The sequence below is a fragment of the Vibrio sp. 1CM23M genome (assembly GCF_023161755.1).
GTDB classification, from domain to species: domain Bacteria; phylum Pseudomonadota; class Gammaproteobacteria; order Enterobacterales; family Vibrionaceae; genus Vibrio; species Vibrio coralliirubri.
In genome coordinates this window covers 57672-115342 of the sequence record NZ_JALNTR010000001.1, presented here as the reverse complement: position 1 = coordinate 115342, position 57671 = coordinate 57672, and the positions used below count along the sequence as shown (strand labels likewise).

At 44.0% G+C, this 57671-nt stretch carries 49 protein-coding genes and 1 pseudogene (2 of these 50 cut by a window edge); 27 read left to right on the top strand and 23 right to left on the bottom strand.

Annotated elements, in window-relative coordinates:
• On the bottom strand, positions 1-746 hold the 5' end (the start) of the coding sequence (gene norR, locus MSG35_RS00500) for a nitric oxide reductase transcriptional regulator NorR (protein WP_060981212.1). It extends 847 nt beyond the left edge of the window; the window shows 746 of its 1593 coding nt (coding positions 1-746); the start codon lies at positions 744-746; its stop codon lies off the left edge, out of view.
• Positions 747-1094: 348 nt separating this feature from the next.
• Between norR and hmpA the strand changes: the two genes are divergently transcribed.
• A complete protein-coding gene (gene hmpA, locus MSG35_RS00495) occupies positions 1095-2291 on the top strand; it encodes an NO-inducible flavohemoprotein (RefSeq protein ID WP_248382437.1) in 1197 nt (398 codons plus the stop codon).
• 155 nt (positions 2292-2446) lie between these two features.
• Here the strand turns inward: hmpA and MSG35_RS00490 are convergent.
• Positions 2447-3426, bottom strand: a pseudogene (locus MSG35_RS00490) (TDT family transporter).
• Between the two features lie 206 nt (positions 3427-3632).
• Positions 3633-5039, bottom strand: a complete 1407-nt coding sequence (gene clcA, locus MSG35_RS00485) for a H(+)/Cl(-) exchange transporter ClcA (RefSeq protein ID WP_248382436.1) — start codon at positions 5037-5039, stop codon at positions 3633-3635.
• Positions 5040-5591: 552 nt separating this feature from the next.
• Here clcA and MSG35_RS00480 point away from each other — a divergent pair.
• From MSG35_RS00480 to MSG35_RS00470, 3 genes are all read left to right on the top strand, one after another.
• Positions 5592-6575: a GTP-binding protein gene (locus tag MSG35_RS00480; protein ID WP_248382435.1), complete on the top strand. Its 984-nt coding sequence runs from the start codon at positions 5592-5594 to the stop codon at positions 6573-6575.
• A 182-nt stretch (positions 6576-6757) separates the two neighbouring features.
• Entirely contained in the window at positions 6758-8044 is a 1287-nt protein-coding gene (locus tag MSG35_RS00475) for a DEAD/DEAH box helicase (RefSeq protein ID WP_019821956.1), read from the top strand.
• Between the two features lie 166 nt (positions 8045-8210).
• The gene (locus MSG35_RS00470; RefSeq protein WP_017064486.1) at positions 8211-8831 is read left to right on the top strand and encodes a LysE family translocator; all 621 of its coding nucleotides are present in this window, start codon (positions 8211-8213) and stop codon (positions 8829-8831) included.
• A gap of 276 nt (positions 8832-9107) precedes the next feature.
• On the opposite strand, the gene MSG35_RS00465 is transcribed toward MSG35_RS00470, so the two are convergent.
• A complete protein-coding gene (locus tag MSG35_RS00465) occupies positions 9108-11135 on the bottom strand; it encodes a PhoX family phosphatase (protein WP_248382434.1) in 2028 nt (675 codons plus the stop codon).
• A 254-nt stretch (positions 11136-11389) separates the two neighbouring features.
• On the opposite strand from MSG35_RS00465, the gene MSG35_RS00460 reads away from it, so the two are divergent.
• The 6 genes from MSG35_RS00460 to MSG35_RS00435 all read left to right on the top strand — a co-directional run bounded on the left by MSG35_RS00460 (position 11390) and on the right by MSG35_RS00435 (position 15737).
• The gene (locus tag MSG35_RS00460; protein WP_048606344.1) at positions 11390-11731 is read left to right on the top strand and encodes a YggL family protein; all 342 of its coding nucleotides are present in this window, start codon (positions 11390-11392) and stop codon (positions 11729-11731) included.
• A 246-nt stretch (positions 11732-11977) separates the two neighbouring features.
• Positions 11978-12118, top strand: a complete 141-nt coding sequence (locus MSG35_RS00455) for a hypothetical protein (protein WP_248382433.1) — start codon at positions 11978-11980, stop codon at positions 12116-12118.
• Positions 12111-12794: a spondin domain-containing protein gene (locus MSG35_RS00450; RefSeq protein ID WP_248382432.1), complete on the top strand. Its 684-nt coding sequence runs from the start codon at positions 12111-12113 to the stop codon at positions 12792-12794. Before MSG35_RS00455 ends, MSG35_RS00450 begins: the two co-directional genes overlap by 8 nt.
• 9 nt (positions 12795-12803) lie before the next feature.
• Complete coding sequence (locus tag MSG35_RS00445; RefSeq protein WP_017062627.1) at positions 12804-13484, top strand: spondin domain-containing protein; 681 nt, start codon at positions 12804-12806, stop codon at positions 13482-13484.
• An 81-nt stretch (positions 13485-13565) separates the two neighbouring features.
• A complete protein-coding gene (locus MSG35_RS00440; RefSeq protein ID WP_248383221.1) occupies positions 13566-14297 on the top strand; it encodes a response regulator transcription factor in 732 nt (243 codons plus the stop codon).
• Positions 14298-14363: 66 nt separating this feature from the next.
• The gene (locus MSG35_RS00435; RefSeq protein ID WP_248382431.1) at positions 14364-15737 is read left to right on the top strand and encodes a HAMP domain-containing sensor histidine kinase; all 1374 of its coding nucleotides are present in this window, start codon (positions 14364-14366) and stop codon (positions 15735-15737) included.
• 48 nt (positions 15738-15785) lie between these two features.
• Here MSG35_RS00435 and MSG35_RS00430 read toward each other — a convergent pair whose 3' ends face one another.
• Both MSG35_RS00430 and MSG35_RS00425 read right to left on the bottom strand, forming a co-directional pair.
• The gene (locus MSG35_RS00430; RefSeq protein WP_017062624.1) at positions 15786-16250 is read right to left on the bottom strand and encodes a hypothetical protein; all 465 of its coding nucleotides are present in this window, start codon (positions 16248-16250) and stop codon (positions 15786-15788) included.
• A gap of 158 nt (positions 16251-16408) precedes the next feature.
• Positions 16409-17338, bottom strand: coding sequence for a DMT family transporter (locus MSG35_RS00425; RefSeq protein WP_248383220.1), 930 nt, complete (start codon positions 17336-17338; stop codon positions 16409-16411).
• A 149-nt stretch (positions 17339-17487) separates the two neighbouring features.
• On the opposite strand from MSG35_RS00425, the gene MSG35_RS00420 reads away from it, so the two are divergent.
• The gene (locus MSG35_RS00420; protein ID WP_017062622.1) at positions 17488-17946 is read left to right on the top strand and encodes an Lrp/AsnC family transcriptional regulator; all 459 of its coding nucleotides are present in this window, start codon (positions 17488-17490) and stop codon (positions 17944-17946) included.
• Between the two features lie 169 nt (positions 17947-18115).
• Here the strand turns inward: MSG35_RS00420 and MSG35_RS00415 are convergent, their stop codons facing one another.
• Both MSG35_RS00415 and MSG35_RS00410 read right to left on the bottom strand, forming a co-directional pair.
• Positions 18116-18358 (bottom strand): hypothetical protein, encoded by a 243-nt coding sequence (locus tag MSG35_RS00415; protein WP_248382430.1) that lies wholly within the window; start codon positions 18356-18358, stop codon positions 18116-18118.
• Positions 18359-18627: 269 nt separating this feature from the next.
• Positions 18628-19203 carry a hypothetical protein gene (locus MSG35_RS00410; RefSeq protein WP_048606355.1) on the bottom strand — a complete coding sequence of 192 codons (576 nt, stop codon included), beginning with the start codon at positions 19201-19203 and terminating at the stop codon, positions 18628-18630.
• Positions 19204-19299: 96 nt separating this feature from the next.
• Between MSG35_RS00410 and MSG35_RS00405 the strand changes: the two genes are divergently transcribed.
• The 5 genes from MSG35_RS00405 to phaC all read left to right on the top strand — a co-directional run bounded on the left by MSG35_RS00405 (position 19300) and on the right by phaC (position 24924).
• Positions 19300-19980: an SH3 domain-containing protein gene (locus MSG35_RS00405; protein ID WP_248382429.1), complete on the top strand. Its 681-nt coding sequence runs from the start codon at positions 19300-19302 to the stop codon at positions 19978-19980.
• A gap of 585 nt (positions 19981-20565) precedes the next feature.
• On the top strand, positions 20566-21306 hold the full coding sequence (locus MSG35_RS00400) for an SDR family oxidoreductase (RefSeq protein WP_048606360.1): 741 nt from the start codon (positions 20566-20568) through the stop codon (positions 21304-21306).
• 26 nt (positions 21307-21332) lie between these two features.
• Positions 21333-22544, top strand: coding sequence for an acetyl-CoA C-acetyltransferase (locus MSG35_RS00395; RefSeq protein WP_248382428.1), 1212 nt, complete (start codon positions 21333-21335; stop codon positions 22542-22544).
• 130 nt (positions 22545-22674) lie between these two features.
• Positions 22675-23022 carry a phasin family protein gene (locus MSG35_RS00390; protein ID WP_048613546.1) on the top strand — a complete coding sequence of 116 codons (348 nt, stop codon included), beginning with the start codon at positions 22675-22677 and terminating at the stop codon, positions 23020-23022.
• Between the two features lie 75 nt (positions 23023-23097).
• A complete protein-coding gene (gene phaC, locus MSG35_RS00385) occupies positions 23098-24924 on the top strand; it encodes a class I poly(R)-hydroxyalkanoic acid synthase (protein ID WP_248382427.1) in 1827 nt (608 codons plus the stop codon).
• 127 nt (positions 24925-25051) lie between these two features.
• On the opposite strand, the gene MSG35_RS00380 is transcribed toward phaC, so the two are convergent.
• From MSG35_RS00380 to napF, 6 genes are all read right to left on the bottom strand, one after another.
• Positions 25052-25189 (bottom strand): TIGR02808 family protein, encoded by a 138-nt coding sequence (locus tag MSG35_RS00380; RefSeq protein ID WP_004731329.1) that lies wholly within the window; start codon positions 25187-25189, stop codon positions 25052-25054.
• A gap of 11 nt (positions 25190-25200) precedes the next feature.
• Positions 25201-25782, bottom strand: coding sequence for a NapC/NirT family cytochrome c (locus MSG35_RS00375; protein WP_009845456.1), 582 nt, complete (start codon positions 25780-25782; stop codon positions 25201-25203).
• 29 nt (positions 25783-25811) lie between these two features.
• Positions 25812-26273, bottom strand: coding sequence for a nitrate reductase cytochrome c-type subunit (locus MSG35_RS00370; RefSeq protein WP_017062614.1), 462 nt, complete (start codon positions 26271-26273; stop codon positions 25812-25814).
• A gap of 125 nt (positions 26274-26398) precedes the next feature.
• Positions 26399-28888 (bottom strand): periplasmic nitrate reductase subunit alpha, encoded by a 2490-nt coding sequence (napA, locus tag MSG35_RS00365; protein WP_248382426.1) that lies wholly within the window; start codon positions 28886-28888, stop codon positions 26399-26401.
• Positions 28885-29190, bottom strand: a complete 306-nt coding sequence (locus MSG35_RS00360) for a chaperone NapD (protein WP_019824440.1) — start codon at positions 29188-29190, stop codon at positions 28885-28887. The genes napA and MSG35_RS00360 overlap by 4 nt, the downstream gene beginning before the upstream one ends.
• Before the next feature lie 23 nt (positions 29191-29213).
• Complete coding sequence (napF, locus tag MSG35_RS00355) at positions 29214-29693, bottom strand: ferredoxin-type protein NapF (RefSeq protein WP_248382425.1); 480 nt, start codon at positions 29691-29693, stop codon at positions 29214-29216.
• A 253-nt stretch (positions 29694-29946) separates the two neighbouring features.
• On the opposite strand from napF, the gene narQ reads away from it, so the two are divergent.
• Both narQ and MSG35_RS00345 read left to right on the top strand, forming a co-directional pair.
• On the top strand, positions 29947-31677 hold the full coding sequence (narQ, locus tag MSG35_RS00350) for a nitrate/nitrite two-component system sensor histidine kinase NarQ (protein WP_248382424.1): 1731 nt from the start codon (positions 29947-29949) through the stop codon (positions 31675-31677).
• Complete coding sequence (locus tag MSG35_RS00345) at positions 31664-32296, top strand: response regulator (protein WP_008219279.1); 633 nt, start codon at positions 31664-31666, stop codon at positions 32294-32296. The genes narQ and MSG35_RS00345 overlap by 14 nt, the downstream gene beginning before the upstream one ends.
• Before the next feature lie 193 nt (positions 32297-32489).
• Here the strand turns inward: MSG35_RS00345 and dcuC are convergent, their stop codons facing one another.
• The 3 genes from dcuC to MSG35_RS00330 form a co-directional block, all read right to left on the bottom strand.
• Entirely contained in the window at positions 32490-33857 is a 1368-nt protein-coding gene (gene dcuC, locus MSG35_RS00340; RefSeq protein WP_029405584.1) for an anaerobic C4-dicarboxylate transporter DcuC, read from the bottom strand.
• Positions 33858-34319: 462 nt separating this feature from the next.
• Positions 34320-34826 (bottom strand): hypothetical protein, encoded by a 507-nt coding sequence (locus tag MSG35_RS00335; RefSeq protein ID WP_050634228.1) that lies wholly within the window; start codon positions 34824-34826, stop codon positions 34320-34322.
• A complete protein-coding gene (locus MSG35_RS00330; RefSeq protein ID WP_248382423.1) occupies positions 34819-35523 on the bottom strand; it encodes a winged helix-turn-helix domain-containing protein in 705 nt (234 codons plus the stop codon). The genes MSG35_RS00335 and MSG35_RS00330 overlap by 8 nt, the downstream gene beginning before the upstream one ends.
• Before the next feature lie 358 nt (positions 35524-35881).
• Between MSG35_RS00330 and MSG35_RS00325 the strand changes: the two genes are divergently transcribed.
• The 4 genes from MSG35_RS00325 (at position 35882) to MSG35_RS00310 (ending at position 43920) form a co-directional block, all read left to right on the top strand.
• A complete protein-coding gene (locus MSG35_RS00325; protein ID WP_248382422.1) occupies positions 35882-38143 on the top strand; it encodes a lipase in 2262 nt (753 codons plus the stop codon).
• Positions 38133-39326, top strand: coding sequence for an outer membrane protein transport protein (locus MSG35_RS00320; RefSeq protein WP_248382421.1), 1194 nt, complete (start codon positions 38133-38135; stop codon positions 39324-39326). The genes MSG35_RS00325 and MSG35_RS00320 overlap by 11 nt, the downstream gene beginning before the upstream one ends.
• Before the next feature lie 192 nt (positions 39327-39518).
• Complete coding sequence (locus MSG35_RS00315) at positions 39519-40856, top strand: efflux RND transporter periplasmic adaptor subunit (protein WP_248382420.1); 1338 nt, start codon at positions 39519-39521, stop codon at positions 40854-40856.
• The gene (locus tag MSG35_RS00310; protein ID WP_248382419.1) at positions 40843-43920 is read left to right on the top strand and encodes an efflux RND transporter permease subunit; all 3078 of its coding nucleotides are present in this window, start codon (positions 40843-40845) and stop codon (positions 43918-43920) included. Before MSG35_RS00315 ends, MSG35_RS00310 begins: the two co-directional genes overlap by 14 nt.
• A 96-nt stretch (positions 43921-44016) precedes the next feature.
• Here MSG35_RS00310 and MSG35_RS00305 read toward each other — a convergent pair whose 3' ends face one another.
• The 4 genes from MSG35_RS00305 to MSG35_RS00290 all read right to left on the bottom strand — a co-directional run bounded on the left by MSG35_RS00305 (position 44017) and on the right by MSG35_RS00290 (position 47965).
• Positions 44017-44928, bottom strand: a complete 912-nt coding sequence (locus MSG35_RS00305) for a 2OG-Fe(II) oxygenase (protein WP_248382418.1) — start codon at positions 44926-44928, stop codon at positions 44017-44019.
• 235 nt (positions 44929-45163) lie between these two features.
• Positions 45164-45928: a DUF481 domain-containing protein gene (locus MSG35_RS00300; RefSeq protein WP_248382417.1), complete on the bottom strand. Its 765-nt coding sequence runs from the start codon at positions 45926-45928 to the stop codon at positions 45164-45166.
• A 191-nt stretch (positions 45929-46119) separates the two neighbouring features.
• On the bottom strand, positions 46120-47016 hold the full coding sequence (locus MSG35_RS00295) for a hypothetical protein (protein ID WP_248382416.1): 897 nt from the start codon (positions 47014-47016) through the stop codon (positions 46120-46122).
• A gap of 232 nt (positions 47017-47248) precedes the next feature.
• On the bottom strand, positions 47249-47965 hold the full coding sequence (locus MSG35_RS00290; RefSeq protein ID WP_009845448.1) for a GntR family transcriptional regulator: 717 nt from the start codon (positions 47963-47965) through the stop codon (positions 47249-47251).
• Between the two features lie 317 nt (positions 47966-48282).
• On the opposite strand from MSG35_RS00290, the gene mngA reads away from it, so the two are divergent.
• The 4 genes from mngA (at position 48283) to manA (ending at position 55495) form a co-directional block, all read left to right on the top strand.
• On the top strand, positions 48283-50217 hold the full coding sequence (mngA, locus tag MSG35_RS00285) for a PTS 2-O-a-mannosyl-D-glycerate transporter subunit IIABC (RefSeq protein ID WP_248382415.1): 1935 nt from the start codon (positions 48283-48285) through the stop codon (positions 50215-50217).
• A gap of 236 nt (positions 50218-50453) precedes the next feature.
• The gene (mngB, locus tag MSG35_RS00280; protein WP_248382414.1) at positions 50454-53093 is read left to right on the top strand and encodes a mannosylglycerate hydrolase; all 2640 of its coding nucleotides are present in this window, start codon (positions 50454-50456) and stop codon (positions 53091-53093) included.
• Positions 53094-53138: 45 nt separating this feature from the next.
• A complete protein-coding gene (locus tag MSG35_RS00275; RefSeq protein ID WP_248382413.1) occupies positions 53139-54305 on the top strand; it encodes a glycerate kinase in 1167 nt (388 codons plus the stop codon).
• A gap of 2 nt (positions 54306-54307) precedes the next feature.
• Complete coding sequence (manA, locus tag MSG35_RS00270; protein ID WP_248382412.1) at positions 54308-55495, top strand: mannose-6-phosphate isomerase, class I; 1188 nt, start codon at positions 54308-54310, stop codon at positions 55493-55495.
• A gap of 230 nt (positions 55496-55725) precedes the next feature.
• Here the strand turns inward: manA and MSG35_RS00265 are convergent, their stop codons facing one another.
• Positions 55726-56016, bottom strand: a complete 291-nt coding sequence (locus MSG35_RS00265; protein ID WP_248382411.1) for a putative quinol monooxygenase — start codon at positions 56014-56016, stop codon at positions 55726-55728.
• A gap of 237 nt (positions 56017-56253) precedes the next feature.
• Positions 56254-57396: a fatty acid desaturase gene (locus tag MSG35_RS00260; RefSeq protein ID WP_248382410.1), complete on the bottom strand. Its 1143-nt coding sequence runs from the start codon at positions 57394-57396 to the stop codon at positions 56254-56256.
• A gap of 166 nt (positions 57397-57562) precedes the next feature.
• On the opposite strand from MSG35_RS00260, the gene MSG35_RS00255 reads away from it, so the two are divergent.
• Positions 57563-57671 carry the 5' portion of a GNAT family N-acetyltransferase gene (locus MSG35_RS00255; protein ID WP_248382409.1) on the top strand. The gene runs 437 nt beyond the window's last position, so 109 of the gene's 546 nt are visible here — the first part of the coding sequence; its start codon is at positions 57563-57565; the stop codon falls past the right edge of the window.

Sequence of the window (57671 nt, the reverse complement as noted above, 5' to 3'; positions counted from 1 at the left end):
ACATAGACCAGCGGATTACGCTTGCGTTGAGATTGGTGGTGCAGGGTACGAGCCACGAGCTCTTTACCAACACCAGTATCCCCATGAATCAGGATATTAAACTCAGACGGTGCGACAACCGCGATGTCGTTCTTGAGCGCGACCATGGTGTCACTGTTACCAATCAACTCGCCGCCGTCACGTTCCCACGCTTCTACGTTCAATTCTTCCAGTAATTGCTTTGACTGTTTTGCTTGATGTTCAAGTTGCGAGAAGGTCAGTGCCATCTGCATAGTTGACGCTGCAATAGCTGCCAGCACCTCAAGGTTACGGGCAGGAATATTCGCAAAGACATCAGGTTTTAGGCTGTCTAGGGTTAGCACTCCTAACAATTTGTCACCAAACAGCAGAGGTAAACCCATGCAGGCGTGCATCGGTAAATCGCCGTCGTGGTCGATCAGTAAGCCATCGAAAGGATCTGGCAATGGGCTATCAGCATCAAAACGAACAGGAGAGCGCGATGCGCAAATCTCATCAAAGCGCGGGTGTTCCGAAATGATAAAGCGGCGCCCGAATGTATCTCGACTGAGCCCTTGCATTGCGATGGGTACTAGCGTGTCGCCTTGAAGGCTTAAAAGCGCAACGCAATCACACGTTATGGTTTTACGAATGGCATCGATTAGGCGATTGAAACGGTCTTGATCGTTTACACCGCTGGCTAAACCAATGGTCATTTCCATGAGAGTGGATGCTGAAATATCTTGCATAAAAGGCTCATACTGTTTGTATTTTTATACATGGTAGAGTCTTTATGACACAAAAAAAAGGTCTTTTTGACTAAATTTTGAAGTGGGTTTTTGAAAGGATGCTAGACACAGCTAGCTTTCGCATGTTGGCACCGTTTGTGCAGTGTGTCCATTGCGTGTTGTCTATATGACTGAATAACTGACCTATCATTGATTTGAATCAATTAATGCGAATTTATCAGTCCACGTAATTCTCATAAAAATAGTAGCCAAAGAGCTCACTGAGAAAGAATTGCTATAAAGTCATCTTTAAATAAACTAGTCAATTTGACATGAATGGTCAAAAGACTATGTGTTCGGAGTAAATCAATGCTAAACAATCTACATATCAACATCATCAAATCGACGATTCCTCTTTTAGAAAGCGCAGGCCCTGCTTTAACTCAACACTTCTATCAACGTATGTTCACACATAACCCTGAGTTGAAAGATATCTTCAATATGACTCACCAAAGAACAGGTCGCCAAGGCGTAGCACTGTTTGAAGCTATCGCGGCTTATGCAAAGAACATTGAAAATCTAGCAGCGTTAACCACAGCGGTTGAGCGCATTGCACAGAAACACACAAGCTTTAACATTCAACCAGAGCACTACCAAATTGTTGGTTTACACCTGATTGAAACACTACGTGAACTGGCTGCTGACGCGTTTACTCCTGAAGTGGAAGAAGCATGGACAGCCGCTTACCTATTCTTGGCGCAAGTATTCATCGATCGTGAAGCTGAACTTTACCTACAACGTAAGCAAGCGGTTGGTGGTTGGGAAGCTGCACGTGCGTTTGTAATCGCAGACAAGATCGAAGAATCAGCACTTGTAACAAGTTTTATCTTACAGCCAAAAGATGGCGGTGAAGTTCTGGATTACACGCCAGGTCAATACATCGGTATCGAAGTGAAACCTGAAGGCTCTCAATACAGCGAGATTCGTCAATACTCACTGTCTGATAAGCCAAACGGCAAGCAATACCGTATCTCAGTTAAACGTGAAGGACAAGGCCAAGAGACACAAGGCGTTGTATCTAACCACCTACACGATACGGTTGCTGTTGGTGATGAGGTTAGCCTATACGCACCAGCGGGTGACTTCATGTATCAAGAGCGCAGCAAGCCAGTAACGCTTATCTCTGCAGGTGTGGGTGTTACGCCAATGCAGTCTATGCTTGAGTTCCTAAACACGGAAGATAAAAACGAGCCAGTGCTTTACCTACACGCTTGTGAGAACGTAGGCCAACACTCGTTCACGACTCGCGTTAAAGATATTGTTGCCGACAAAGGTTGGGAAGCGAAAACGTGGTACATGAACAAAGACGGATCTGCATGTGAAAACACGCACCAAGGGCAAATGGATCTAGCGTCTATCTCTGATACTAAAGGCTTTGAAGAGAGCGATTTCTACATCTGTGGTCCTGTTGGTTTCATGAAGAACATCGTGGAGCAACTAGACGCACTTAAAGTTGATCGTTCACGTGTACACTACGAAGTATTCGGCCCTCACGCTAACTTCTAATAGTTCCCGAGAGTTCTATTAACACTCGCCTGATCTATTAAAAACCTTGTCTATTCAAAAGGTCTCACATTGTGAGGCCTTTTTTGGTTTGCTCTGTCTAACATCATCACCTACTGCAGAGCACGATGGTTCAGCTAAGAGCTTTTCGCTTCGACCTAAGAACGTTTCACCTTCTTGGACATGTAGTCGGAATCAAAAACTCAGGCCAGTACATTTTCACGTAACCACCTGCAACCCAAATTACTAGGATGGTGGCGATGGTTAGCTCAAAGAAACCGAACTTGTGCAGCCAATACCATTGTGGGTATTCCGTGCCGAAAAATGTGGTTAGACGATGCATGGCAATAGCGCTGATCACGGATGGGAAGGTGACGGCAGCAATTGAAGGTTGGAATTTCAGACGCATTAGGCGGATGTAACACAAGTAAATCAATAGTGTCATGGTGATGGCGATACCAGACAATGCGCCTGTTAGAATCGGGTCTGGGTTGTCGAAGTTAACCAAGTAAGCAGCTAAAGATAAGTTAACCGGAGCTGCCATGATAGCGAGTGTTGGTCTTGCTCGGCGAGGAAGATTGCCTTCGAACACCAAGCGGTACAACACCACTGGTAACATAAGGAAATAGATACCAATACAAGTCACCGCAAGTGTTTCTGAAAATACAGTGTGCCCGAACTGTGTGCCAGCTAAGGAGCTGCTGATCAAACCGACCGGATACAGAAACCAACTCGGTACAATGTTCGACATTTTGAAGTTGATGATCTGAAAACTGAAGAACAACACCATCATGGTAAAGTGCAGCAATAACGCGCAGAACCAAACTGGGTAAGCTATGGCGGGCGATATCTCGGCTAAATAGTCGCACAGAATCAGTAAAGCCATGCTCATTGGTGCCATCAAGCTTCCACTTAACGGGTGGCGAATATCATTAAGGAAGGTATTAAAGCTCGTTAAATAGCGTAGTAAAACAGGCAGCAATAATAGCGCGCCGAATGCAGCTAGGTAGGGACGAATTATCTCACCAATGCCCGGGATATATAACGCCCAAGCTTGTCCTAAACCAATAACGCCAAGTGCTAAAGACGCCTGAGATGGCGGTACATTTTTTACTTGGGTTAATCTTCTCCAGTTCAACGACTTGCTCCGACTTAGTTAATTACAGAATATTGGACTATTTGCCTTAGTTAGAGTGTGTAGGTCTTCCATCAATAGATTTTGAGGGCACTCAACTAATTTTGAGTGGATGATACCAAGTTTAACGTTTGCTTTTTTGATTTTGATACGGAATCGGGAGATTAAGCACGTTGAATGTGTGCTTTTGTTTCATGAGTCATTTGTAATTAACGCACTTCCTCTTGTTGAGGGAGATCTTGTTGTCTTAGTTTCTCGTTTTTCAGCGTACGGTTAAGCAGTTGACTGTAAATTGGCTGCCCACCTAACATTTGAGCAATGATTACCGCGCCTAAGCAGGTGATGATTAACGGCAGGATCAGGTAGTAGTTATTGGTCATTTCAATAACCAACAGTATGCCTGTGATAGGTGCTCGAACAGTGGCAGCAAATAAGGCTCCCATGCCAGCAATGGCAAACATACCCGGTTCAATATTCAGTTCCGGAAAGAATGCCGCCGCGATAAGCCCGAACGCATAACCAAAGAGTGTTCCTAGCGCAAGCATTGGTGCAAAGATACCGCCTGGCGCACCAGAGCCGAAACAAAGCAGGGTAGTGAGGACTCGGCCTAAGAAAATCAATAACAACACATTGGCGCTGTAGCTGCCATTCGTGATGTTCGGAATGATACCAATACCACCACCAGTTAGTTCAGGTATATAAAGTAGCAACAAGCCAAAACAACCGCCAAGTAGGGTGCCTGTCATCAAGTAGCGTTTACGGTCATTCTTGTGGATCGCCACAAACAGGTCTTGGGAAAGCGTAATCAGCTTATTGAAAATCACACCAAACAAGCCGAATAACACACCTAACAATAAGAACAACCAAAGTGCGTCGAGTTCAGGCGGCTGGTACTGAGGCATTGTGATAACGGCAGATTGGCCATTGATAGAACGAAATACAATGTTGGCTGAAACTGCTGAGATGATGACAGCTTTGATTGATATGAGTGAGTAGCGAAACTGTGGTCTCATCTCCTCAACCACAAACATGATTCCTGCCAGTGGTGCGTTAAATGCGGCGGCTAAGCCACCAGCGGCACCTGAAGCCAACAGTGAGTGGCGAGTGTCATCGTCTTTGACTCGAAAGATATCAGTGACCATACGACCGATACTGCCGCCCATTTGAACGGTTGGCCCTTCACGGCCTAAAACCATACCAGAGCCTAACGCGCCCATGCCGCCAAAGAATTTTACGGGTAATACTCTCCACCATCGAACAGGGCGCATGCCGTCCATTGCACCTTCGATTTCAGGGATACCTGAACCGGCAGCTTCTGGAGCAAAACGGTGAACGAGAAAATAACCAATAAAGGCGAATGCCGCACTAATAAGGAAAGCAGCAAGCCACAGTGGTAAATGGCTACCGATTTCATCTTTCAGCCAATCGGTACGAGTTTCTGTGATGAAATGAACCGCAACTTCGAAATAGGTACCCACTACACCTGCAAGTACACCCACAATACAAGAAAGAAAGAGAACGGAAGCTGGGGTCTTATCTCTTGAGAGAAATTGATTAATAGCACCCCTTGGCATTTTTGCTAGTAAGGACTGCTTAATTTTCTCTCTTCTGGTCATAGAAATAAGTTTCCTGAATGAGTTAAGGCGGGGTTGCATTAAATTATACGCTTCCTCTGCATATCCTATAGCAACAAAGTTGAAAAGTTGAATTTCATTTATGGAATGTACGTGTTACATAAATGGAATCTATGGCCAATAGTGGAATCACCGTCACAATTTTGATCGATTCTCTGGCGGCGGCTTGAATATCCCCAAAAATGAACCATAGTTAAATCGTAAAGCAACATAACGAACCGCAAGGAGAAGTGAGGTTTTACACACAATTTGGATGGATTCAGAAACAAAGTTTTAGTTCCTCGTTAAATGTTCAGGTCGATATTTAAGGCTTCCTGATTCGCGAACTCACGATTGAGTAACGAGGGTGAGGCGTACTGAGTAAGTACGCCTTTAGTTCGTCTGGAGCATCCCATTTCCACATTCCGCTTCTACTGCTTTATCTCTTCTGATTATTTTCGCGCCAACCTCTATTAACGAATCTCAGTGTAAACAATCGATTGGGGTCAACTTTTTGGTGATTGAGTATATACTCCCTTAAAAAGGAGAACTGATATGACTAAAAAAGTTCCTACAAACATCATTACGGGTTTCTTGGGTGTTGGTAAAACGACAGCCATCTTGAACCTGCTAAAAAATAAACCTGAGAATGAAAACTGGGCTGTTCTGGTTAATGAGTTCGGGGAAATCGGTATTGACGGTGCTTTGATGACAGATCAAGGCGCATTGATTAAAGAAGTGCCGGGTGGTTGCATGTGTTGTACTGCTGGTGTGCCTATGTCGGTAGGCATTAATGCCTTACTTCGCCAAAAGCCAGACCGTTTATTGATTGAGCCGACAGGGCTTGGTCACCCCAAACAAGTGATTGCGACATTGACTTCCGATCAGTACACACCTTATGTTGATTTAAAAGCGACGCTTGGTTTGGTTGACCCACGAAATCTATCTAATGAAAAGTACACCTCGAATCAGAATTTTAATGATCAATTAAACAGTGCAGATGTGATTATTGGTACTAAAGTTGATCTTGTTCATTCTGAAGACATCGATGTGTTTAATGATTGGGTGACGGATCAAACGCCAGCGAAAGTCTTCCACAAGCTAATTCACGATGGTGAAGTGCCATTGGAAGTGTTGGACATTGAAAGAGTATACGGCAGTGCTTCATCTAATCTTGAAGCGCATCATCATGATCATGCTGAACAAGAGCCTCAATTCCAACTTCCTCCTGGTGAAGCTTTCATACGTAAAGAGAATAAAGGTCAGGGCTATTTCAGTTGCGGTTGGTTGTTTGGCGCAGAGCATAAGTTCGACTTCGATGCGCTATTCTCTATGTTGTCGGATCTAACGGCTGAACGTGTAAAAGCCGTAGTGAACACAGATCAAGGTTGCTACGCATTCAATGTCGCGAATCAAGTCGTGTCTGTGAACGAAATTACACTTGATGGCTTTGAGTCTCGTCTTGAAGTGATCGACTCGCAGCTCATGCCATGGGCCGATCTCGAGCAGATTCTACTCAAGCTGTGTGGTATCAAATAGCCCTGTTTTTGCTGTTTTAACCAAGGATCTTGGTGTTTACTTCGTTTAAGGTGGGATAAACACCAGATTAAATGAGAAAGTTTGCGTTATATCACGATAAATGTGAGATAAATCACTCTAATTACTTTATAGTGCTCGGCTGAAATAAGAATGTAGGCTGTCTGCTTAAGGAACCCGTAACAATGTCATTTTCCTCTCAAGGTTTTGCTCCTGAATTAGTCAAAGCGTTGACTGAGTGTGGTTATGAAAAACTCACTCCAATTCAACAAAAAGCGATTCCAATGGCTCGTAAAGGCCATGATATTTTTGCTACTGCTCAAACCGGTACGGGTAAAACAGCGGCATTTTCATTGCCTGTTATCCAACACCTTTTGAACAGCGGTAAAAAAGCGTCTAGAGGAACGGCTCGCGGCCTTATTCTTGCTCCAACTCGTGAGCTTGCTGCGCAGATCGCTCAAAATATTAAAGACTACGTTAAATACACGGATCTAAGCGTTTCTGCGGTTTACGGTGGTAACAAGATGTCTTCACAAGTTCGTCAACTAGAGCTGGGTGTGGATATTTTGGTTGCAACCCCTGGCCGTTTAGAAGAGCACTTAGAAGCGGGTAACGTGTCTATCGCAAACCTAGAGTTTCTAGTATTCGATGAAGCTGACCGTATCCTTGATATGGGCTTTATCAATGCCGTTCGTAAGATAATGTTGGATGTAGAAACATCACCGCAAATCATGATGTTCTCTGCAACGACTTCTACTCAGTTAAACCAACTGTCGGTTGATATTCTACGTAAACCAAAACGTATTAGTGTTGAGCGCGAAAACTCAACGGCTGCTACTGTCGGTCACGTGGTTTACCCGGTGGATCAAGAACGTAAAACGGAACTGCTTTCTGAGCTTATTGGCCGTAAAAACTGGCGCCAAGTGCTTGTGTTCGTGAACTACAAAGAAACAGCGAACGATGTGGTTAAAGAGCTTAAGCTTGACGGTATTAAAGCGGTACTTTGTCACGGTGATAAAGCGCAAAGCGCTCGTCGTCGTGCTTTGGATGATTTCAAAGAAGGTAGAGCGCGTGTGATGGTAGCAACCGACGTTGCGGCTCGTGGTCTTGATATCGAAGACTTACCACACGTAATTAACTACGACATGCCTTTCCTAGCGGAAGATTACGTTCACCGTATTGGCCGTACAGGTCGTGCTGGTAAACAAGGTCACGCAATCTCCTTCGTTAACCGCGAAGAAGAGCTGACTGTTGTTCAAGTTGAAAAACTGATTCAACAACGTATTCGTCGTGTTGAACAACCGGGTTATGAACCGAAGAAACGTGATGCTTACATCGAGAAGCTTAACACTAAATCGGCTTACAAAAACCGTCAGGGTCGTAAGAACAACGCGAACGAAGAGCCACAAGATCAAGCAAGCGCTGAACGTCGTTTGACTATGATGAAGCGAATTAAAAACCGTCGTAAGTAAAATTACGGTTGGTAATGAAAAAGAGCCACTGTTATGTGGCTCTTTTTGTTTGTATTGATCGCAATATTGTTTATTGTCATTACTGCTTCGTTTCAACCTCGCTTCATTTCAAGCCCGATCAAGAAACAAGAACTATTAAATAAAAATAAGTCGATAAGGTAATAATATGGATAGCGCACTACTTTGGGCTTTTATTCCCACGTTTTTCTTCGTGTCAATCACGCCCGGTATGTGTATGACCTTGGCGTTGACGCTAGGCATGAGTGTTGGATACAAGCGTACATTATGGATGATGATCGGTGAATTGGCTGGTGTCGCTGTGGTTTCTATTGCAGCGGTATTGGGTATCGCTTCTATCATGTTGAACTACCCATGGCTATTTACAGGCTTTAAGTTTGTGGGCGCAGGTTACTTGTTCTATTTGGGCGTTCAGATGTGGCGTTCGAGAGGCAAGCTGGCGATCAGTACTGACAACCAAACAACAAAAGTCAGCAATGATTGGGACTTGGTGGTTCAAGGTTTTGTCACTGCAATTGCTAATCCGAAAGGCTGGGCGTTTATGATTTCTCTACTGCCTCCTTTTATTAACAGCAATAAAGACTTAGCACCGCAGTTGTTCATTCTCGTGTCGATTATTCTTGTTTCTGAATTTGTTTGCATGACTCTTTACGCGACTGGCGGTAAGAGCTTAAAACATATGCTCGGCAAGGCGGATAACGTTAAGTTGATGAACCGCATTGCTGGTACATTGATGATGGGCGTTGGGGTTTGGTTGTTTGTGAGTTAACTGTGATTAACGGTATTGCGATCAGCGAACAGCGATAACGGTTAGAGATCCCCGATTCAGTCGTTCCTCTTTCTCGAGGATGACGCGTACTTGGGATGATGACTATTTAGGATTACGGTGAGTTTTGAAAATTCGGATTCTTACTTAAACCGAAGAATGCATAGAATATAAAAAGAGCGATAGGGCATTTGGCCTTATCGCTCTTTTTGATTTTACTTAGCTAGCGACCAGAGGCTAGGTAACAGAAATGTTTCTGATCTTAGCTAGATTTGCGTATTAAACCGCGATTTCACCGCCGTCTTCACGACGAATCACAACCGTAGATGCTCTTGGACGAACATTGCCTTGAGTTTGTGCTGTTGCATCTTCAGACGATGGCCAATTTGCAGGGTGTTGAATGTTCACAAACAGTGACTTGAAATCTGGGCTGATGGTAAAGCCAGTCACTTCACAACCGTTTGGACCCACAAAGAAGCGTTTAAGCTGTGCTTGGTTGTTTGCATCAATCACCGCGCTGTTGCCGTTGTCATCCGTTAACTGAGATGGAACCACTGCCAGCATTTGGTCATTGGTGTAGCCAGTTACTTCATCTGCGCCGTTATCTGTCTGAATCCATAAAATACCACGAGCATCAAACGCTAAGCCGTCAGGGCTCGCGAATTGGTTCATGTCTGTTAGACCTGAGCGGTTAATAGACTTGTCTTCCACTGCTGGAGAGCCAAATACGAAGATATCCCAATCGAACTCGCCTGCCGTTTTGCCTTCATCCCAACGGATAACATGACCGAACTTGTTGTCTACGCGAGGGTTCGAAGAGTTCGCTTCTTTACGCTTGTTGTTATTCGTCAGCGTTAGGTAAGCCGTACCTGTCATTGGGTCAACAGAGCACCATTCAGGGCGATCCATTGGCGTTGCACCAACAAGGTCGGCCGCACCTGCGGTATTAATGATAAGCGCCGCTTGAGAATCAAATGAATCACCTAGCTTGCCGCCGTTTGTGGTCTTGCTGCTCAACGTTAGTGGTAGCCATGTACCTGAACCATCATCATTGAACTTAGCCACATACAGTGTGCCTTTGTCCATGTACTTGTCACCCGCACTTAGACGATTGCTTGGATCTGCGTCACGTGGGTCCCATTTCTCTTCAGAAACGAATTTGTAAAGGTATTCAAAGCGAGAATCGTGACCAGAGTAGAATACGATTGGCTCGCCTTCGGTCAACTTACCAAACGTACAGCCTTCGTGACGGAAACAACCCAGTGCAGAACGTTTTTTAGCGCGAGAGTTTGCTGTGTATGGGTCGATTTCAACAATGTAGCCGTGACCATGTGCTTCGTTACGGTAATCGTCCATTGCTGACTCACCTGTTGGCGTCACATCAAAGCGTGCAAACTCGTCTAAGCGTTCTTGTTTGTTACTTGAAAGCGTGTCCCAACCGTAACGTGTTTTGTCGGTAGCGATACCAATACGTTCTTGCGCTGGCGTTGTCTCGCCTTTATTAACGAAATAACCCGGCCAGTTTTCTTCACACGTTAGGTAAGTGCCCCATGGCGTGTAGCCATTACCACAGTTGTTCAAGGTGCCACGAGCTTGGCTGCCATCTTGTGAGAATTTGGTTTTGGTAAATTCACTGTGAGCAACAGGGCCAGACAGATCCATTACGGTCGCGCCCGTGTAGCGGCGGTTAAGTGGATCGTTATCGACCATCACCCATTGGTTGCCTTCAAGTTTTACACGAACCACACTGACGCCGTGTGCGTTGATCTCTTTACGTACTTCATCAAGGCTAGGGCGGTTGCCTTCATCGTATGTAGGACCATTAGCGTGCAGTGCTTTTTGGTCGATGTATTCGTGGTTGATCACCAACAAACCGTCGTTGCTGTTACCATTAAGCGGGAAGAAGTGCATGCCGTCGTGGTGCATGCCTAGTGAGTTTGCTTGATCTTGTGCGTTGTTGGTGCCGTCTTTTAACCAAGCATTGCCTTGCTTGTTGAGTGGAGTACCCCAAGGAACCAATACTTGTGCTGTATAGCCTTTTGGCACAACGACACTGTCTGTCAATGAGCCTTTAACCGATTCGAATGCAAGTGTAGCAGTGCTTTTTTGCGGTGCGCTAGATGACGCTGTCGCCGCGTGCGCCGTGCTGTGGCCTGCTAAACCAAACGCACCAAATGCGGTCATTGCACTGATGCCCAAACCGCCTTTTAGAACATTTCTTCTTGAAAGGTTCGCATCTAAAACTTCTTCGAAGGGCTTGTTGTTGCTCTTGTTAAAACGAGTGCTATCAAATGTTTCCTTGCTCATCTCGACTGCTTCCTATTGGCTGATTTTATTATTCGTTATTCATGACTAACCCAGTTACTAACTAATGAGTTAATAAGTTTGGTCAATGTGTGACTAATCGTGAAGCAGTTAAGTGACAGATTTTTATAGATTTGATTAAGGTTTTGTTTCTGTAGCACGAATTTTGCCATTAACACTCTCGTGCAATACAAAACTCTTGGGGATTAGGGTAGAACTGTGTATAAATGCTTTATCAAACGAAAAGAGAGACAGTTATGAAATTAGATAAAATCGAAAACAAAAATCGCCGCCTACGCAAAAAGCTATACCTAGGTGAATTCGCGATTCTGGGTTTTGAAGTAAGCTGCAAGACTTCGATTGCTGATTTTGACCAATACGATGTGTTCATTGACGAGTTCATTGATTTCATCGACAGCATCGGTCTGTGCTTTGGTGGCGGCGGCCTTGAGCTGTTTGAAGGTTTCTTATGCTCGATTGAGCGCTACCGTTCAGTAACAGAAGCAGAACAACTGCAAGTTGCACAATGGCTTGAAGCTCGTGCTGAAGTAAGCAAAGTGGAAGTTAGCGAACTGATTGACGCAAATTACGCGTTCTAATTTGATGTTGTGTTGTTAGCTCGATTGAAAGGCCAAATACGGCTTAGGAAAGAGTAACAACAGTACGCCAGAATAAAGGCCGAATCGTTAAATCGATTCGGCCTTTTTGCGTTTAATTCGCTCCATTTCTATCCATTCTACGTAAATAATTAATCAATAACTTTTGTCTAAATATGAGCACCTTATCGCTACTTTTATTGGCAGTAATAAGTTTGGATAAACTTGTGAGAGTTTTATGAGAATTCAATGAAGTTGCTGATAGATTTGATCGCCATTCTTAGAGTCAACAACACCACAGTTCGTTCTGGCAAAAGTAACGGTATATCGCTGTTATTCGTTTTGTTGGTAACGATAGGACTCGATAAAGGATGGAATCAAAATGAATAAACGTACTCAAATCAGCTTAGTGATCAGCTCGGCTATGCTGGCCTTCGGAGCGGCTCAAGTTCAGGCTGCTGAGCTTGAAGTCACTGTCACTAATGCAACGAAAGGGATCTACTTTACGCCTATCTTAGCGGCGGCTCATGACTCAAGCCTGTTCATTTTCAGAACGGGTGAAACGGCTTCTGCGGAACTAGAGTCCATGGCCGAAGGTGGCGATATTTCAGGTTTATCTGGTGTCATTGCTAACGCGGGAGGCGTGGTGGTTGAGAATCCAGCCGCCGGAATCCTCAATCCGGGCGTCGCAACTACGTTTGATATCAGTACTGGCGATTTAGAGTACCTATCATTGGGTGCCATGCTGCTGCCGACAAACGACGGCTTTGTTGGTCTAGATAGCTGGAAAATCCCAACTCAAGCGGGCACCTACAAAGCGACTCTAAATGGTTATGACGCAGGCACAGAAGCCAATGATGAGCTGGCGGGCAGCATGCCTAACCCTCCATTCATTACCTTTGGCGCTGGTGGTACAGGTGTAGAAACGGCAGTATCAAACGCTAAGGTTCATATTCATCCGGGTAACATTGGTGATAGTGACGCGGCGGGCGGCATCAGTGACCTCGATAGCAGTAGTCATCGTTGGTTAAACCCTGTTGCAACTATCACCATTGTTGTGAAGTAAGGGGGATGTATGAAAGCTAGAATTCTATTTATCGCTGCATCAGTAGCCGTTTTGGCGGGTTGTCCGGACGATGACGACGATTACTATCGCTATGATGTGAGTGTTACTAACCTCACCCCTAATCAACCAATGTCACCACTCGCGGTGTTGACTCACAATACGAATTTTGACCTGTTTGAAGTTGGTCAAAGTGCCTCTGTCGATCTTGAATACTTAGCGGAAGGGGGCAGTAATGCACAATTGCTTGCGCTTAGTGACAGTGACGCCAATGTTTATCAAGGCATCTCAGGTAATGGGCTGATTCTTTCAGGTGAGCAAGACACGGTGTCTATTCGTGTCGACCCAAATCAAGAAGGGTATATATCTGTCGCTTCAATGTTGGTGAATACCAATGATGCGTTTGTCGGCGAATCCGGTTTATCGCTCAAGTCCTTGGCGGTAGGTGACACCTTTACCATGAACATGAATGTTTGGGATTCGGGAACTGAGCTGAACGATGAGCTTGCTGCAACCATTCCGGGACCAGCAGGCGGTGGTGAAGGTTTTAATACCACACGAGACGATACCGATGTGGTGAGTTTCCACTCTGGCGTAATCAGCCAAGATGACGGCCTTACGACTTCTACTTTAAGTGCAAATCATCGTTTCCTTAACCCCGGTGCAAGAATCACCATTACTCGAACTGAGTAACAGGTTGAAAGCACGATGAAAGAATTCCTGCTCTGTTCCGGTCAATTGAAAGGTGGGCAGACTCAGAATAGAGCAGGGATCATGAATAGTGCTGCGGTAAATTTGATGGCAAACATATTGTTGGTTGAAGACGATGATGACTTGGCTGAACTGGTGCAGATGCATCTTAAGTTCCAAGGGCATAACGTAATCAGAGCTAATGAGATTGAAAAGGCTCAGGCGCTCTATAAAGAGGGTCATTTCGATTTGATCGTACTGGACCGTGGTTTACCAGATGGTGACGGACTCGATTTCTGTCGAATGTTGCGTCAGCAAGAGGATTGGACGCCAGTACTCATGCTAACCGCAAGAGACGCTGAGCTAGATAAGGTGTCAGGCTTAGAAGCCGGTGTTGATGACTACATAACGAAACCTTTCAGCGTTCTCGAGTTTCAAGCAAGAGTGAGGAACGTGCTTCGCCGTTTAAGCCATGTCGAATCAGCGACTCAAGAGGTTGTGACAGCAGAATCGATTATGAGTTTTGGTGGGCTCACTATTCAACCCGAACGACATCAGGTATCACTCAATAACCAAGACGTACCGCTGACTGCTACCGAGTTTACCTTACTTCATTTCTTAGCAACCCGCCCGGGGCGTGTGTATAGCAAAGACGAGCTGCTCGATCATGTTTGGAATACTCATCACTCTGGCTATCACCATACCGTGTGTAGCACAGTTAACCGGCTAAGAACCAAGCTTGCGATGCCGAATAGTGATGATGATTTCATTAAAACCGTTTGGGGTGTTGGCTATAAGTTTGAGTCAAAAGCTTAAGCCTATGTGTAGTGTCCTAACCTTACTTAAAAGCCTGGAAGATCTACGAGCCATCGAGGAGGGAACATGAGTTTCAAATCGCGTTTAGTGTTGTTCACCAGTTTGTGGTTTCTTCTCGTGAGTGTGGTGATTGCTTACACCTATCATTGGCAAAAAGAGACCATAGAGCAGAGAACTAAACAGAGCTTACACAAAGAGCTCGCGGTTCATATGCGCGATGATAATCCTCTGATGATTGGTACCGACTACAACCCTAAAGCGCTCAAATCCATTTTCCACACCTTGATGTTGATAGGGCCAGATTTCGATATCTATTTCCTCGATAGTCAGGGCAAGATTACGACTCATGCTGCGCCAGAAGGCACTGTCTTAGCGAACCAGATAGACTTAGCACCTATTCAACAGTTTTTAAACGACGAGCCTTATCCCATTCTGGGGGAAGATCCGATCAATCCGGGGGCTCGTAAGGTGTTTTCCGTAGCAGCGATTGAAGAGCTAGGTTCGACTGTTGGCTATCTGTACGTTTTGATTGGCAGTAATCGTCACACCGTGATTGCCAATTCGCAGGTCGACACACCATACATTGCGCTCGCGGGGCTCATGCTTATCTCTATCTTAGGTTTTGCAGTTGGGGCTTATCTATTGGTTAAACGTAGCCTGTTAAACCCAATAGAAGCAGTAACCAACAAGCTACAGCAGCAAGCAGAGCAAGATTTTCGATTGGATCCGAACTTCATTCATCAAGTACCAGAATTGGTGCCGATTGCACGCTCGTATCAGTTGATGGCGAAGCACATTCAACAGCAGTTTTTGCAACTTGAATATCAGTCATCACACCGCAGACAAAGCTTATTACAGCTCAGTCATGATTTGAAAACGCCATTGTCGAGTGTGTTGGGTTACCTGGAAACGTGGAAGATTCAAAACCCGCAATCAGACCCGTTAATTGACGTTGCTTACCGTAACGGCAACAAGTTGTCTGAACAGCTCCATTCGCTGTTAGATAGCGCCAAGAATGATAACCCGGTACCCACATATCAATACGCTTCAATCGATTTCAATGGGCTGATGAGCGAATGCTTAGAAACGATACAAAGCCAATATCGCCATAAAAATGTTGAGTTGAACGTTAATATGCCTAATGGAATCAAGGCTGTGGGTGACAGTGATCTGCTTGAGAGGTTGATTTTGAATCTGTTAGATAATGCATTGAGGCATAGCCCAAGTGGCACCGTGGTGTCGTTAGAGGCTGGTTTTGAAGCGAATTCAAAACGGGTGAAGGTGGTGATTCATAATGAGGTTGAACAAGAAGCGCCAAACGGATCGTTAGGTATTGGAACTAAAATCGCGCAGTCGATACTGATGTTACATCACAGCGTGCTAGAAACAACAAAGGCAGAGAACTCCTTTCAGCAAAGCTTTTACTTGCCTTCGGTATAGCTCTATCTGCCTTCGTTTAGCTTGATGTGTTCTTGCGTAGAACTAACGTTAAGCGTCTTTACTGTCTTCGTTGCCTTCGTTCACTTTCGCGTAGAAGTGAAGCAGCTCAGTTAATTCTTTAACCCAGCCAAACGCATCTTTAGGTGCGTTCTTTAAGATCTTCTCAACTTTCTCACAGTGCACTTCGATTGCGATTGCTTCTTCAAGGTTGAAAGAAATTGAGTAGAAGTGCCAAAGCAGTAGGCGAGTCATACGCTCGATGTTCTGTTGCGAGTTATCCGACTCAGAGAAGGCGAGGTTCACTTCACCAAGCGCGATAGCGGTCATTCGAAGCATTGCGTCAAATTTCGCTGATTGCATGCGTTCTTCGCTGGTGACTTCTTCTTGCTCGAACGTAAATAATTCCGTCATTGCATCTTCAGGAACAAGGCGATGAATCATTCTTAAACTAAATTCTTCTAGTTCATGGCGAGGCATGGTAATTAAGCAATTTAAGGTGTAGTCGCGTTGCATGGTGTTCTCTTGGATCTGCAAAAAGGTCGGACAGTTTAATGGAGAAGCGAGTTTAGAAAAAGCAGATTTTAGATAAGCCTACGTTTGTAGGCTTATCTGTGTACTACAAGCCCTAAAATCGATGCTTAGGGGAACTGTATTTAGGTTTGAACCCAGTATCAGGCTTTGCTATGGCTTGGCGGTTGGTACTGCATCGACTGGTCGTTTCTCATGAATATGTTGCTCGCGACCAAACTGCCGATGCAAATAGAACCAAGGGCGAGCCAAGTCATCGCATCAGGAATCTCGTTGAATAGTGGGATCGCCAACAAGGTCGCCACTGCGGGTGTTGCACTGCCAAAAGCGGCAGAGCGTTCAGCCCCTAAGGTATTAACCGCATAAAGGTAAGTGAACGCCGCGATTAAACCCGCCCCAACGCCTTGTACTGCTGAATGAATGGCAAGCTCTGTGAAGGGCCAATTAGCGATTGGTGTGTCCATTAGGTGGCTTGGGAGGGTTCCAGTAAGGATTAGGACGAGTAAAAGCAAAGTAGAACAGAGAGAAATAAAACCGGCACTGACTAACGCATTAAGATTAGCGACACGGGCTGAGATGGTGAACATCGCCCACATTAAGCTTCCGCATAAAAACAACAAATGACCTTTGGTGTATTCGAAGTTGAAGCTGCTTAAGCTACTCCCTAAAAACAACAGTATGCCGAGCAAAACCAAACCTAAACCAACAACACGATGTCGGCTGAGTGGCTGCTTAAAAAAGAGTACCGCAATTCCTGTGACGAACAGAGGAAGCGTGCCCGGAACAAGAGCACTGCCATGTGATACCGGAACAAACTGCATCGCCGTTCCTGCAACAAGCAGATAAGGCAACCCGCTACCCACCAACATACCCGTTAGATATCGTTTAGGGACTTGAACAATCGTGCTGCGTGCTTTCCACATCAAAGGCAATAACACCACAGCCGGTATGAGAAATCTTGTGAGAGCGATATCGGCAGGTGTTAAATCTGAATTTGCGCCGCCTTTAAGAGACAGGAAAAAGCTCGCCCAAATGAGTAGGGTGACAGTAATAGATAAGTAGCCAAGATTCATAATATTGAAGGAAAGTGAGTGATGACTCATTATGGAATAGTTGTTGTGCCACAGGTTGGCAAGTTTTGGCCTAACTTGAACTATCGTTGATGATTTCTGCTAACATTTGCCAAATAATTAACGGATTTAACTAATGTTTGGCATTTACTATGGATAGAATTGATAGACATCTTCTCGAACTGCTACAAAAAGATGGCAGGTTAACCACGGCTGAACTTGCTGATGAAGTGGGTTTATCACCTTCGCCTTGTGCAAGACGAGTCAAAAGGCTAGAAGAAAAGGGCATTATTGACGGTTATCGTGTGAGCTTGTCACGAGAACAAGTCGGCATCGCAATGAGTGTGTTTGTTGAGGTGAGCCTAAACAACCACCAAGAAGTGTCGATAGATAAGTTTGAAGCGGCTGTTGTAGAGATGGAAGAGGTGATCAGTTGCCACGTTGTATCTGGGGCTTATGACTATTTGCTAGAAGTGGTTAGCCCGAACTTGATGGCCTACGAGGCATTTACAAGAAAACTTCAAAGGCTCTCTAACGTGAAAGATATTCATACTCACCTTGCGATAAGACAAGTAAAAGGCAATGCACCACTGCCAATTTATACCGATTAAGCCAAACTCTGAGCAGTAACACGAAGGCAGAATGAGCTGAAAACGAAATGGTTTGCTCCTGAAGTAGAAGCGCGGTCAATATCAAAAATCATCCATTAAGTGTCAGGCTTCAGGCAATAAAAAACGGAGCACCTCGTGAAAGGTACTCCGTATATGATAGGTGCAAAACTTAGTGATACTTAAAGTTAGAGATCGAACAATCCCCAGTTTGTGTATTAATTCTGAATGAAAAAGCATGTGAATGATAATCCACGCCGTCATTCCAAATTGTCTCTCCAAATATCTTACATAGCTCTAGCTCACTTACTGAACCGAACTCTTCCATGTGTTTAGCTACAGATAAAAGTTTACCTCTTATCTCTGCAGTCCATTCCGTGTTACTCAAGCAGTTGAAAGCCATAGTCTTTTGCATATTACCTAGCCAAAATGTTTCTTGTTATTAAGTTATATGAAGATTCATGATAACAATTTTCTGGCGTTTGTAAATCTATTTTGTGATGAATATCTCACATACTCGCTTGCATTGGTCGGAAATTGAACTTCATTGTTGATAGATAGCACATTACTTTTACAACCTATTGATAAAGCTTTGATTAACGAGTTCTTAGAATATTATGAATGGGATTGGGCATATTTATCGGAAAAGTCCAGTCGAACGAGTGAGAGAATCTAATGGTGATTTCAGTTTGATGCATCGTTTACCGGTTGGTTTATGTGGCGCGCTTCATCAATCATCGTCGCTTCTCTGCGGTATTTTGAAGACAGCTGACGGAATTTTTCACTGAGTGTATGGAGATCTCGGGAGAGTGATTGTGAGCTTTGTACGTGCACTTGCGCACTTTCTGTTTGTCTCGGTAGTTTTGCTCTAGCACAATGTTTAGCGACGGCTTGCCAAGAATGTGTGAGAGACTCAGCCCCATCTAACTCGGTAGACACAACGTATGCCTGTTTTAATAGAACCTCAGAGACATCGTAAGCAGTATTCATATGACTATTGAGCTGTACATTAAATCTTTGTTCGTACTTTGCCCAAAGCTCAATGATCTGCTTTTTGGTGAAATGTTTGGATAACAGCGTTTGTGATTTGTAGGTTGAGAGAACTTGGTTGAATTCTTTGGTGTATTGGTTGTAACGTCCTTCAAATGAGAGCTGGCGATCCAGCAGTAATTGCCAGTTTTCACTGCTACATTGGTTTGCTAGCACGACATTAGCACTCAAAGGTACACACACAATGATAACCTTCACCCAAAAACTCATGACTTTCCTCTACTTACCGCGTTCTCTGTAGAGAGTATAGATGAGCAGCAGCATGAGTTGATGTACACTTGAAAGATACCTAAAACGGAAGAGCTGGTGGATTTGATGAAAAAAGCGCTGATCGCTTTACTTGTGTTGTTAATATTGGGCGGAGGAGGAGCTGCGTATTACTTCTTGGTCATGAATAAAGACCCAATTCCACCAGAGAAAATGGAAGAGCCAGCTGTAGAAGTTACTCAGCAGTCAGAATCTGACCTTGTACCCATTATGGATCTTCAGCCTGAACCAGAACAGACGGAATTTTACGTTTTGGATAGAAAGCTTGAAGTGGTAGAGCAACCTGAAATTGATGGGCTGATAACAGATTATCTCTACAAAGGTGAAAAAGTCGAAGTATTAGAGAAACAAGGCGAATGGGCTCGTATCTCAGATTACATCGTCTTAAAAGAAGGTGGTCCACAGACTGCTGAATGGGTTTCGATGTCTGGCTTGTCGAATGACGAAGTGCTCATTTCTGAGAAAGAAAATAAAGAAATACTGGACTCTTACTTGGTTAAATCCGATGACCTTAAGATCCATCAAGAGAAGTTTCGTAATACGGTCGCGAAGCTGATCTCTGATGGCGAATGTGCGCCAAGTGATTTCGAAGAATTAGGCGGTTGGGTGAAATCGGTGAAGTACAGTGACCGAGATGTCTATTTTATCTATTGCGGTGGTTTATCTCTTGAAAATAAAATTTATTTGGATGTAAATACAAATGAAATATTTACTAAGTAAGATCCACTCCGTTATTAATATTAGATGTATTAATAGCGATTAACCTTTATATTTATTGATTTAGACCGAAAGCCTACTCTCTGTGAGAGTGGGCTTTTTTATTGCCCATTTGTTTTTTTACCCTAATCAAACGGTTAGTTACTATGAATTTAAGCACTAAATTATATTGAAATCGATATAGGTTAACTTCGATAGATTTATTAATAAGAAATAATGGTTTGATTATTATTTGCACCATCAACTATTTAATTTTCCAATGTTGCATTATTCTTGAAATAAGTTAGAGAACATCATTTTATTTATGGTAAACAATAGCTTATCGGCTTAGTGATATAATTGAAATTAAATAAAGTCACTTAATATCAGTGGCTTACCACTGTTTACATGCTCATAACATTTCATGGCTTTTGAGATGTAAGTCAAGTTTTGAGTCATAACATCAAAATATTTTGTATTTGTAATAATACTTTTTGATTTTGAGATGTAGGGTTTAATTAAAGCAAAACGTAAAGTTTAATTATCAAATAAGACATTATCTTATTAACACCATTGTTATTTAATTGCTTGTAAGGGATGGAACCATTAATGAAAAAGCTTGCTTTGATTACAGGGTCAAAAGGCGGTATCGGATCAGCAATATCTTCTAAATTAGTCGCGGATGGATATCGTGTGATCGCGACCTATTTTACTGGGAATTATCAATGTGCATTAGATTGGTTTAATGAAAAACAATTCACTGAAGATCAAGTGAGACTGTTTGAATTAGATGTAACTAACACCGCTGAATGTGCACTGAGCTTAAGCAAGTTGTTGGAAGAAGAAGGCACGGTTGATGTGTTGGTAAACAATGCAGGTATTACGCGTGACAGCGTCTTTAAAAAGATGGACGCGGAAGCATGGAAAGAAGTGATTGAGACTAACCTCAACAGTCTTTTCAATGTAACACAGCCTCTGTTCGCGCCTATGTGCGAAAAGGGCAACTGCCGAGTCATCAACATTTCTTCAGTGAACGGTCTTAAAGGTCAATTCGGACAAACCAACTACTCCGCGGCTAAAGCGGGAATGATTGGTTTCTCTAAAGCCTTGGCTGCAGAAGGCGCTCGTAGCGGCGTAACAGTGAACGTGATTGCCCCTGGCTACACTGCAACACCTATGGTTGAGCAAATGAAGCCTGAAGTACTGGATTCAATCAAGAATCAAATCCCAATGAAACGCTTGGCTACACCTGTTGAGATTGCAGATGCAGTGGGCTTTTTAGCGAGTGATTCAGGTGCTTACATTACAGGCGAGACTCTGTCTGTGAATGGCGGCTTGTACATGCACTAATCGGTGAACTTCAAGGGAATGGAATGATGGAAAAAGTAATTATTGTTGCAGCAAAGCGTACACCCATTGGCGCATTTACAGGTTCGCTAAAGAACGTGTCAGCAGGCGAATTAGCTGGGGTCGCGATTAAAGGTGCACTAGAAGCTGCAGACCTTCCGCTAGATGCGGTTGATGAAGTGATCGTCGGTAACGTTATTTCTGCTGGGCAAGGCATGGGTGTAGCGCGTCAAGCTTCAATCTACGCAGGGCTTGCAGAAGAAACGCCAGCGTACGGCGTCAACATGATTTGTGGCAGTGGCATGAAGTCAGTGATGGATGCGGCGGCGCACATTAAAGCGCAAGACGCTGAAGTGGTGGTTGCTGCCGGTGTTGAAGTGATGTCTCAAATCCCTTTTGTGGTTCCGCCAAGTATTCGTAACGGACACAAGATGGGCGACATTTCGATGAAAGATCTGTTGGTAGGTGATGGTTTAACGGATGCGTTTAACAATTACCACATGGGCATGACGGCTGAAAACATCGCGAATGCATTGAACATTTCACGCCTCGCTCAAGATAACTATGCGTTAGAGAGCCAACAGAAAGCGGTCGCGGCTATCGAAGCTGGCAAATTCACAGAGCAAATCGTGCCAGTCGAAGTGAAGCAACGCAGACAGACTGTCACTTTTGATACTGATGAGTATCCGAAATCTGACGCAACATTCGAAGGCCTACAAAAGCTTCGTCCGGCATTCGACCGTGAAGGAACCGTAACGGCGGGCAACGCATCAGGAATCAACGACGGCGCGAGCGCAATTATCTTGGCATCAGAGAGTGCAGTAGCGAAATACGGACTGACACCACTGGTAGAGCTAACGAGCTACGCACAGTCTGGATTAGATCCAAAGATCATGGGTTTAGGCCCAGTAGAAGCCGTTTCTAAAACGCTTGATAAGGCAAATCTCACTCTAGAAGAAGTAGATTTGTTTGAATTGAATGAAGCGTTTGCAGCACAAGCTCTTGGCGTAATGTACCAATTGTCAGAGCAGCATGACTTACCGCTTGATGAGTTCAAGCCAAAGGTCAATGTGAATGGTGGTGCAATCGCACTTGGCCATCCTTTAGGTGCGTCAGGCAATCGAATTATTGTTTCACTCATCCATGAAATGCTTGAACAGAAAACGACTTATGGCGTTGCTTCACTCTGTGTGGGTGGAGGAATGGGAACCGCTGTTTTGCTAAAAGGTATTGAAGGTTAGATCCTGATATATCGGTAGCAAGCTTAAATATCGGATCAGCTTTTCAAAGCATCGTGAGTTAATCGATGAGCGTTGGCTGAAACGATAGTGACACAAATTTATTAAACTATGTATTCATCAGGAGTTACTTATGTACACGGATATTTTCAAAACAATTACTGACCAAACTGAAAAGCAATTTGAACCGTACTTAAAGTTCAACAAGTTGGTTGCAAAGAACGTCCAAACGATGACTGAACTGCAAATGAATGCAATGCAGACTTACACGGACATGGGTCTTGCACAAATGAAAGCAGTGACTGAAATCAAAGACGTGACTAGCCTAACGGCGTTCAACAGCCAGCAACTAGCAGCGCTAACTCAACTGTCTCAACAGATGATGAGTGATAGCTCAAAAATGCAAGCTGCTGCAAAAGAGTTCAAAGAAGATGTTGAAACACTAACAACTGAAAACTTGAAAACAGTTACACCTGCATAAATTTAATCGCCATCGAGTTAGCGCAGTGTTTACTGTGAGGTTCGGTGGCGATTTTCCGATTATTGGAGTCATGTTATGTTTCAACACTTCTTTTCGGACTACCTTGTTAAACTTCAACAAACGAACCAGCAATGGTGGGAAAGCTTTGAACAAAACAAGGAAGCCGCGCAATCTCCCCTAAACCAAGCGATGCAAGAATTGAACTTTGATGATGCATCAAAAATCTTCGAGCAAGCCGCCAACCAACCTGCCGTTCTGCTTCAGTTGCAATCTCAATGGTGGGAACAGCAACTTAAGATCTGGCAGAATGCCGCGCTGATGGGCAACACCGAGAGTGTTATCTCAGAAGACCGCAGCGACAAGCGCTTTATTGATGAAGCGTGGAAAAACGACCCGTTCTACAGCTTTATCAAACAATCCTATTTGTTGTTCAGTAAAAGCTATATCGATACCATCAACTCGATCGAAGGTATTGACGAAAAAACCAAAGAGCGAGTGGCGTTCTTTTCTCGTCAGGCAATCAATGCACTTTCTCCAAGTAACTTTATTGCAACGAATCCAGAGTTGATGAAACTGACGCTTGAGCGAAATGGTGAAAACCTTCTCGATGGGTTAGAGCAGTTACAAGCAGATGTTGAAGCGAGTGCTGATATCCTCAAGATCCGCATGACCAACAATAACGCCTTCCGATTGGGTGTGGATGTTGCGAATACCGAGGGTGATGTTGTCTTTCAAAACGAGCTGTTTGAACTCATTCAATACTATCCAAAGACACCGCAGGTCAATGCGACGCCTTTGCTGATTGTTCCGCCGTTTATCAACAAGTACTACATTCTCGACCTTCGTGAGAAGAACTCGATGGTACGCTGGTTGCTTGAGCAAGGGCACAGCGTGTTCATGATGTCTTGGCGTAATCCGGGCGAGGCGCAGAAAGATCAAGAATTCGGTGACTATGTCACGGAAGGCGTGGTTAAAGCCGTTGCTGCAATTGAAGATATCACAGGTAAAGAGCAAATCAACGCGGCCGGTTACTGTATTGGCGGCACGGTGTTGGCTTCTACGGTGGCTTACTACGCTGCGAAACGCATGAAGAAACGTATTAAAACCACGACCTTCTTTACCACCTTGTTGGATTTCTCGCAGCCAGGAGAGGTTGGCGCGTATATCAATGAGACAATCATCAAGGCGATTGAGAAGCAGAACGATGGCAAAGGCTATATGGATGGTCGCTCATTGAGCGTGACGTTCAGTTTGCTTCGTGAAAACAGTCTGTACTGGAACTACTACATTGATAACTACCTCAAAGGCAGCAGCCCGATGGAGTTTGATCTTCTGTACTGGAACAGTGACAGCACAAACGTGGCGGCCAAGTGTCATAACTTCTTGTTGCGAGAGCTTTATCTTGAAAACAAACTGGTTCAAGACAAAGGCGTGAAAGTGGGCGGTGTTTGGATTGATCTGAATAAGATAAAAATACCAAGCTACTTCATTTCAGCCAAGGAAGATCATATCGCGTTGTGGCAGGGGACTTACCGTGGTGCCTTGAATACCGGTGGCAACAAGACGTTCGTTCTTGGTGAATCTGGTCATATTGCGGGTATTGTTAATCACCCAGACAAGAAGAAGTACGGGTTCTGGCTGAATGACAACCTAGACGACTCGGCGGATGAGTGGCTAACTAATGCGACTCATAATGAGGGGTCTTGGTGGACACACTGGAATCAGTGGCTCCAAGGTTTTGAAACTGACGAAAAAATCGAACCTTTCAATCAAGGCTCAGAGCTTAACCCTGTGATAGGCAAAGCGCCAGGCAACTATGTAAAACAGGTGCTGCCGATTGTCGATCAAGAGCAGGTTGATAAAGAGACCGTAGAGAAAGAAGCGCCAGAAAACGAAGCTTAGGGCGTTAAGTCACATTCAAAAATAAAGATACACAACGTCAGATAATAAAAAAGCCACTGAATTCAGTGGCTTTTTCGTATCAACTCATATCAGCATTATCTGGTAGAAGTTGATGTAATCTCGATTGTTAATCGATTTCTTTGTCTTTAGTCATAGATAAAAGCCAAAGAGATACGGCTGCAACACCTGCAAAGCCACCAAGAATGATAACTGGCATAGCGCTGTAACCTAGGATGTGCCAAATTACGCTTTCTAAAGTACTCATTCAATCGCTCCTTATTGCCAGCCTTCAACGCCGTGCATGTCTGGTAGTTTGTGTGCAATACCTTTGTGACAGTCTACACACGTTTTTTCACCAGAAGCTAGCGCAGTCGAGTGTTGTTTCGCACTACGAGGGCTCTGCTCTGAGAAGTCCATGTAATCGAACTGGTGACAGTTACGACACTCAAGTGAATCGTTCTTTTTCAATCGAGCCCATTCGCGTTCCGCTAGGTGAGCACGACGTGCTTTGAACTTTTCTTCAGTATTGATGGTTTTCGCAATAAAGTGTGCGTATAGCTCTTTAGATGCTTGAACCTTACGAACAATTTTATCAGTCCATTCATGAGGTACGTGACAGTCTGAACAGATAGCACGAACACCAGAACGGTTAGAGTAGTGAATTGTCTCTTGGATTTCAGCAACGATAGGTGCGTGACAGCCAGAACAGAATTCTTCCGTGTTGGTTGCCTCCATACCCGTGTTGAATGCACCCCAGAACAAAAGACCACCCGAGAAACCCAAGAATAAAACAACGCCTACGGCTGCTTTACTTGGTGTCGCGAGTCTTTTCCAAAACGCTTTAAGTAATTTTATCATATATAGCCTCTCTTACAGTCCGGCTACGATTAACGCAGTGAATCTACAGGTTTGAACTCGTTCTCAACTAGTGGCTTAGCATTAGCTTGAGGTACGTGACACTGTAGACAGAAGTAACGACGAGGTGATACGTCTGCAAGTACCGCATCTTCACGGTTCATGTAGTGAGTTACGCTCACTTTAGTAGCACCCATTTCTTTTGCGTTTTTCCAGCTGTGGCAAGAAAGACACTTGTTAGCGTTAAGAGAAACTTCATAGCTACGAATAGTATGAGGCACTAGAGGTGGTTGGTATACGTAGTCACTCTCAAGTACTTGGTCACGAGGGAACTTTTTGAAGTCATCTGCTGCGCGAGTTGCTTCAAGTTCACTTGCACCACGTAGAGATTCTACGCCACCAATGCCGCCTGGGTTATCCAGTTCAGCTTCAGCTTGAACTGCACCAGCTAGCAAAAGACCAGCTGATAGTAGGGCAGTAATCAGTTTTTTCATGGTTAATTTCTCCGCCTAAAGGCTAATTCTTTGAGTGGACTACTTCTTTCAAAAAGTAACGAAAAAAGTAGTCGCAATATTAAATACGTTAGATCTTGTATCTAGGTTCTAAAAGCACCTGGCGCTTAAGAAACCTTAGTGATCTTAACTGGACACTTCTTGTAATCCGTCTGCTTAGACAGAGGATCAGTTGCATCCAAGATCAACTTGTTGATCAGAATTCTTGCATCAAAGAATGGTACGAATACCAAGCCTTGTGGTGGACGGTTACGACCACGAGTTTCAACACGAACGCGTACTTCACCACGTTTGTTTTCGATAAGAACTTCATCACCACGGCGAAGGCCACGAGCTTTAGCATCAGCAGGGTGGATGTAACAAAGTGCATCCGGTACTGCTTTGTAAAGTTCTGGTACACGACGAGTCATAGTACCTGTGTGCCAGTGCTCAAGAACACGACCTGTACATAGCCACATATCGTACTCATCGTTTGGTACTTCTGGTGGCGCTTCGTATGGAGCATTAATGATCAGTGCTTTACCATCTGGCTTGCCGTAGAAGTCCCAGTCAGAACCTTTCTTAGCGTATGGATCTGAACCTTCTTTAAAGCGCCATAGCGTTTCTTTACCATCAACAACAGGCCAACGTAGACCGCGTACTTTGTGGTAAGTGTCATATGGTGCCAAATCGTGACCGTGGCCGCGACCAAAGGCTGCGTATTCTTCGAATAGACCTTTTTGTACGTAGAAACCTTGTGCTTGTGCATCGTCGTTAAGCTCTTGAGCTTCAGACAGTGGGAATGCATCAACGTTACCGTTTTTGTAAAGCACATCGTACATGGTTTTACCACGGTACTCAGGCGCTTTAGCCAGAAGCTCTTCGCCCCAAACTTCTTCAACTGTGAAGCGTTTAGAGAATTCCATGATTTGCCATAAATCAGACTTAGCATCACCAACGGTTTTAACTTGTTGGTACCATGCTTGCGTACGACGCTCAGCGTTACCGTAAGCACCCTCTTTTTCGATCCACATTGCTGTTGGAAGGATAAGGTCTGCTGCTTGTGCTGTCGCGGTAGGGTATGGGTCTGAAACAACAATGAAGTTGTCAGGATTACGGTAACCTGGCAGACGTTCAGTGTTGATGTTTGGACCCGCTTGCATGTTGTTGTTACACATTACCCAGTAAGCGTTGATCTTACCGTCTTTAAGCATACGGTCTTGAACAACGGCGTGAGCACCAGGCTTGCCATTTAGAGTGCCTTCTGGAAGTTTCCAGATTTTTTCTGAGATCTGACGGTGTTTAGGGTTAGCCACCACCATATCTGCAGGTAGACGGTGAGAGAACGTACCAACTTCACGAGCTGTACCACACGCAGATGGTTGTCCAGTTAACGAGAACGGGCTGTTACCTGGAGTAGAAATCTTACCTGTAAGAAGGTGGATGTTGTACACAAGGCTGTTCATCCAAACGCCACGAGTATGTTGGTTCATACCCATAGTCCAAAGTGACATTACTTTGATGTTTGGATCTGCGTATTGCTTAGCTAGCTTGATCAGATCGTCTTGAGATACACCTGACATTTCAGACGCTTTCTCTACGGTGTATTCAGCAACAGACGCTTTGTAATCTTCAAAGCTAATGTCAGTCATTGCGCCTGAGTTAGGGTTCGCGGCAGCTTTCTGTAGTGGGTCATCGTCACGAAGGCCGTAACCGATGTCTGTTGTTGCTTGCTTGAAGTTCGTGTGCTTGTTCACGAAGTCCCAGTTAACTGCATCGTTTTGAATGATGTAGTTAGCAATGAAGTTAGCAATTGCTAGATCTGATTGAGGTTCGAAGATGTAACCCGTGTCTGCAAGCTCGAAAGAACGGTGGTAGTAAGTAGACAGTACGTTTACTTTAACGTGTGGGTGGCTTAGACGACGGTCTGTAATACGAGTCCATAGTACTGGGTGCATTTCTGCCATGTTTGAACCCCACAGTACGAATGCGTCTGCGTGTTCAAAGTCATCGTAACAACCCATTGGCTCATCGATACCGAAAGTACGCATGAATGCGCCTACCGCTGAAGCCATACAGTGACGAGCGTTTGGATCGATGTTGTTAGAACGGAAACCCGCTTTCATCATCTTAACGGCTGCGTAGCCTTCCATTACTGTCCACTGGCCTGAACCGAACATACCAACACCTGTTGGACCGTTCTTCTTAAGAGATGCTTTCCATTTCTCTGCCATCACGTCGAACGCTTTGTCCCAAGATACGGGTGCGAAATCACCATCTTTATGGAACTCACCGTCTTTCATACGAAGTAGAGGAGTCTCAAGACGGTCTTTACCGTACATGATTTTTGAAAGGAAGTAGCCTTTGATACAGTTAAGGCCTTTGTTTACCGGTGCTTCTGGGTCGCCTTGAGTCGCAACCACTTTACCATTTTGAGTACCTACCAGTACCGAACAGCCCGTACCACAAAAACGACAAGGCGCTTTATCCCACGTGATTTTTGTTTGATCAGAGCTAGCAATCAGGTTGGTTGCTGTTGCCGGTAGAGTTACACCTGCAACGGCTGCCGCTGATGCAGCTGCGTTTGCTTTCACAAACGCACGTCTTGTCATTTTCATACTTCACCCTCAAGTTGAGAATTGTTGCTTCCAGTTTCTAAATCCGTTTCGTCCAGTCCAGTTTCGATTTGGTGATAAACCAAAGCTGTCCCTAAAACGTTCGTAATATTATTAATTTCTTCGATGGTATCCGTTACAAAACCTTGGTTTTCGGTTTCTAGGACCACTATGATTTTGCCTTCAGGGCTACTGCCGTAAATCTCTGCATTATCGAACTGCTCGATTTGTGCTTTGATCTCGTCTAGATGCTCTGGGCTCACATGCACGACTAAACTTGATATATGCACTTCATTTAGTGCCATAAATTGCTCTCGTTATTTTTGTTTTATGCATTACTCACAAGAATAGCTGAAGTAGGGCAAACTGCTACGCAGGCTCCACAACCGCTACACTCATCTAACTTGATTTTTGGTAGAGCAACACTGCCTGCTCTAAGTTGAAATTGAATGGCCATAGGTTCACACATGTCACCACAGCTTCGGCATTCAACATTTTGTTGCGCTAAACACTTATCAGAGATATGTGCTTTTGCTTGCCAAGGCTCTCCTTGCTTTGGCTTAAAAATGGGTTCAGGACAAACATTTGCACATTGATAGCAGAACGTACACTCATCAATAGAGAAATCGACAGTGGGAAAACCACCATCGCCTACAATGATTATCTTAGTCTCACAATTCTCGATGCATTTACCGCAGCGAGTACAGTCATCTGTAAAGCTTTCTAGGTTGTTAATCCAAGGCAAACGAATCTGGCTTGAGTCAACTTTTCTTCTAGAGAACAGACGGCGTTTTGATAGATCTACCACTTAATACCTATAGATGTTGCTAAGATGTTGTAATTGTAGGTCAATATTCCATTAATATCTTGTAATTTGTCCTCATAAGTAGTGTAGTTTTAGAAACAATTGTATAAATACCCCCTAAGGGCTAATTGGGGGCATATATTGTCTTAGATCAATAAATTACGGAGCGAGTGATCACATATTGAATGGAGCTATGATTTTTGATGTGTGACAATACGACATTGCTGGCAAGTCATTTATCAATAGGAAGGCACTTTTGCTTATAAAACCGGTTTCATCTGTAACAAGTACGATAGCAAAATCCTTGCTCTCTATACTGCTGTTGTCGGTTGCTACGACTGGCTTTGCCATCTTTACTTTGGCTTCAAGCTTGAATGATGCGGAAGCGGTTAACGTGGCGGGTTCAATGCGAATGCAAAGCTACCGTTTAGCCCATGATATTCAAATAGAATCCGTTGATTACGGATCTCATATTCGTGAATTCGAAAGTTCTCTTTACTCGCCATCTATGACCAATTTGGTCAGTTGGAATGTTCCGACAGACATCACTGAAGATTACTATTTAATTATTGGCCGTTGGCATGAACTAAAGCAGGTCTTGAATAGCGAAGATCGAGATCACTACCTCGTATTGGTTGAAAACTTTGTGGCTGAAATCGATGGCTTCGTTTATAAGCTGCAAGAGTTCTCTGAGGACAAGTTAATAAAGCTAGCGTGGGCTGGTGGTATCGGTCTCGGTGGAATTTTGGTCATATCTCTTTTTGTTGTTCATTTTGTACGTAAACAAGTTGTTAAGCCATTGCATGCGCTCGTTGGAGCCAGTCAGCGGATAAAAAACAGTGACTTTGAGGTAGAGTTAAAGGTTACCAATAACAACGAACTGGGCATTCTGACTAAAACGTTTAACTCGATGGCCAAAGATTTGGGCGTGCTCTATCGAAACCTTGAGTCAGTTGTAGATGCTAAGACAGTTGAGTTGCAAAACGCCAACCAATCTTTACAGGCGCTTTATCACTCTTCACAAGAACTTACGGTTACACGTATCGCGCCAGAAAACTTCCGAGCTATTCTGCAACACCTAGTCAGTCTGGAAGGAATAGAGTCGTTAAGGCTTGAGATAGCGGATAGTTCGGGCCGTTCATTGATTATGGACGAAGGGTATGATTCGAACTTGGATTATGAAAAGTTTGAAATGAAGTTGGATGATAATGAGCTTATCTTAGGCTATTTATATTGTTCATATCATCATGGCCATTCAACCAAGACGCTGATTGAGAGCTTTATCCAACTGTTATCACGGGCGATCTATTATAATCGTGCGCAGAAGAAAGCAGAACAGCTTATTATTATGGAAGAGCGTGCAACAATTGCACGTGAACTACATGATTCATTGGCTCAATCACTGTCGTATCTGAAAATCCAAGTGACGTTGTTGAAGCGCGTGATTGGCAAGTTGCCAGAACAACAGCATCGAGAGCAATCTGAACAAATAGCGTCGGAAATCGGCAACGGTTTAGCTGATGCCTATACTCAATTACGAGAGTTGCTCACAACCTTTAGGTTGACAATAAAAGAGGGCAACTTCGGCGAGGCTCTAAGTACCATGCTTGAAGAGCTCAGTGAAAGAACAGATGCAAAGATTAACCTAACCAATAATCTTTCATCCATAGAGCTTGATGCACACAGTCAGGTTCACTTGCTTCAATTGATTCGTGAAGCAACAATAAACGCAATAAAACACGCCAATGCCGACTTGATAGATGTATGCTGTATCGATGAGGACGGTGAAGTATTAGTCGTGATTAAAGATAATGGAGATGGCTTTGACTCAAGTAGTTCCAAGACGAACCACTACGGGATGAGCATTATGCAGGAGCGTGCGGCAAGACTGAATGGCGACTTAACGATTGAAGCGGCTCAAGGTGAAGGCTGTACAGTCATATTGAAATATAAAAGTTTGAAGGAAGTTAAAGTTGACGATTTGTAAAGTAATGCTGGTTGATGATCATCCATTGATGCGCAGAGGTATAAGCCAATTACTGAGCTTTGAAGATGAATTCGAAGTGATTGCAGAAGCAAGTAATGGTACTGAAGCAGTCGCTCTTGCCCATGAAGAAGAACCTGACTTGATCCTTTTGGATCTTAATATGAAAGGCATGTCTGGACTTGATACGCTGAAAGCACTTCGTACTGATGGCTCAAGCGCTAATATCGTTATTCTAACGGTTTCTGATAGTCCTGCAGACATTGAAGCGATTGTAAAAGCGGGCGCTGATGGCTACTTGTTGAAAGACACAGAACCCGATGAGTTAATTGAACTTCTTAAGCAAGCACACAGCGGTGACAAGGCTTACAGCAGTGTGGTTGCTCGTTACCTAAATGATGCTGGTAGCCGCAATGATATCTTCGACCAACTGACTGAACGCGAAATGCAGATCCTTCAAGAAGTCGCGAAAGGTTACCGTAATAAGCAGATCGCTGATCACCTGTTTATTTCTGAATCGACAGTTAAGGTACATATGAAGAGTCTACTGAAAAAGCTACAAGTGCCTTCCCGTACCGCTGCCACGGTTCTGTATCTAGAACGCTATGGTGAAATGAAGTAGGGCTTGGTCCTTTGAGATAACACTATTTCAAGCCTTACTGTTTATACATGTCTCGATAGTTTTAACGATGTTGAGAAAATGATATTAAAAAAAGGCGCTGAACTTATTAGGTTCAGCGCCTTTTTGTTTACGCATTTTATATCAGTATTGGTGTTCGTTTGTTCTTCGTTCTTTGAGATTAGAAACTTAAGGCTTACGCTGCCATTGGAACCAATACAAGCGTGCCGAAGATAACGGTAATAAGACCACAGATTACCGGTACAGAAGTACGTTTTACGACTTCAAATGGGCTGATTTTACCCATACCAGATGTCGCTACAATTACACCAGATACTGGTGAAATAGTACGGCCTAAGTTAGATGCTTGAAGCATTGGGATGATTAAGAATGCTGGGTTCAAGCCCATTTTCGCCGCTAATGATGGAGCCAGTTCTACGAATGCATAGAAAGGCGCGTTACCAGAACCTGTTGCGATAGCTGCAGCAACCGTTAGACCCGTCAGGATAAGCATCAATGCGATACCGCCTGCGCCTGCCGATTCAGCAAGACCAATTAAGTTATCAATCGCACCAATAGACATTAGACCTTGAGCAAATACGCCTGCCGCAACCAACAGCATTACCACGCCTTTAAACGCGTCAGCCATACCTTGGTAGCAAGAATCTAGGTCTTCTAGTGTTTTCTCGCCGTCAAACTTCTTAACAACGTAATCAATAACTGCACCCACGAAGATAGAACCTACCACAATGGTATAGATATCAAGTGAAAGCCCAGGGATAGTGCGTCCGTTGAATAGAAAAACGCCGATGATAGGTAAGAATGGAAGTGCAGCGTAGAAAGCCGGTGCGGTCGTTTCAATTTCAGAAACGTCTACTTTCTCCATTGGTGTGTTTTCTTTCTTATCTAGGTATTTGTTCCAGAAGAAAGCCGCACCCGCCATTACGATGATTGCACAGATAGAAACAGGTAGTACCGTTTGAACAGCAAACACATCAAGGGACATGCCTGACTTTTCTGCCGCGATAACCACATCACCAGAGGTTGGTGAAAGAATGATGGCTGCAGGTGATGCACAAACTGCAACTGCCGCTGGGCGAGAAATACCCATTGCCGTCATCATTGGGAATAGGGTTGCCATCAATAGCACACCAAGACCCGTTGCAGAACTTACTGCTAGAGACATCAGACACGCTACGATGTAAGCCGCAACAAGAAGTACATAGGGAGATTTGATCGCAGCAAGTGGTTTAGAGAACTGCTTCACTACCACGTTGTTAGCGCCAATGTGCGTCATGTAAGAAGCAAAACCACAAAGAAGCATGATTTGCATGCCTAGGCCGCCCCCGCGGTATTGAAGCATGTACTTAACAAATTCTAGTGAGTCGGTAACCATGTTACCTGTTGAAGCGATTTTAGCTGGTAAGACTGTGTGACCAATAAGGCCGGTGATAAGAAGTAGGGCAAGGCCAGCAGTTAGTAATACACCCGCCGCTTTATAGCCTTTTACAATAAAGTAACCAACAGCAATAGTAATCACTAATCCGATCAAGAGCTCTAACATAGAAATCTCCACAAAGTTTAAAAAATATAAGAAAGTGTTTCAGAATATGACAATGAATGTACAGAAAACTGCACTGTGGCACGAGGCATAGTTGAGGTTGATATGATCTAAGACAAACATTTTTTTCGATGTTAATTGTGGTTGTAAATCGTGATTAACTACTGTTGTTTAGATGTTAATAAACAAATTTTGTGGCTTGTTAGAATATAACTTGGATCACCTTTAATTGTTCTAGTTGCATATAGTGGTGTTGTTTTATAAATCGTGAGTGTTTTTTGTACTTTGGAAGGGAACGTGTAACGAACTGGGTATTTATCGGAGTAAAGAGGTGAGAATCTTAGCTTTTAAGCTTACTTACATTTAAAGGTTACTTATGTTTAACGCCTACTTATTTCCCATAAGTAAGCGCTAAAACACAAGTTGGCACTCAAATATAATTAGGTTTAAAAATAGCGAGCGAGTTTAGTTTATATCAACGTCAGGAGTGTCATTTGAATACGTTGGCAGCTCAGAACAGATAACCTTCTTACAAAAATGAATCATCCCATAGCGAGTAATGAGTAAAAACTCTTCTCTATTCAATGGAATGTAAGGCATGGCATCAGACGATAGGGTAGACCCTTCACTTATCATCACCTTTTCGTAAAACGACAACTCGCGATTAGGGATGATTTGTTGGTGTTGGTTCTCATCCAGTGAGATGTCGTGTTGAGTGACAGAGTAAGATCCCGATGACGTAAAGCCGACTTGCTTAGTCGATACGTACAATAGGTCATAACTGTCATTCTTCTTAAATTCGATGTTTATAGCAGACTGGTTATGAATCATATTATTGGACGGGTTAATAATCGACGCTGTATTGGCTAAATAATGCCCTTCAAGATGTGACTTGGGAATAAAGGTAGAAACCCAGCCGACTAATACGCCAAGAAGTACCACAAAAATTGCTGTATTCGTTTTATTATTCACAAGTCACTCCTTTAAATCCGGCAGGGAAGCTCAGAGATTTTCCTGAATTATCGATGATGATTTTTCGTCCCTTATATTCATATAGCGTTACGTTGAATAACTCATTAAATGTGAATTCATCGGATTCGATTTTACATGAGATAAAATGCTGACCCACGAGATCTTCGCCTAGGCTATTTCTATCTAAATAAGAAAACAAATAATGGGATAAACCTGCAGCCACTACAAATAATGCAACCAGTGCTAATAGACTGTTTGTTTTTTTCGTAGCGGCCGTTGTCTTGGTTGTTGAGCTTTCAGGCGCTGTGTTGCTTTCAGGTTGTGTCGGTTCTTGCTTTGGTTGCGATTGAATTTGACGCAGCGCGCGTTCTTTGTCTTGTGTCACTTGTCCTGCAAATCGGTAACCTTTACCGCGCTCAGTGACGATGATCATCCCACTCTTATCTTCTAACGCTTTTCGGCAAATCGAGATGGTTTGCATTAGGCTGCCATCTTCAACGTATATACCTTTAGACACCCACACCTGTTCAATAAGAACTTGGCGAGTGATCACCTCATTAGGTCTCGAGATAAAAAACTTAAGTAGCTCTGATTCATTAGAACCTATTGGGTAGGTACGGCCCGTCTTAAAGTGATGGATTTCACTCTCTTCTAAATTGACCTGTATATCATCATTGATAATAAATTCAGCAGACATCTGGGTTCTCATTGTTATAAGCGTTCTAACCTAAATATAACAAATCTTACAACAAACATAAACTTACTGATTTCATCGTCTTTGATATTTAAGTATCTGAATTTATGTTGATTATTAACCTGATTAGATTTCCTTATATACCTTTTTGAGGTTGTTTAATGCGGTTTCAGGTGCTTGCCGTTAGTAGCTATTGGATCATTAACGGGTGACGCTGATTTAGTGGGTGTGGGTTAATTGCTCAAATTTCTTACGTAGTTTTATCAACGTGTCATTCCAACTCTGTGTTGCCTTGCTCTCTACGAATAAAAAGTCGAGCTTACCTCCGACTCCATCGGCAACTCAAATAACGATAAATCGCATGACCACACCAGTTAAATGCGAAAGCTACGAAGGAGCTGTTTTGAAAGATTTCAATAAGCCATATATATGTGGACTAATTACGCTTGCCTTACTCGGCTGTCAGTCTGAAGACTCGACTCAAGAGGCCGTTTCGGTATTGGTTCCCTACAACATTAATGAACTACCAAAACCAAACGATGGGTATGGGTATGACGACGATGGAACAATATCCGGTGTCGGTGAAGACGCTGCCGCAATGTCATCGACCAATGATGCTTATTATCAGGACTACAACAATTCATACGCAGCCCTAGACGGTTGGGGACTTTGTGCAGAACCGATTTTAATTCCGCTTCAAAGTGTTAATTCGGACAAACGTTATCCACTCAATAACGAAACCTTAGCCGGGAATGTTGTATTAATTGATGACCTAACAGGCGAAGAAGTTATCACTCAAATATCCGCTGATGGTTCCAATATTAAAATTCAATGTGAATCAGGCTTAGCTGAGAGTCGTACTTATTCGATTGTAGTAACGGATGGGGTAAAAACTGAATTTAATGAGCCTTTAAAAGCAGATGCTAGCTTTGATGATTTGATTTATTCAGAAGTTCCATTAAATAGCGAAAAAGAAGAAGTCCTTCAAGAGCAAGTATTGAGCGCTATTGATTCATATTATGCGTTATATCCAGATAACGGTATTCCTGTATATGCAGCTCAATTTAAAACTCAGAGTTCTTATTCGTCACTAGACGCAATGAGGAATAACCACGTCAAGTTTAATACTAGATTCTTAGATGGTTATGACACGGTTCGCGAGTTTAATGGGGATTACAATCAGTATTCTAAGAAGTTAAGAATACCATCTTATCTACCTTTTACTCAGGCTCGAGAATCCGAGTGCCTTGTTGATGAGTTTGATCCAAAAGAAAATTGTCCTCCTTTATATGAATGGATAACTAATCAAGAAGGTGGTTTCCCGACCGCAGCAATGCCAGAACCAAAGGTAATAGAATTTCTCGATATAACTGCTGACATCTATCTACCTGATTATGCTGATACGCCTAGGCCGAAAGATACCTCTATTGGGTTCCCGACTGCGATATTTATCCACGGTGTTACTGCAGAGCGCGGCACTGCTTCTTTGATGGCGGCCGAGTACACAAAAAAAGGCTATGCCGTTGTTGCTATCGATATGCCATATCACGGGGAACGAATGCGTTATGACAACACTGACACTGACCCTAACGATGACAAAATAACAGGCGTTGAAATTAGTGCTCGAGCGAACAAAGCGTTCTTCATCAATATTGACTCTCCTTTAGCACTTCGTTCGAACCTCCAGCAGTCTGTTTCAGACTTTCTTGGTCTTCGCTATGCGTTGAGTAAAGAAGCGTGGGTAAAAAAAGATGATGTCCACTTAATTGGACAATCGTTGGGTGGAATCATGTCGGTAATGGTAAGTGAATTCAGTCAAGCGTCTCGAGAACTTACGGCTAATTCAGACTTTGCTTTCAATACGGTGAACTTTGTTGTTCCGGGGCAGGGGCTAACCAACTTGGTTCTATCTTCTCAAACCTTAGGCCCTGAAATGTCTGAAGGTGTTAAGAAGTCTCCAGATGTTCAGCGCGGCATTGCTGAAACTGTCATACCAGATACATGTACAACAGAAGCAACAAATCAGCAGTGCATTGAAGCGCTTCGTGAGTTTGTAGAGCTTTCATCTGATAACGCGCTGCTTGTTAGTCAGCTAGAGAATGACATCTTCGATTTAGTTGTTACCGACCTTAAACAAGGGGTCCAAGCCACAATTGATAGTGCAGACCCTGCTAGCTTTATCTCTCGTCAAGTCGCTGCTGAGCAACCAACTCTTTTGTTGGCTGCCGTTGGAGATTGCGGGGAGACTTGTGACGTTGGCGTCGACTATGTCCCAGATAGCGTAATTCCAAACACCGCGCCAGATAACATTCGTACTGGTACTGAACCACTGATTACTGCGCTTGGCTTAGACCCAATTACAGGTACATCAGAACATATTGATGAAAAGCGTGGAGCGGTAAGAACCACAACGGGCGGGCATGGTACGTATTTGTTCCCCTATGAAGGTCCCGTTGATGAAAATGGCTTGCCGGGCACACCAGGTGAAAACATGTCAGACGTTCGTGAAGCGGTGGGCACTCAACAAATTGCCGTTGCTTCTATGGTAATGAGTGACGGCGCAGTAGTCGTCATTAATAACGAAGATCATATCGAAACAGAGGTGCCTCAAGATGAAGAATAAACTTTTATTGGGCACTGCCGCTGCTCTTGTTCCTTGCCTGACTAATGCGGCTGGATTTCAACTTAACGCGCAGTCTGCAACAGGCTTAGGCCGTGCATTCGCCGGTGATGCTGTGATGGCAGATAGCGCTGCGATTGTTGCTAAGAACAGTGCTGCGATGGCTTACATCGAGCAACCAACACTCTCTGTCGGCGCTATCTATATCGATAGTGGTATTGATGTGTCTAGTGTTAGCTACACACCAATGATTGGTGATACTGAAATGTTAGATGACCAATCATTAGACGCAGGGACATTAGTTCCGAACATTCATTATGTGCATCCTATCGAAGGTTCTAAGTTCACTCTGGGCGCAACAGTCCATTCCAATTTCGGTACTGATGTTGAGTTTGACGAGTCGTTCGAAGCGGATGAGTTTGGTGGGAAAACAGCGTTATCGAGTATTAATGTAGGTTTTGCGGTTGCCTATGAGCTGTCTGAGAAAATCAATTTAGGTGCTGGGCTTGATGTCATCTACGGGGAAGGCGAAATTCACAGGAAAAACCTTCTAGATGTTGATGCTGATGGTTTTGGATTGGGCGCCAATATTGGTGCTACCTATCAAGTTAACGAGAGTAACAGATTTGGTATTTCCTATCGTTACAGCCCTGATATTGAAGTGGAAGGTGACATTACCAAAGGCGGTGTCCCTGCCGACAAGATGAATGTTCCGTTACCAGACACTCTAGAGTTTTCCGGTTGGCACCAGCTCAACGAACAGTGGGCTTTTCACTACAGCCTGCAGTGGGTGAACTGGTCTGAATTTGATTCGCTAACATCTGACTCTTATGACGACTCAATTAAAGAGTATCAATGGAAAGACGCAGGGCATGTTTCTGTTGGTGGTACGTACACCATGTCGAAAGACATCGTTCTACGAGCGGGTTACATGTACGACATCTCTCCAACCGACGAGTTAACCTCTTTATCGATACCTGATGTAAACCGCCACTGGGTGACTGTTGGCGGAACATACCACTTCACTGAAGACAACTCTGTGGATGTAGGTATCGGTTTTATTATCGGAGAATCACAAAATATTGACGAAAGCCTGACGACGATTCCAGGAACGAGTTCCAATATAACTGCTGATGTGAGCGCTGACGCTGTTTTACTTGGTGTTCAATATCAACATCGTTTTTAACTTTTACTTTGGAGTTTAGAACGAAAACTTTAGGAATCATATAAACATTGCTGGGCTCGACAGTGAGTTGAGCCCAATTCTCATTATTAGCTGTTTTAGCATTATTTAAATAGCTGGAAGCTCATTAAGTAAAAAATAGCTGCTTAGAAAAACGTTTAATTCAGATGAATTTGACGGTTATGGTTATTAAAAATGAAATTTACAAAGCTTAGTAAAACAATCTGTTTGGCTCTGTTTGCCTTACATATCACTCCCACATTTGCCGAAGATTCGCCCCTGATTCCAGTGACCATAGAAAAGGCTCACAAACAAGCATTCACTTCTTCAATCAACGAAGTTGGCAAAATTAGAGCAACAGATTCTGCTGCATTGACCTTTAGCGCTTCCGACAAAATTCTCGAAATCCATTTCAAAGATGGAGATTCGGTTAAGAAAGGTGAGCTGATTGCTCAACTAGATAACACAAAAGCGAAAGCCGATTTAGACAAAGCTAGAAGCTCGTTAGCGTTAGCAAAATCAAAATTAAAGCGAGTACAAGAGCTACTGAAAAAGCAACCTGATTCAATGTCTCAGCAAGATGTTGAAGAGCTAAAAGAACAAGCGAATCTTGCGGCCGCTGACTTCCGTCAGAAAGAGGCACTAATGAATGACTATCTATTGGTGGCGCCTTTTGATGGCCAGCTAACGAACTTCAACCACTCTGTGGGTAGCAAAATTGATAGTTCAACGGCCTTGGTTAGTTTGATCAAACTTGATCCAGTTGAAGTGCAGTATTCAATTGGGCAATCGGACTTAGGCAACGCAAAGCTTGGGCAGAATGTTTCCATCCAAGTTGATGCATTTGTCGATGAAGCGTTTTCTGGCGTGGTGGATTACATTGCGCCAGCGGTGGACGAAAGCTCAGGCCGTGTAGAAGTACACGCGCACGTGACTAATCCAGAACATCGCTTAGTTCCGGGTATGTTTGCCAAAGTAAGTCAGATGACCAGCGAAGATTCAACGCAGATGGTGGTTTCTCAAAACTCCGTTCAAGCCAAAGATACAGAGCGTTTTGTTTGGGTCGTGAATGGTGAAAAAATCGAGCAACGCATTGTCGAATTAGGCGTGAATACTAACGATGGTTACGTTGTTGTAGAGAAAGGCTTGAAGCTCGGCGATAACGTCGTTGTGACGGGACAACAGAACCTTAAGAAAGCGTCGTTAGTTAAGGTCATGAACCCAAATGCTGAACAGAAAACTGTTGAGCTAATCACGGAACCGACAAGCAAAGATAACACTCAACAGACCGCTGAGCCTAAAGTAGAAAAGACCGTAACACAGGTGGACGAAGCACATCCAATTGAACCTTCGGTTGATTGGACGGAAGCATCGAAAGGTGTAGATGAAGCGATCAACGAAAACAGCGAGCAAGCAGAGACTAGCGCGACTGTTGAGGATTCATCAAGCGAAACTCAAAGCAAGGAAACTCACAGTAAGGAAACACTAAGCAAGGAAGCGGTAACGAAGGAGAATCTGAATGAAGCTTCCTGAGGTTTGTATCAAGCACCCCGTGTTTGCGTCTGTTCTGAGCATTACCATTGTTTTGCTTGGGCTTTTGTCGTTTCAAAAGCTCTCAATCCAATACTTTCCAGAACATAAAACACCGTCAGCAACGGTAACGGCTGCGATCAATGGCGCAAGTGCTGAGTTTATGTCGCGCAATGTGGCAGATAAGCTCATTACCGCTGCAACGGGCCTCGACAGCGTGAAAACCATGACGACGGACTGTCAGGAAGGCACGTGTAATCTAAAAATCATCTTTGAAGATGACATTAATGACGTCGAATACACCAGCTTGATGAACAACCTGCGCAGCAGCGTCGAAGCGATTGGTGATTTCCCGCCGAGTATGACGGATAAGCCAACGGTCACGGATGATTCTTCTGACACCAGTATGCCGAGTAACATCATCACGTTTGTGAATACTGGCAAGATGTCTAAGCAAGACATGTACGACTACATTAGCCAGCAAGTCGTGCCTCAATTTAAGCACATCCAAGGTGTGGGTGGTATTTGGGGGCCGTATGGTGGCAGCGAGAAAGCGGTGCGTGTTTGGTTGCAACCGGATCGCATGATGGCGCTCAATATGAGTGCATCCGATGTTGTTGGAACATTGAGCTCATACAATGCAACGTTTACCGCAGGTACCATCAAGGGCCAGGTGCGAGATTTCTCCATCAACCCAGTCAACCAAGTAACCAGCGTTGATGATGTACGAGACTTAGTGGTTCGTGTTGATAATGGCAAGATCATTCGTATAGGTGATATTGCTGAAGTCAAAATGGGTGAGGAGAGCCTTACGCCGAGTATTCTTCGTGTTGATGACAACCTAGCAATGTCGATTCAGGTGTTGCCACTGAAAAGTGAAAACCCAGTCACAGTTGCGAATAAAGTTAAGAAACAAATTGATCTGATTCAGCCTCAGTTGCCAGAAGGCATTGAGATGAAGATGGTCTACAACCAAGCGGATTTCATTAAAACCGCAATTGATGAAGGCTTCATGACTTTAGTTGAAGCGATTGTTCTGGTTTCAGCAGTTGTGGTTCTGTTCCTTGGCTCCTTTCGAGTTGCTTCAATTCCGATCATCACCATTCCTGTGTGCGTAATAGGCGTATTTGCCGTCATGCATTTACTTGGTTTTAGCATCAACGTACTGACGATTCTCGCTATCATTCTCGCCATTGGTTTGGTGGTTGATGATGCGATTGTTGTGGCTGAAAACTGTTACCGTCATATCGAAGAGGGTGAAACGCCGTTCAATGCTGCAATTAAAGGGTGTCGAGAGATCGTCTTTCCTGTGATTGCGATGACGCTAACTTTGGCGGTTGTTTACTTACCAATTGGTTTGATGGCTGGTTTAACCGCTGATCTATTTAGGCAGTTCGCGTTCACACTTGCGGCAGCGGTGATTATCTCTGGATTTGTGGCGTTAACGCTCTCACCAATGATGAGTGCTTATTTAATGAAGCCAGTATCAACCCCGGCGAAGTGGTATCAAAAGGTTGATGCGAAACTGAATGTGTTATCGGATTTATACACCAAAGAGCTAGGCAAATGGTTTGATCGTAAGGCTCTGATGAGTGGTATTGCTTTAGTGCTGATTGCTTTGTCTGCCTTAGCGGTTTGGAAAATGCCTCAAGTGTTGCTTCCAACCGAAGATACCGGTTTTGTTGAGGTGACGTCTACACCACCAACAGGTGTTGGTCGTCAGTATCATCTAGATAACAATGAGCAACTTAACAATGTGTTCAAAGGTGATAGTTCAGTAGAAGCGAACTTATCTTACATTGAAGGCACACCGACCAATCACGTTCTATTGAAGCCATGGGGCGAACGTGACCAGTCCGCTGATGAATTGGTAAACGAATTTATCGCTAAAGCACAAAGTTCAGTCTCTGCTTACGGCATGTCTTTCAAGGTGCGCTCAGCAGATAACTTGAACATTGCTACCAATATGATCCTTGAACTGACCACAGTTAACCGTGATACCACTGTGCTGTCTGAAACCGCGAGCGAAGTCGTTAAGGCGCTTGAAGATTACGAGGGCGTGACCAACATTAAGAACTCAATGTTGCGTGACCAATTACGTTACGACTTGTCGATTGATCGCAATGCGATTGTATTGTCTGGTGTTGATTACGGTAACGTAACTAATGCGTTATCGACATTCCTTGGTTCTGTTAAAGCCGCAGATTTGCAAGCGGACGACGGTTATACATACCCAATTCAAGTTCAAGTGAACCGAAATGACCTTGGTGATTTCAAGGTGCTCGATAAGCTGTATGTGGATTCACAGTCGGGTCAGAGGCTTCCTTTGTCTCAGTTTGTATCCATCAAACAAGTGACATCGGAATCTAACTTCAAGACGTTCATGGGTAAAGACAGCGCTGAAATTACCGCGGACTTGATGCCCGGATATACGGCGAGCGACGTAAAGGCATACATTGATGACACGGTACCAAACCTGTTGAAACCTGCTCAGAGCTACGAGTTTAATGGCATAGTTAAAGACCTAGTTGATTCAACCGCGGGCGCACAAGTGCTGTTCGTGTTGGCGTTGATTTTTATCTTCTTGATCTTGGCGGCGCAGTTTGAAAGCTTTGTCGACCCGATGATCATCTTACTGACGGTTCCACTGTGTATTGTGGGCGCAATATTGACGCTTTCGGTATTTGGTCAAAGCCTGAATATTTACTCGAAGATAGGATTGCTGACACTGGTTGGTCTTGTGACCAAACACGGTATTTTGCTGGTGGAGTTTGCCAACGAGAAACGCAAATCTGGCGCTAGTGCCAAAGAAGCGGCGATCAGCAGTGCACGTTCAAGGCTGCGTCCAATCTTGATGACCTCACTGACGATGATCCTCGGTTCATTGCCATTGGCACTGGCGGATGGCCCAGGTTCATTAGGTCGAATCAATATTGGTTTGGTATTAGTCGGCGGTTTGACAGCCGGAACCTTCTTTTCATTGTTCTTAGTGCCAGTGGCTTACGTTGGCATGGCGAATCTAAAACAGATGGATATATTGACTCGGTTGAGAACGAAACCCGCATAACTCGCCATATAGATTGACCAGTCAATTGAAGTGAAAACTAAAACGCGCCTACCATGAACCATGGTAGGCGCGTTTTGTATTTATTATCTCAATTGCCTAGAACGGAGCAAAATTGTCATGTACCACTGTTGGTACTGTCCAGCGTTGATGCGCATCTATAGGCTCTAGTACCGAGTTGTGGTGTGGTATTTGTCCACGGTCGCCATACAACCACAATACCAAGTTTGAACGTTCACCACTTGTTATCGGCAGCGCCGCATGGGCAACGTTTCCTCGATGAATCATAGCGACACCGGGCGTGAATGTCGTTTCATTCATCTTACCCGTAGCAGGGTCATAAAAGTTAAGTTCTGAGCCTGAAAACTCTTCATCTGGCATATTTACGTTAATGTTGAGCGTGACCGAAGACGCATCAGTATGCAGGCGTAAAGACGTATCTTTGTTCGCTTGATACTGAATCGAGAACCCAAAAGTTTGCGTGTCGTAACCCATGATTTCAGGGAACAATAAGCGAGCGATAGGGCGCATGTAACTGTCGAGTAAATCTCGGTAAAACGCTTGGAAACTTGGCGCGGCTAAATACCCTTCAGATCGGCTGTCTAACATTGCTCCACCACGGTTAAGCACTATGCCATATGGTGGGCGCAGCGGGATTTGAGCGTTAGAGACCGCTTCCAAGTAATCACGCAACTCAGCGAGACGTTCAGCATCAAAGAACTGAAACTTAAACACCCCAGGAGAGATCTCTTCGAGTAAATCTTTTACCGCGATTTCTTTCGTTGGATCTTGCCAAGCTTCTCTAACAGCGTCACGAAGGCGGGCATCTAACAGCGAATCATCGAAATCCAATTGGCTGCCTTCCGCACTTGTTTCCCATTCTTTCCAGGCTTCGCTGAACAAGCCCTTATTGTTGTCCCAAAACTGTTGTACAGAAGGAACTCGTTGAAGCATCGCTTCTCGTGTCGGTAAATCGATGGCGCGTGCGCGCTCTAGTTGATTAGATAACATAATGTGTTCGCTCCTTTTGTTTGCTTGCGAACAATCTATTACACCAAGGTTGGTAGATAAACGGGGTGCTGGGCAAAACAGAATTAACCTTTTCAATATAATCAAATAGCGGCTTAGCGGTTCTGCTTAAGTAAATAAGCGTCAGGAATAGTTAGTGACGAACAAATTACGGAGTGATGGAGAAGCTTAGACGATCATGCAAATCCTTTTGCATGTTCGATGGGGGAAGCGTTATTTAGAAGTCGTAGTTTAGATTCATTGAGCTGTAGATTTCGGCGTTACTTTGGTCTGATGCGACAGTGGTGTTGTAGATGTATTCGGTATCAAAAGTCAGCGCCAAATTGCCCATCAAGATGTTCTTTAGATAGCCTTTGAGGTTGTAATTGGTGTTCTCTTCACCGTAAGCCATGTTAGCGGTTGCCCCCATAGAAAACGTTTCGGTGAGCGTCAGAGAGCCATCAACACTGGCATTGACGATCAGCTCATAGTTCTCTTTGTTCGGGAACTCTTCATCGGAGGATTGGCGTTGACTGATTCGGTAACCCGGGCCAGCAGAGCCTTGAAGTTTGATTCTTTCAGTATCATAAAAGTGGCGACCTAATCCTGTAGCCGTGATGAATTGCTTACGATAAGTACCAAAGTGGTCGTGTTCAAAGCGTGTTGTCGCGACCAAATAGGTGACTTCGTTCAAGTCATAGCTGATGCCATAGTTGGTGGTATAGCGATTGGTGCCGTCTTCATCGTTTTCAGCATCGGTATAGTAGGTATCAAACTGAACTCGTTGGCCCCAGTTCTCTTTTTTGTATCCAACAGAGATTCCAGAGTTTATCGACAAAGATGAGCTGGTGTTTTGCGAGTAGATAAACCCGAGCTTGGTCAGGGTCGTAAAAGGGGATTCTTCAGCTTCTTCTTTTAACTCAGAAGTTTCGCTTAATACGACGTCGTCCTCGAGTACCACTTCTTCAACCTCTTCTCCAGCCTCTTTTCCAAATATAGGCATAGAGAACGCGATGAGAAATAAAGGCAGTTTTGCTCGGGATCGTGTGTATGAAACTGTGCTTGTTAATGGGCGCGCTGTTTGTGAGGTAGTGTGTGTCGACATAATGGTTTGGTTTATAAAGTGATTTTACACGACGAACGTAAGGTTAGTCGTGAATAGTAGTCAATGATTGAATCGAAAATGCGAGTGAGTTATGACGCCATAGGCAAAGGCGAAAAAATCGTTTTTATCGCTGAGAATCCGTTACCTCGATGAGGATTGAAATCTTCAATGTGGACAAAGAATTCAAGTATCTCAGAGGGTTTATCGTCTTCGATTAACAAGAACTCGAGTAGCCCTTGTTCGACATGGCATGAAACGATGGTTTCGCTCGATTGATCTGCTGAAATCTGTTCAACATTGATCACAACGCTCGTCTCGGGTAACACATTGAAAGCATCTTGCGCGCACTTAAGAATACAGCTGCAGACATACTCTCGATATAAGGCATTACTTTTAGAAAGAGACATCGTTTCAAGCTTCACTTCGCCTTGGCACAATACCTTTTTTTCTTTAGGGATCACGTTGTGCTTATTAACCTGAATATTGATTTCTAGCAGGTGACCATTCTTATAGGTATTGAAGTTATGGTTAATCAGCTTAGTGTCGACTACCGCGGCGTTAATCGAGTTCTGTTGAGCTTCGGAAAGGGCTGATAGTTTTGCTTCACTATCGTTGTTTAAAATACCTTTCGATAATTGATTGCCCTTGGCCCAGTAGCTGTAGTTTTGAACCCAATGCACAAACTCTGTCTTGTATTGCTCTATGTCTTGTTCGGCGGCACGCTCGATATTGTTGGTGAGGGTATAAAGCTTCGACTTGTTTCCTAGCAGCATATCTAGCCAGTTAGGCTTGTACTCATCGAGTGCCTCCATGGCTTTGACTTTATGATCGAATCGAACCGTTGGCATTGTCGGTGCAGGTTCCATCGCAATCGACTCCCAATTCATTTTTGGGGTCGGAATGGTATGCACGGATTGGATTAAGTGGAGGTGCTGATTGAATAAGCTCACTTCACTTACAGCGTCCTCAAGTTGTTTGGTATTCATCTACATTCCTGTCGACTGTTGTTCTTGTAATTTGGCGCTTAGTTTATGGTCAAAGCGCCAGAACAGTATTTAAATGAATGTGAATGATCTTTCGTGAGGTTACTTGATATTGGTTTAGGAATATTTGGGGAGGAAAGTTGGGTTTATGATTGAGTTAACAGCATAGAAACACAGAGAGCAAGGCGCTCTCTGTGTTGGTCATTTTGTTATTATAGAAACTCGTTGATGAGCATTATCTCTGGCGTCTTGCGACCAAAGTGAATCGGTAATCGTTAGACGTGAAGTAGTTTCGGCTGTATTCAAATACCGTGTTATTGGCGAGGTAACCGCGAGTACGTTTTTCAATGATAGGCTGAGCTGGGTCAATACCTAACTGTTTAGCAACGTCTTCAGGCGGAAGAATCGGTACCAATTCCTGCTCACTTCGATCAATCACCATGCCTTTGGTGTTTTCAATAAAGTCGTACTTTGATGTCTGCATCACTTGATAGGTGAGATCTGGGAATAGGGCAACAGGTAACCAAGTTTCTTCAACCGTGATTGGATTGTTGTCTATGAAACGAACACGTTTTACGTAGAAAACCAATTCGCCTTCTTTGATATCTAAATGTTCAGACATCGCCAAAGAACACGGCTTCATTTCGAAGGCCAGAACTTCACTGTGTGTAACCACATCTAAATGCGCCCACTTTTCTTGAAAGCTCGACTGTTTGTAGATGTCGTAATTGATCTTGTTCTCTTTGACGTAAGTACCGCTACCTTGAACGCTTTCAAGCTCATCGTTTTCGATCAGTAGTTTCAGCGCTTGCCTAACCGTTACACGGCTTACCGAGAATACTTCACGCAATTGCGCTTCCGTTGGGAGTGCTTCTCCAACTTTATATTCTCCAGAACTGATCTTTTCTCTTATTGCATCGGCGATTTGGCGATACATAGGGAGTCTTGCCATTTTTGCCTCATTTGTGCGCTAGGACAACTAGACTTTGATTAAGAACCTGTACCTTAAATACGTAAATTTGCTCTATATAAGCCTTGCTTTAAAGGTTAGTGTGAGCATCGTATCGGCGTTTTGTAGTACATATAATACAAATTAAACGATACATAACAAGCTTTCTTAAAGGATTTACCAATACGATTTAAATACAAATTAAATACAAATATGTATTGGTGAGATCGTGATCACGGATTAAATGTCTTGAAGTTGTATTATTCTTCTCGTCGGCAGGGACGACTGTCGTACTAATCCGTGACTATGGGACAAAGGTTATGAAACTTACTACTCTAACGAATAAGTCGCTCGTAAATCTGCAAACTACGTTTAGCAGTCGAGAAGAAGCGATTTACGCACTTGCTGACCAACTGGATCAGCAAGGCAAACTGTATAACAAGCAAGAGTACCTTGATGCAGTATTTGCTCGTGAAGAGCAAGGCCCGACAGCGCTTGGCGAAGGCCTAGCAGTACCGCACGGCAAGACTGACGCGGTTAAAGAAGCTGGTTTCGCTGTAGCAACGCTTAAAGAAGACATGAAATGGAAAGGCTTGGATGAAGACGAAGATGTAAATCTAATCTTCCTAATTGCGATTCCAAATGCGGAAGCGGGTTCTACCCACATGCATCTGCTTACTGCACTGACAACTACATTGGTTGACGACGATGTTCGCGAAGCAGTATTAAAAGCAACAACCGCTGAAGAAATCTTCGCGCTTCTTGATGGCGACAATCAACCAGATGAAAAACAAGACAACTTAGATACAAATGCACCGACAATTGTATGTGTGACGGCGTGCCCTGCAGGCATTGCTCATACTTATATGGCGGCAGAATATCTTGAAAAGGCGGGCAAAAAGCTTGGCTATAACGTGCATGTTGAAAAACAGGGCGCAAACGGTATTGAAGATCGCTTAACGGCTGAGCAGTTAAACAATGCAGTGGCTTGTGTATTTGCTGCTGAAGTGGCGATTAAAGAATCTGAGCGCTTTAACGGCATTCCTCGTATTGAAACGCCAGTTGCAGAACCGATTAAACACGGTGAACGCATTCTAAACGAAGCAATTGAAGAGTCGAAAAAAGGCAACGGTGCAGAGCGTAAAGTTGCTACTGATGATAAACCTAAAAAAGTGCCACTGAAAACAGAGCTCAAACAAGCACTGCTTTCTGGTATTTCTTATGCGGTTCCTCTTATCGTTGCTGGTGGTACTGTTCTTGCGGTTGCTGTTCTTATCGCACAAATTTTTGACTTGCAAGAGCTATACGCAACAAAAGATTCTTGGCTATGGATGTATCGCAAACTAGGTGGCGGCCTACTGGGTACATTGATGGTTCCGGTGCTAGCCGCTTACACAGCTTACTCATTAGCCGACAAACCGGCACTCGGTCCTGGCTTTGCCGCAGGTATTGCAGCAAACATCATTGGTTCAGGTTTCCTTGGTGGTGTTGTTGGTGGTTTGATCGCGGGTTACGTGATGCGCTGGGTGAAAGAGCATGTTCGCTTGGGCCCTGCATTTAACGGCTTCCTTACTTTCTACCTTTACCCTGTGATTGGTACTTTGGTCGCAGGTAGCTTGATGCTGTTTGTTATCGGTAAACCTGTTGCATTCCTAAACCAAGGTCTGACGGATTGGTTGAACGGTATGTCAGGCACTAACGCTCTGCTTCTAGGTGCGATTCTTGGCTTGTTTGTATCATTCGACTTGGGTGGTCCGGTAAACAAAGCCGCTTACGCATTCTGTTTAGGTGCAATGGCAAACGGTGTTTATGGCCCATACGCAATCTTCGGCTCGGTAAAAATGGTATCGGCGTTCACCGTAACGGCTTCAACCATGATTGCTCCACGCTTATTCAAAGACTTTGAGATTGAAACGGGTAAATCAACTTGGCTACTTGGCCTAGCGGGTATTACTGAAGGTGCAATCCCAATGGCGATTGAAGATCCAATCCGTGTAATCGGCTCATTCTTACTAGGCTCTGTGGTTACAGGTGCAATGGTTGGTGCGGCAGGTATTGGTCTATCGACTCCGGGCGCAGGTATCTTCTCTATCTTCTTGTTACACGATTCTGGTTTGGGCGCATTCTCTGCTGCTGCAATCTGGTTCGGTGCTGCGATTGTCGGCACAGTGATTTCAACCATTACTCTTCTGATGTGGCGTGGTCACGCTGTAAAAAAGGGTAAGTTTGAAGCAAGTACTGCAACACAGAACTAACTGAATTTTGAGTTAGCTCCTAACTCACTGCGAAATCAATATATAAAAAATAACAAACAACTGGCTGTCCTAAATACCTGTGCTCCTAACGGTTTTATTCACACAGATTCTGGGCGTGGTTTTCTGCACCCTAAATTTAGTGGCAGCCAATTTTAACCCCTTGAAAAACTTTAATTTAGTCGTATTTGAGTTTGAATTTAAGATTTACTCGAAGCGACACATTTAGGTAAATGATTATGACTACATCACGCGTACATATTACTCCTCACATGCACTGGGATCGTGAATGGTATTTCACAACAGAAGAGTCTCGTATTCTTCTTGTGAACAACATGGAAGAAATCATGAACCGTCTGGAGAGCGATCCAGAATACAAATACTACGTTCTAGATGGTCAAACCGCCGTTTTAGAAGACTACTTCGCAATCAAACCAGAAAACACAGAGCGCGTAAAAGCATTGGTTGAAGCGGGCAAGTTAATTATTGGCCCTTGGTATTCTCAAACCGACACAATGCAAGTTTCTGGTGAGTCAATTGTACGCAACATGATGTATGGCATTCGTGACTGTATGAAGTTTGGCGATGCAATGAAGATTGGTTACCTACCAGATTCATTCAGCATGAGCTCACAGCTGCCAATGATCTACAACGGCTTCGACATCACGCGTGCAATGTTCTGGCGTGGTTGTTCAGAGCGTCATGGCACCAACAAAACAGAATTCTTATGGCAGTCTAATGACGGCAGTGAAGTGACGGCACAAGTGCTTCCGCTGGGTTACGCGATTGGTAAATACCTTCCACAAGACGAAGAAGGCTTGCGTGCTCGTTTAGATAAGTACTTCCCAGTGCTAGAAAAGCCATCGGTGACTAAAGATATCTTGCTACCGAACGGCCACGACCAAATGCCGATTCAAAAAGACATCTTTGAAGTAATGGACAAGCTTCGCGAAATCTACCCAGATCGTGAATTCTCAATGAGCCGTTACGAAGAAGTGTTCGAGAAAGTAGAAGCGGCGCGCGACCAACTCGACACAATCAAAGGCGAGTTCAACGACGGCAAATACATGCGTGTTCACCGTACGATCTCTTCTACGCGTATGGACATCAAACTGATCCACGCAGAAATCGAAAACAAGATTGTAAACATCTTAGAACCGCTAGCGTCTATCGCTTGGACATTAGGCTTTGAATACCACCACGGTTTGATTGAGAAAATGTGGAAAGAGAGCATGAAGAACCACGCTCATGACTCGATTGGTTGCTGTTGTTCAGACAAGGTTCACGCTGAGATCCTAAACCGCTACATCCTTGCGGACGACATGGCGACCAACCTGATTCATTTCTATAAGCGTAAGATTGTTGACCACATGCCAGATCGCGAAGGTTACGACAAACTGGCGATGTTCAACCTCTCACCATACGAGCGTGAAGAAGTGGTTAACACCACTATCACTATCCGTGCTCAAGAGTTCTCTATCTTTGATGAAAACGAAAACCCAGTTGAGTACTTCATCCAAGACAAGCGCCAAATTGACCCAGGCAAAGTAGACCGTCAAATCGTTCACTACGGTAACTACGACCCGTTTATGGAGTTTGATATTCAAATCAAACGTACTGTTCCAGCGATGGGTTTCACTACGTTACACATCCAAGGTAACGAGAAGGGCGCAGTTAAAGTTGCTGAGCAGAAGGACTACCTATTAGAAAACGAATACTACCGAATCAATGTAAACGACAACGGAACTCTGACTATTTTCGATAAAGAGACAGAGCAAGTATTCGACCAAGTCCTTCGTTTAGAAGACGGTTCTGATGACGGCGATGAGTACGATTACTCTCCATCTCGTCAAGAGTGGCTGTTGTACTCGGATGAATTCCCAGTGGAAACTTCGATCAATCACCAAGGCTTCCAATCGGTAGCGAACATCGCTTTCCGCATGAAGGTGCCTGCAAACCTTACAGAGCGTGAAGAACGCACGGGTCAAAATGGGTTCATTGAAGCGCAATGCCAAGTGGTATTGAAGCAAGGTTCTCGCCGTATTGAAGTACGCATGGAACTAGACAATCAAGCCGACGACCACCGTGTACGTGTGCTAGTGCCAACGCCATTCGTTTCTGAAACTGTGGTTGCAGATAACCAGTTCGGTTGTATTACTCGACCAACCAATGACCCAGCAATGGCGGTTTGGGAAGAAGAGAAGTGGAAAGAAGCGCCAGTTCCTGTGTATCAGTTAATGAACTTTGCAGCGTTAGAAAACGGCAAAGCGGGTATGGCGATCATGTCGAATGGTCTGCGTGAATTTGAAGTGATTGCATCTCAAGGTGACGAAAACCGAGATACCTTCGCACTGACACTATTCCGTGGTATCGGCGTGTTGGGTAAAGAAGAGCTATTGCTTCGTCCGGGTCGTCCTTCAGGGATTAAGATCACGACCCCAGATTCACAAGTGCGCGGCAAGTTAGTGTGTGAATTCACGCTGTGTGGTTTCTCTGGTAACCACATTGATGCGAACATCATGGCGCAAGCACGTGACAATGTCACTCAAATTGAATGCTACAACAAGATCCCTTACAACGCGATGAAGCTAAACGTGGGTGAGCAGAACCTACCTATGAGTTTTAGCCTTCTGTCTAAGCAACAATCAGGCGCTGTGTTGAGTGTACTGAAGAAAGCGGAAGACGCAGATGCACTGATCATGCGTGTCTACAACCCAGCAGAAACAGGTTCAGTATCAGATTCAATCTCTTTCACTCAAGCAGTTTCAAGCTGGAAAGAAGCAAGCATGGACGAGCGCGTTCGTGAAGGTGATGTGGCAACTGAAACCTTCGGCGAGCTCGCATCTTGCCAAGCAAAAACATTCCAAATCAAATTCTAATTTCAATCACCCGCTCACCTTGGTGGGCGGGAATGGTGAACGACAATGAAAATTGTAATTGCCCCTGATTCATTTAAAGAATCACTCGACGCTCATCAAGTTGCGTCTTGTATTGAGCGTGGATTTGCTGACGTTTTCCTTCATGCAGAGTTTGTGAAAATGCCACTCGCCGATGGCGGAGAAGGCACAGTAGACGTGTTGCTAGAGGCGCTCAATGGTAAGAAGCAACGGCTGCACACGACGGATCCAATCGGACGTGAATGTACGGCTTATTGGGCATCGTTAGAACAGACTGTTGATGGAAAAAAGGTAAAAACTGCCTTGGTTGAGTTTGCTCAAGCATCGGGTTTAGATCGATTAACCGTAGAAGAAAGATCACCTCTTACAGCATCATCTTACGGCACAGGGTTGCTGATTAGAGATGCGCTAGATAAAGGCGTAGAACAAATCATCATTGGTCTGGGCGGTAGTGCCACCAATGACGCAGGTGCTGGCATCTTACAAGCGTTGGGAGGCAAGTTATTAGACAAGCAAGGCAACGAGCTATCTGGTGGCGGCGCCGAATTAAGCAAGTTAGCAAGCATCGATCTTGATGGACTGCACCCTAGATGCAAAGAAGTGACGTTCGTGGTCGCATGTGATGTGAATAATCCACTGTGTGGCGAAAGCGGAGCAAGCGCCGTGTTTGGTCCGCAAAAAGGCGCATCACAAACTCACGTTCAACAACTTGATGCTGCCATTGGGCACTTTGCCGATATCGCTCAGGCTCACACAGGTACTAATCATCGCGACAGCGAGGGCTTTGGTGCTGCTGGTGGCACGCCGTTAGGACTAAGCCTAGCGTTCAATATCCAAATTAAAGCGGGTATCGAGATGGTACTGGATGCGTTGGATGCGGATAAGGTGCTTGAAGGCGCTTCATTGGTTGTGACGGGTGAAGGGCAGATGGATAACCAAACCCTGCAAGGTAAGACTCCATTTGGTATCGCCCAGCGTGCTCAAAAACTGAATATTCCGACCATTGGTATCGCTGGCTCTTTGGGTACAGACGTTGAAAAGCTTTACGACTCAATGTCTAGCCTGTTTGGAACTGTACGTTCTCCTCAGTCCTTAGACCAAGTTTTATCAGAAGCGAATCAAAACCTGACTCGCACTGCCCGTAATATCGCCGCCACGCTCAAGCTTGGCAGCCAGATTTTTAATGAGAAGTAATTATGTCTCTATTTAAACTCGACAACGTTATTCAAAATTACGCATGGGGAAGCAAAGACTCCATCAACCAACTTTTTGGTATTGTGAACCCAAACCAAGAACCTCAAGCAGAAATTTGGATGGGTGCTCATCCAAATGGTTGCTCAAAGGTAGGCGATACCGGTGAATCGCTTTCTCACATGATTGATGAAAACAAAATCGATGTCTTAGGCGGGTACACGGCGGCACGTTTCGGTGAATTACCTTTCTTGTTTAAGGTGTTGGCTGCTGAAACACCGTTGTCGATTCAGGTTCACCCGAACAAGCGAAAATCAGAATTAGGTTTTGAGCGAGAGAATGCACTTGGTATCCCTTTAAATGCGTCTAATCGTAACTACAAAGATCCAAACCATAAACCTGAGTTGGTTTATGCGTTGACCTTTTACAAAGCGATGAATGGCTTTCGTCCAATCGACGATATTATTGCTTTGTTTGAAGAAGCGGATATTCCTTCGTTAGCGATTGAACTTAATGTACTTAAAGCCAATGCCGACAGTGATTCTCTGAAGTCTTTCTTTAGCGCAATTATGTCTCTTGAAGGTGACCGCAAAGCGTCTGCGCTTAATGGGCTTTATGCTGCACATGCGCGACCAGCAAAAACGGTCATGGGACGTGAAGCTTTGCAATACAGCATTGAATTCAAACAGCACTATCCGGGTGATATTGGTTTGTTTGCCCCATTGATGCTTAACACGGTTGAGTTGGCGCCGGGTGAAGCGATGTTCCTGTTCGCAGAAACCCCACATGCTTATGTTCAGGGCACAGGCTTGGAGATCATGGCAAACTCCGACAATGTGCTGCGTGCCGGTCTCACACCCAAATATATCGATGTCCCTGAGCTTATCGACAACACGATTTTTGAGCCGATTAAGCCAGAAGATATTCGTCTTAAGCCTGTATTGAAAGAAGGCAAGATGAGCTATCCGATTCCAGTGGATGATTTTGGCTTTGATATCTTGTCTGCGACTGATGAGAGCAAGTCACAGTATCTACGTAGCGCGGAGATCTTGTTCTGTGTAGAAGGAGAGGCGACCGTCATTTCAGAGGGACGGTCAGTTTCTCTTAAGCCCGGAGAATCGGTCTTTGTAAGTAGTAATTCAAGTGTTTACCAATATCAAGGGAATGGCATTTTGGCTCGTGCTTTTAACTAGTGCCCCCGTGCTAGCGATCAGCAAAAGAAATGTCAGAGTGCCACTGTAAAGTGGTACTCAATATTGGATTAATGGTTGTTACCTATCTGTCTTTGACAGTCATGATTATTGACCATACCCGCTACTCTGGCGGGTTTTTTCATTGTTAGAATGAACAAATATAAGCCTGTTGAAAAGACAAACCCTGCGATCAGAGCAGGGTTTTTATTGAATCAGTACTGAGTGACTGGTTAAGCAATGTGCGTCATTTTATTAAGCACAAAGGTTTCAATACAACCTTCAGTTGCAGCCATGTAGTCAGCGATGTGTTGGTTCGCTAAGTGTTTCTCTAGATGAGCTTCAGACTCCCAGTTCTCATGAAAAACGAAGTGAGCAGGGTTACTGTTGTCTTGGTGCAGATCGTAGTTAATACAGCCGTCTTCAACACGGGTTTTATCGATCAATTTAATCATCTCAGCTTTTACAAGCTCAGTTTTGTCTTCTTTAGAGACGATCGTTGCAATAATAGTCAGTTTGCTCATTTTCAATTCCTTCGCTTTAAACTCGATAAGTTCAAGTAATATAAGTATAAATTCAGAATGAAGAAAGAGTTCTGAAATCCAATAACTATGGTTCTTAGCATCCACAATTCAAACTCGAGAGCATAGAGCTAGTGGTAATCGGTTACGCTTATTAAAAAAGCCCTCATAGCAATATGAGGGCTTTTGAATAAGAATTAAACTGTGTTGTTACTGGGGTGTTAAGCGTACTGTTTTACCTTAAGCGTATTGCTCAACCGTCATTGCCCAATTTTTCTTCTGCTGTTCGAAATTCATCTTGATTTGCTGATAACGAACCTTAAGAACTGAGTGTTCGTACTTCTTCACAACGTCTTCGCGCTTGCTTTCAAGTAGCTGCTTTTTAACTTCGTAATACTCGTTCATGTTTGATACTAGAGCATCAAACTCTTGTTGAAGCTTCTCTGCGATTTGTTGCTTGTCGGCACGATGCATGATTTTTTGCTGGGTGCGTTTAAGTAACATTGACGCTTCAGCTTTCTCAATACGAGCTTGAGGGGTTTTCTTAAGCTTACTTGCCAGTCCCATCAACGAAGCACTCTTGATCAGCCATTTTGTTGGATCGTATTGCCACCAGTAGACTCCGTTACGGTAGTCGTTCTCAAAAATGTGGTGGAAGTTATGGTAGCCTTCGCCAAAAGTTAGAACCGCCAACACACCGTTATCGCGGGCCGTGTTTTTGTCGGTAAAAGGTTGGCTACCCCAGATGTGAGCAAGAGAGTTAATGAAGAATGTTGTGTGGTGGTTAAGTACCAAACGAACAGCGCCTACGATTAACAACATGCCAAGTACGTCACCGTAAATAACACCTAAAGCGATAGGAACACCGAAGTTCATTAGTAATGCTAACAGAACATAGTGCTTGTGCTGCCACATAACAATCTTATCTTTTTTAAGGTCACGGCAGTTTTCGTAGTTTTCGTACATTGAGGTGCTGTAATTACGAATCATCCAGCCAATGTGTGAGTACCAAAATCCACGTTTTGCAGAATATGGGTCTTTGTCGTTGTTATCGACATGCTTGTGATGCACACGGTGATCAGAAGACCAGTGTAGCGCGCTGTTCTGCAGGGCAAATGCACCACCTAATGCAAACAGGAATCTTAGGCTTGAATGCGCTTCAAACGCTTTATGTGACCATAAGCGGTGATAACCCGTCGTGATTGAAAGGTTACAGAACGTAAAGCAGATTGCTAGCCATATCCAGTGCTCCATGCCATAGCCAAAAAAGTAGCCATAAACGGGAGCCGCAACAACAGCAAGCAGCATACTAAAAGAGAACACAAAAATATTGAGCCAGATTAATGGCGGCTTTTTTGTAGATTGTTTGTCGGCACTATTCATTAGCAAATTTCCATTGGGCTTACATCTGTGCGCTAGAATATCAGCGTACACGTGTAAGTCAATATTGAAAGTGTAAACGTGTATTAGTATGTTTTGCTTAAATATTGTATAAAGGTAGTGTGAAATGTAGTAGCAAGTCATAAATGGAAGTACTAAGGGCTAATAAATGGAAATTAAGGTAGCTGAATATAAAGATTATGAGCGGATTGCCCAATTACACGCGGATAGCTGGAAGCTATATTACCGTGGCATTCTTGCTGATGATTACTTAGAAA

Bases quoted from the DNA above. Each gene is read 5' to 3' on its own strand.
- hmpA (WP_248382437.1), top strand. From the start codon at position 1,095: ATGCTAAACAATCTACATATCAACATCATCAAATCGACGATTCCTCTT.
- clcA (WP_248382436.1), bottom strand. From the start codon at position 5,039: ATGACCAGAAGAGAGAAAATTAAGCAGTCCTTACTAGCAAAAATGCCA.
- MSG35_RS00480 (WP_248382435.1), top strand. From the start codon at position 5,592: ATGACTAAAAAAGTTCCTACAAACATCATTACGGGTTTCTTGGGTGTT.
- MSG35_RS00475 (WP_019821956.1), top strand. From the start codon at position 6,758: ATGTCATTTTCCTCTCAAGGTTTTGCTCCTGAATTAGTCAAAGCGTTG.
- MSG35_RS00470 (WP_017064486.1), top strand. From the start codon at position 8,211: ATGGATAGCGCACTACTTTGGGCTTTTATTCCCACGTTTTTCTTCGTG.
- MSG35_RS00465 (WP_248382434.1), bottom strand. From the start codon at position 11,135: ATGAGCAAGGAAACATTTGATAGCACTCGTTTTAACAAGAGCAACAAC.
- MSG35_RS00460 (WP_048606344.1), top strand. From the start codon at position 11,390: ATGAAATTAGATAAAATCGAAAACAAAAATCGCCGCCTACGCAAAAAG.
- MSG35_RS00455 (WP_248382433.1), top strand. From the start codon at position 11,978: ATGAAGTTGCTGATAGATTTGATCGCCATTCTTAGAGTCAACAACACC.
- MSG35_RS00450 (WP_248382432.1), top strand. From the start codon at position 12,111: ATGAATAAACGTACTCAAATCAGCTTAGTGATCAGCTCGGCTATGCTG.
- MSG35_RS00445 (WP_017062627.1), top strand. From the start codon at position 12,804: ATGAAAGCTAGAATTCTATTTATCGCTGCATCAGTAGCCGTTTTGGCG.
- MSG35_RS00440 (WP_248383221.1), top strand. From the start codon at position 13,566: ATGAATAGTGCTGCGGTAAATTTGATGGCAAACATATTGTTGGTTGAA.
- MSG35_RS00435 (WP_248382431.1), top strand. From the start codon at position 14,364: ATGAGTTTCAAATCGCGTTTAGTGTTGTTCACCAGTTTGTGGTTTCTT.
- MSG35_RS00430 (WP_017062624.1), bottom strand. From the start codon at position 16,250: ATGCAACGCGACTACACCTTAAATTGCTTAATTACCATGCCTCGCCAT.
- MSG35_RS00425 (WP_248383220.1), bottom strand. From the start codon at position 17,338: ATGAATCTTGGCTACTTATCTATTACTGTCACCCTACTCATTTGGGCG.
- MSG35_RS00420 (WP_017062622.1), top strand. From the start codon at position 17,488: ATGGATAGAATTGATAGACATCTTCTCGAACTGCTACAAAAAGATGGC.
- MSG35_RS00415 (WP_248382430.1), bottom strand. From the start codon at position 18,358: ATGCAAAAGACTATGGCTTTCAACTGCTTGAGTAACACGGAATGGACT.
- MSG35_RS00410 (WP_048606355.1), bottom strand. From the start codon at position 19,203: ATGAGTTTTTGGGTGAAGGTTATCATTGTGTGTGTACCTTTGAGTGCT.
- MSG35_RS00400 (WP_048606360.1), top strand. From the start codon at position 20,566: ATGAAAAAGCTTGCTTTGATTACAGGGTCAAAAGGCGGTATCGGATCA.
- MSG35_RS00395 (WP_248382428.1), top strand. From the start codon at position 21,333: ATGGAAAAAGTAATTATTGTTGCAGCAAAGCGTACACCCATTGGCGCA.
- MSG35_RS00390 (WP_048613546.1), top strand. From the start codon at position 22,675: ATGTACACGGATATTTTCAAAACAATTACTGACCAAACTGAAAAGCAA.
- phaC (WP_248382427.1), top strand. From the start codon at position 23,098: ATGTTTCAACACTTCTTTTCGGACTACCTTGTTAAACTTCAACAAACG.
- MSG35_RS00380 (WP_004731329.1), bottom strand. From the start codon at position 25,189: ATGAGTACTTTAGAAAGCGTAATTTGGCACATCCTAGGTTACAGCGCT.
- MSG35_RS00375 (WP_009845456.1), bottom strand. From the start codon at position 25,782: ATGATAAAATTACTTAAAGCGTTTTGGAAAAGACTCGCGACACCAAGT.
- MSG35_RS00370 (WP_017062614.1), bottom strand. From the start codon at position 26,273: ATGAAAAAACTGATTACTGCCCTACTATCAGCTGGTCTTTTGCTAGCT.
- napA (WP_248382426.1), bottom strand. From the start codon at position 28,888: ATGAAAATGACAAGACGTGCGTTTGTGAAAGCAAACGCAGCTGCATCA.
- MSG35_RS00360 (WP_019824440.1), bottom strand. From the start codon at position 29,190: ATGGCACTAAATGAAGTGCATATATCAAGTTTAGTCGTGCATGTGAGC.
- dcuC (WP_029405584.1), bottom strand. From the start codon at position 33,857: ATGTTAGAGCTCTTGATCGGATTAGTGATTACTATTGCTGTTGGTTAC.
- MSG35_RS00330 (WP_248382423.1), bottom strand. From the start codon at position 35,523: ATGTCTGCTGAATTTATTATCAATGATGATATACAGGTCAATTTAGAA.
- MSG35_RS00325 (WP_248382422.1), top strand. From the start codon at position 35,882: ATGACCACACCAGTTAAATGCGAAAGCTACGAAGGAGCTGTTTTGAAA.
- MSG35_RS00320 (WP_248382421.1), top strand. From the start codon at position 38,133: ATGAAGAATAAACTTTTATTGGGCACTGCCGCTGCTCTTGTTCCTTGC.
- MSG35_RS00315 (WP_248382420.1), top strand. From the start codon at position 39,519: ATGAAATTTACAAAGCTTAGTAAAACAATCTGTTTGGCTCTGTTTGCC.
- MSG35_RS00310 (WP_248382419.1), top strand. From the start codon at position 40,843: ATGAAGCTTCCTGAGGTTTGTATCAAGCACCCCGTGTTTGCGTCTGTT.
- MSG35_RS00305 (WP_248382418.1), bottom strand. From the start codon at position 44,928: ATGTTATCTAATCAACTAGAGCGCGCACGCGCCATCGATTTACCGACA.
- MSG35_RS00300 (WP_248382417.1), bottom strand. From the start codon at position 45,928: ATGCCTATATTTGGAAAAGAGGCTGGAGAAGAGGTTGAAGAAGTGGTA.
- MSG35_RS00295 (WP_248382416.1), bottom strand. From the start codon at position 47,016: ATGAATACCAAACAACTTGAGGACGCTGTAAGTGAAGTGAGCTTATTC.
- MSG35_RS00290 (WP_009845448.1), bottom strand. From the start codon at position 47,965: ATGGCAAGACTCCCTATGTATCGCCAAATCGCCGATGCAATAAGAGAA.
- mngA (WP_248382415.1), top strand. From the start codon at position 48,283: ATGAAACTTACTACTCTAACGAATAAGTCGCTCGTAAATCTGCAAACT.
- mngB (WP_248382414.1), top strand. From the start codon at position 50,454: ATGACTACATCACGCGTACATATTACTCCTCACATGCACTGGGATCGT.
- MSG35_RS00275 (WP_248382413.1), top strand. From the start codon at position 53,139: ATGAAAATTGTAATTGCCCCTGATTCATTTAAAGAATCACTCGACGCT.
- manA (WP_248382412.1), top strand. From the start codon at position 54,308: ATGTCTCTATTTAAACTCGACAACGTTATTCAAAATTACGCATGGGGA.
- MSG35_RS00265 (WP_248382411.1), bottom strand. From the start codon at position 56,016: ATGAGCAAACTGACTATTATTGCAACGATCGTCTCTAAAGAAGACAAA.
- MSG35_RS00260 (WP_248382410.1), bottom strand. From the start codon at position 57,396: ATGAATAGTGCCGACAAACAATCTACAAAAAAGCCGCCATTAATCTGG.